Origin of the sequence: Aquimarina rhabdastrellae, assembly GCA_947387485.1 — a bacterium.
GTDB lineage: Bacteria > Bacteroidota > Bacteroidia > Flavobacteriales > Flavobacteriaceae > Aquimarina.
This window is the reverse complement of the sequence record CANDNT010000002.1, coordinates 576,715-634,385: the sequence shown is the minus strand read 5'-3', so window position 1 is coordinate 634,385 and position 57,671 is coordinate 576,715. Positions and strand designations below refer to the sequence as shown.

52 protein-coding genes and 1 pseudogene (1 of these 53 running past the window's edge) are annotated in these 57,671 nt (G+C 31.3%); 24 read left to right on the top strand and 29 right to left on the bottom strand.

Going from position 1 to position 57,671, the window contains the following annotated elements; translation table 11 throughout:
- Positions 1-405, top strand: the 3' portion of a protein-coding gene (gene mgtE, locus ACYEKI_RS07410) for a magnesium transporter (RefSeq protein WP_459210534.1). 945 nt of this gene lie to the left of the window's left edge; only the last 405 of its 1,350 coding nucleotides appear in the window; its start codon lies beyond the left edge, outside the window; its stop codon occupies positions 403-405.
- A 58-nt stretch (positions 406-463) separates the two neighbouring features.
- Here mgtE and ACYEKI_RS07405 read toward each other — a convergent pair whose 3' ends face one another.
- Positions 464-655: a hypothetical protein gene (locus ACYEKI_RS07405; protein WP_459210533.1), complete on the bottom strand. Its 192-nt coding sequence runs from the start codon at positions 653-655 to the stop codon at positions 464-466.
- A 248-nt stretch (positions 656-903) separates the two neighbouring features.
- Here ACYEKI_RS07405 and ACYEKI_RS07400 point away from each other — a divergent pair, with 248 nt between their 5' ends.
- The gene (locus ACYEKI_RS07400; protein WP_459210532.1) at positions 904-1,269 is read left to right on the top strand and encodes a cupin domain-containing protein; all 366 of its coding nucleotides are present in this window, start codon (positions 904-906) and stop codon (positions 1,267-1,269) included.
- Positions 1,270-1,342: 73 nt separating this feature from the next.
- On the opposite strand, the gene ACYEKI_RS07395 is transcribed toward ACYEKI_RS07400, so the two are convergent.
- Entirely contained in the window at positions 1,343-2,893 is a 1,551-nt protein-coding gene (locus ACYEKI_RS07395) for a hypothetical protein (protein WP_459210531.1), read from the bottom strand.
- 243 nt (positions 2,894-3,136) lie between these two features.
- Between ACYEKI_RS07395 and ACYEKI_RS07390 the strand changes: the two genes are divergently transcribed.
- On the top strand, positions 3,137-6,241 hold the full coding sequence (locus ACYEKI_RS07390) for a CRTAC1 family protein (protein WP_459210530.1): 3,105 nt from the start codon (positions 3,137-3,139) through the stop codon (positions 6,239-6,241).
- A 27-nt stretch (positions 6,242-6,268) separates the two neighbouring features.
- Here ACYEKI_RS07390 and ACYEKI_RS07385 read toward each other — a convergent pair whose 3' ends face one another.
- From ACYEKI_RS07385 to ACYEKI_RS07370, 4 genes are all read right to left on the bottom strand, one after another.
- Positions 6,269-6,859, bottom strand: coding sequence for a hypothetical protein (locus tag ACYEKI_RS07385; RefSeq protein WP_459210529.1), 591 nt, complete (start codon positions 6,857-6,859; stop codon positions 6,269-6,271).
- Positions 6,849-9,320, bottom strand: coding sequence for a hypothetical protein (locus tag ACYEKI_RS07380; RefSeq protein ID WP_459210528.1), 2,472 nt, complete (start codon positions 9,318-9,320; stop codon positions 6,849-6,851). The genes ACYEKI_RS07385 and ACYEKI_RS07380 overlap by 11 nt, the downstream gene beginning before the upstream one ends.
- 12 nt (positions 9,321-9,332) lie before the next feature.
- Positions 9,333-9,803 carry a T9SS type A sorting domain-containing protein gene (locus tag ACYEKI_RS07375; RefSeq protein ID WP_459210527.1) on the bottom strand — a complete coding sequence of 157 codons (471 nt, stop codon included), beginning with the start codon at positions 9,801-9,803 and terminating at the stop codon, positions 9,333-9,335.
- A 320-nt stretch (positions 9,804-10,123) separates the two neighbouring features.
- A complete protein-coding gene (locus tag ACYEKI_RS07370; protein WP_459210526.1) occupies positions 10,124-11,941 on the bottom strand; it encodes a hypothetical protein in 1,818 nt (605 codons plus the stop codon).
- Positions 11,942-11,983: 42 nt separating this feature from the next.
- Here ACYEKI_RS07370 and ACYEKI_RS07365 point away from each other — a divergent pair, with 42 nt between their 5' ends.
- From ACYEKI_RS07365 to ACYEKI_RS07350, 4 genes are all read left to right on the top strand, one after another.
- Positions 11,984-12,925 (top strand): 2-hydroxyacid dehydrogenase, encoded by a 942-nt coding sequence (locus tag ACYEKI_RS07365; protein WP_459210525.1) that lies wholly within the window; start codon positions 11,984-11,986, stop codon positions 12,923-12,925.
- Positions 12,926-12,990: 65 nt separating this feature from the next.
- Complete coding sequence (locus ACYEKI_RS07360; RefSeq protein ID WP_459210524.1) at positions 12,991-13,536, top strand: HD domain-containing protein; 546 nt, start codon at positions 12,991-12,993, stop codon at positions 13,534-13,536.
- Between the two features lie 122 nt (positions 13,537-13,658).
- Entirely contained in the window at positions 13,659-14,117 is a 459-nt protein-coding gene (locus ACYEKI_RS07355; protein WP_459210523.1) for a DUF1801 domain-containing protein, read from the top strand.
- A complete protein-coding gene (locus tag ACYEKI_RS07350) occupies positions 14,117-14,503 on the top strand; it encodes a VOC family protein (protein WP_459210559.1) in 387 nt (128 codons plus the stop codon). Before ACYEKI_RS07355 ends, ACYEKI_RS07350 begins: the two co-directional genes overlap by 1 nt.
- Before the next feature lie 40 nt (positions 14,504-14,543).
- Here ACYEKI_RS07350 and ACYEKI_RS07345 read toward each other — a convergent pair whose 3' ends face one another.
- The 9 genes and pseudogenes from ACYEKI_RS07345 to ACYEKI_RS07305 all read right to left on the bottom strand — a co-directional run bounded on the left by ACYEKI_RS07345 (position 14,544) and on the right by ACYEKI_RS07305 (position 22,560).
- A complete protein-coding gene (locus tag ACYEKI_RS07345) occupies positions 14,544-14,957 on the bottom strand; it encodes a DUF805 domain-containing protein (RefSeq protein WP_459210522.1) in 414 nt (137 codons plus the stop codon).
- 63 nt (positions 14,958-15,020) lie between these two features.
- The gene (locus tag ACYEKI_RS07340) at positions 15,021-16,037 is read right to left on the bottom strand and encodes a carboxypeptidase-like regulatory domain-containing protein (RefSeq protein ID WP_459210521.1); all 1,017 of its coding nucleotides are present in this window, start codon (positions 16,035-16,037) and stop codon (positions 15,021-15,023) included.
- A 91-nt stretch (positions 16,038-16,128) separates the two neighbouring features.
- Positions 16,129-16,515 (bottom strand): annotated as a pseudogene (locus tag ACYEKI_RS07335) (DUF6705 family protein); the annotation flags it as partial.
- Positions 16,516-16,530: 15 nt separating this feature from the next.
- Positions 16,531-16,689: a hypothetical protein gene (locus ACYEKI_RS07330; protein ID WP_459210520.1), complete on the bottom strand. Its 159-nt coding sequence runs from the start codon at positions 16,687-16,689 to the stop codon at positions 16,531-16,533.
- Positions 16,690-16,742: 53 nt separating this feature from the next.
- The gene (locus ACYEKI_RS07325) at positions 16,743-17,306 is read right to left on the bottom strand and encodes a DUF6705 family protein (RefSeq protein ID WP_459210519.1); all 564 of its coding nucleotides are present in this window, start codon (positions 17,304-17,306) and stop codon (positions 16,743-16,745) included.
- Positions 17,307-17,309: 3 nt separating this feature from the next.
- A complete protein-coding gene (locus tag ACYEKI_RS07320; RefSeq protein WP_459210518.1) occupies positions 17,310-18,845 on the bottom strand; it encodes a hypothetical protein in 1,536 nt (511 codons plus the stop codon).
- A 128-nt stretch (positions 18,846-18,973) separates the two neighbouring features.
- Positions 18,974-20,767 carry a GNAT family N-acyltransferase gene (locus tag ACYEKI_RS07315; protein ID WP_459210517.1) on the bottom strand — a complete coding sequence of 598 codons (1,794 nt, stop codon included), beginning with the start codon at positions 20,765-20,767 and terminating at the stop codon, positions 18,974-18,976.
- Positions 20,768-20,820: 53 nt separating this feature from the next.
- The gene (locus ACYEKI_RS07310; protein WP_459210516.1) at positions 20,821-22,071 is read right to left on the bottom strand and encodes an aspartate kinase; all 1,251 of its coding nucleotides are present in this window, start codon (positions 22,069-22,071) and stop codon (positions 20,821-20,823) included.
- A gap of 6 nt (positions 22,072-22,077) precedes the next feature.
- Complete coding sequence (locus ACYEKI_RS07305) at positions 22,078-22,560, bottom strand: GNAT family N-acetyltransferase (protein ID WP_459210515.1); 483 nt, start codon at positions 22,558-22,560, stop codon at positions 22,078-22,080.
- A 267-nt stretch (positions 22,561-22,827) separates the two neighbouring features.
- Here ACYEKI_RS07305 and fbp point away from each other — a divergent pair, with 267 nt between their 5' ends.
- The 5 genes from fbp (at position 22,828) to ACYEKI_RS07280 (ending at position 27,284) form a co-directional block, all read left to right on the top strand.
- Entirely contained in the window at positions 22,828-23,835 is a 1,008-nt protein-coding gene (fbp, locus tag ACYEKI_RS07300; RefSeq protein WP_459210514.1) for a class 1 fructose-bisphosphatase, read from the top strand.
- A gap of 191 nt (positions 23,836-24,026) precedes the next feature.
- Positions 24,027-24,410, top strand: coding sequence for a fructose 1,6-bisphosphatase (locus ACYEKI_RS07295; RefSeq protein ID WP_459210513.1), 384 nt, complete (start codon positions 24,027-24,029; stop codon positions 24,408-24,410).
- A gap of 22 nt (positions 24,411-24,432) precedes the next feature.
- On the top strand, positions 24,433-25,257 hold the full coding sequence (locus tag ACYEKI_RS07290; protein WP_459210512.1) for a cell envelope biogenesis protein OmpA: 825 nt from the start codon (positions 24,433-24,435) through the stop codon (positions 25,255-25,257).
- Complete coding sequence (locus ACYEKI_RS07285) at positions 25,244-25,735, top strand: Rab family GTPase (protein ID WP_459210511.1); 492 nt, start codon at positions 25,244-25,246, stop codon at positions 25,733-25,735. The genes ACYEKI_RS07290 and ACYEKI_RS07285 overlap by 14 nt, the downstream gene beginning before the upstream one ends.
- A gap of 7 nt (positions 25,736-25,742) precedes the next feature.
- Positions 25,743-27,284, top strand: coding sequence for a hybrid sensor histidine kinase/response regulator (locus tag ACYEKI_RS07280; RefSeq protein WP_459210510.1), 1,542 nt, complete (start codon positions 25,743-25,745; stop codon positions 27,282-27,284).
- 40 nt (positions 27,285-27,324) lie between these two features.
- Here the strand turns inward: ACYEKI_RS07280 and ACYEKI_RS07275 are convergent, their stop codons facing one another.
- A complete protein-coding gene (locus ACYEKI_RS07275; RefSeq protein ID WP_459210509.1) occupies positions 27,325-27,750 on the bottom strand; it encodes a TerB family tellurite resistance protein in 426 nt (141 codons plus the stop codon).
- A gap of 195 nt (positions 27,751-27,945) precedes the next feature.
- On the opposite strand from ACYEKI_RS07275, the gene ACYEKI_RS07270 reads away from it, so the two are divergent.
- From ACYEKI_RS07270 to ACYEKI_RS07260, 3 genes are all read left to right on the top strand, one after another.
- Positions 27,946-29,088: an aminotransferase class V-fold PLP-dependent enzyme gene (locus ACYEKI_RS07270; protein WP_459210508.1), complete on the top strand. Its 1,143-nt coding sequence runs from the start codon at positions 27,946-27,948 to the stop codon at positions 29,086-29,088.
- A gap of 68 nt (positions 29,089-29,156) precedes the next feature.
- On the top strand, positions 29,157-32,537 hold the full coding sequence (gene mfd, locus ACYEKI_RS07265; protein WP_459210507.1) for a transcription-repair coupling factor: 3,381 nt from the start codon (positions 29,157-29,159) through the stop codon (positions 32,535-32,537).
- 70 nt (positions 32,538-32,607) lie between these two features.
- The gene (locus ACYEKI_RS07260) at positions 32,608-33,201 is read left to right on the top strand and encodes a class I SAM-dependent methyltransferase (RefSeq protein ID WP_459210506.1); all 594 of its coding nucleotides are present in this window, start codon (positions 32,608-32,610) and stop codon (positions 33,199-33,201) included.
- 52 nt (positions 33,202-33,253) lie between these two features.
- Here the strand turns inward: ACYEKI_RS07260 and ACYEKI_RS07255 are convergent, their stop codons facing one another.
- The 3 genes from ACYEKI_RS07255 to ACYEKI_RS07245 form a co-directional block, all read right to left on the bottom strand.
- Positions 33,254-33,604 (bottom strand): hypothetical protein, encoded by a 351-nt coding sequence (locus ACYEKI_RS07255; RefSeq protein WP_459210505.1) that lies wholly within the window; start codon positions 33,602-33,604, stop codon positions 33,254-33,256.
- A 126-nt stretch (positions 33,605-33,730) separates the two neighbouring features.
- Positions 33,731-34,090, bottom strand: coding sequence for a YraN family protein (locus ACYEKI_RS07250; protein WP_459210504.1), 360 nt, complete (start codon positions 34,088-34,090; stop codon positions 33,731-33,733).
- Positions 34,091-34,181: 91 nt separating this feature from the next.
- Entirely contained in the window at positions 34,182-35,078 is an 897-nt protein-coding gene (locus ACYEKI_RS07245; protein ID WP_459210558.1) for a S66 peptidase family protein, read from the bottom strand.
- A 139-nt stretch (positions 35,079-35,217) separates the two neighbouring features.
- Here ACYEKI_RS07245 and metG point away from each other — a divergent pair, with 139 nt between their 5' ends.
- The 5 genes from metG (at position 35,218) to ACYEKI_RS07220 (ending at position 42,629) form a co-directional block, all read left to right on the top strand.
- A complete protein-coding gene (metG, locus tag ACYEKI_RS07240; RefSeq protein WP_459210503.1) occupies positions 35,218-37,272 on the top strand; it encodes a methionine--tRNA ligase in 2,055 nt (684 codons plus the stop codon).
- A gap of 78 nt (positions 37,273-37,350) precedes the next feature.
- Positions 37,351-38,823 carry a hypothetical protein gene (locus ACYEKI_RS07235; protein WP_459210502.1) on the top strand — a complete coding sequence of 491 codons (1,473 nt, stop codon included), beginning with the start codon at positions 37,351-37,353 and terminating at the stop codon, positions 38,821-38,823.
- A gap of 8 nt (positions 38,824-38,831) precedes the next feature.
- Positions 38,832-40,250, top strand: coding sequence for a hypothetical protein (locus tag ACYEKI_RS07230; protein ID WP_459210501.1), 1,419 nt, complete (start codon positions 38,832-38,834; stop codon positions 40,248-40,250).
- A 12-nt stretch (positions 40,251-40,262) separates the two neighbouring features.
- Positions 40,263-41,714 carry a hypothetical protein gene (locus ACYEKI_RS07225; protein ID WP_459210500.1) on the top strand — a complete coding sequence of 484 codons (1,452 nt, stop codon included), beginning with the start codon at positions 40,263-40,265 and terminating at the stop codon, positions 41,712-41,714.
- 12 nt (positions 41,715-41,726) lie between these two features.
- Positions 41,727-42,629, top strand: a complete 903-nt coding sequence (locus ACYEKI_RS07220) for a histone deacetylase family protein (RefSeq protein ID WP_459210499.1) — start codon at positions 41,727-41,729, stop codon at positions 42,627-42,629.
- A 47-nt stretch (positions 42,630-42,676) separates the two neighbouring features.
- Here the strand turns inward: ACYEKI_RS07220 and ACYEKI_RS07215 are convergent, their stop codons facing one another.
- The 9 genes from ACYEKI_RS07215 to ACYEKI_RS07175 all read right to left on the bottom strand — a co-directional run bounded on the left by ACYEKI_RS07215 (position 42,677) and on the right by ACYEKI_RS07175 (position 52,563).
- A complete protein-coding gene (locus ACYEKI_RS07215) occupies positions 42,677-43,522 on the bottom strand; it encodes a hypothetical protein (RefSeq protein ID WP_459210498.1) in 846 nt (281 codons plus the stop codon).
- Between the two features lie 69 nt (positions 43,523-43,591).
- A complete protein-coding gene (locus ACYEKI_RS07210; RefSeq protein WP_459210497.1) occupies positions 43,592-46,123 on the bottom strand; it encodes a hypothetical protein in 2,532 nt (843 codons plus the stop codon).
- On the bottom strand, positions 46,123-46,605 hold the full coding sequence (locus ACYEKI_RS07205; protein WP_459210496.1) for a DUF4280 domain-containing protein: 483 nt from the start codon (positions 46,603-46,605) through the stop codon (positions 46,123-46,125). The genes ACYEKI_RS07210 and ACYEKI_RS07205 overlap by 1 nt, the downstream gene beginning before the upstream one ends.
- A 6-nt stretch (positions 46,606-46,611) precedes the next feature.
- A complete protein-coding gene (locus ACYEKI_RS07200) occupies positions 46,612-47,094 on the bottom strand; it encodes a hypothetical protein (RefSeq protein ID WP_459210495.1) in 483 nt (160 codons plus the stop codon).
- A 14-nt stretch (positions 47,095-47,108) separates the two neighbouring features.
- The gene (locus ACYEKI_RS07195) at positions 47,109-48,122 is read right to left on the bottom strand and encodes a hypothetical protein (RefSeq protein ID WP_459210494.1); all 1,014 of its coding nucleotides are present in this window, start codon (positions 48,120-48,122) and stop codon (positions 47,109-47,111) included.
- Positions 48,123-48,128: 6 nt separating this feature from the next.
- Positions 48,129-49,103, bottom strand: coding sequence for a DUF2931 family protein (locus ACYEKI_RS07190; protein ID WP_459210493.1), 975 nt, complete (start codon positions 49,101-49,103; stop codon positions 48,129-48,131).
- 70 nt (positions 49,104-49,173) lie between these two features.
- A complete protein-coding gene (locus tag ACYEKI_RS07185; RefSeq protein WP_459210492.1) occupies positions 49,174-50,580 on the bottom strand; it encodes a phospholipase effector Tle1 domain-containing protein in 1,407 nt (468 codons plus the stop codon).
- Entirely contained in the window at positions 50,567-50,740 is a 174-nt protein-coding gene (locus tag ACYEKI_RS07180) for a hypothetical protein (RefSeq protein WP_459210491.1), read from the bottom strand. The genes ACYEKI_RS07185 and ACYEKI_RS07180 overlap by 14 nt, the downstream gene beginning before the upstream one ends.
- A gap of 2 nt (positions 50,741-50,742) precedes the next feature.
- The gene (locus ACYEKI_RS07175) at positions 50,743-52,563 is read right to left on the bottom strand and encodes a type VI secretion system Vgr family protein (RefSeq protein WP_459210490.1); all 1,821 of its coding nucleotides are present in this window, start codon (positions 52,561-52,563) and stop codon (positions 50,743-50,745) included.
- 480 nt (positions 52,564-53,043) lie between these two features.
- Here ACYEKI_RS07175 and ACYEKI_RS07170 point away from each other — a divergent pair, with 480 nt between their 5' ends.
- Both ACYEKI_RS07170 and ACYEKI_RS07165 read left to right on the top strand, forming a co-directional pair.
- Complete coding sequence (locus tag ACYEKI_RS07170) at positions 53,044-53,535, top strand: DUF6265 family protein (RefSeq protein ID WP_459210489.1); 492 nt, start codon at positions 53,044-53,046, stop codon at positions 53,533-53,535.
- A 6-nt stretch (positions 53,536-53,541) separates the two neighbouring features.
- Complete coding sequence (locus ACYEKI_RS07165; RefSeq protein ID WP_459210488.1) at positions 53,542-53,892, top strand: hypothetical protein; 351 nt, start codon at positions 53,542-53,544, stop codon at positions 53,890-53,892.
- Between the two features lie 366 nt (positions 53,893-54,258).
- Here ACYEKI_RS07165 and ACYEKI_RS07160 read toward each other — a convergent pair whose 3' ends face one another.
- Positions 54,259-54,729 (bottom strand): CBS domain-containing protein, encoded by a 471-nt coding sequence (locus ACYEKI_RS07160; protein ID WP_459210487.1) that lies wholly within the window; start codon positions 54,727-54,729, stop codon positions 54,259-54,261.
- A 186-nt stretch (positions 54,730-54,915) separates the two neighbouring features.
- Between ACYEKI_RS07160 and ACYEKI_RS07155 the strand changes: the two genes are divergently transcribed.
- Positions 54,916-57,285, top strand: a complete 2,370-nt coding sequence (locus tag ACYEKI_RS07155; protein ID WP_459210486.1) for a M20/M25/M40 family metallo-hydrolase — start codon at positions 54,916-54,918, stop codon at positions 57,283-57,285.
- A gap of 4 nt (positions 57,286-57,289) precedes the next feature.
- The gene (locus ACYEKI_RS07150) at positions 57,290-57,658 is read left to right on the top strand and encodes a hypothetical protein (RefSeq protein WP_459210485.1); all 369 of its coding nucleotides are present in this window, start codon (positions 57,290-57,292) and stop codon (positions 57,656-57,658) included.
- The last annotated feature ends 13 nt before the right edge of the window (positions 57,659-57,671 follow it).

Below are 57,671 nucleotides of genomic sequence, written 5' to 3'. Positions count from 1 at the left end.
TTATTTTTCTATACACCTCTTATTGCTGCCATGGCTGGAAACGTAGGTGTACAATCCTCTGCTATTATCGTGCAAGGTCTGGCTAATGATGTTGTAAAAGGTAGTTTATGGAATCGTCTTGTTAAAGAAATAGGGCTGAGTTTGATCAATGGTATTGCACTTGCACTCTTATTGATTCTTTTTGGAGTCATTATGGGTAACGAAATGCTTTTTAATCTCACTGTTGCTTTAGCATTAATTCTAGTGATCATCGTTGCTGCATTAGTTGGTACTTTTGTACCTATTATTCTAGATAAAAAAGGTATCGATCCTGCTATTGCTACTGGTCCTTTTATTACAACTAGTAATGATATTTTTGGAATATTTTTATTCTTTTATATAGCTAAGCTTATTCTTGGTTTTTAATAAAAAATCACCATTGTATCACTACAATGGCAATCTTTTAATCTAGCCGGAAAAAATATTAACTCTCTTCTTGACAAGAGTATTCTTGAGTACATGCAAAAATCACTTTACAATATTCTGGCCCTGTTACAGCTCCACTACAAGAACATCCACATAAAGAATAATCTGCTATAGCACTTCCTTTAATTGTACGTTGATTTTCTTTACTCAATACCTTAACTCCTGATAAATTTAAAAAATTGGTTTTCATGTAATAATGCTTTTTTATTAGTTTATTACTTTAAATTTAGCATAAAAAAAATGCGGTTAAACCTTTTTTAAATCAAGTTTAACATTTACTTGTATTTTAAAATTAGATTATTTTATCTCATATTTACTTTATTTCTTTAACTAATAAAGAAACGTTAAGATATCTTTGATTACTTATAGAATTAATTATCTTGTTTTGCTAAGAATTAATTTGTTTTTGAAAAAGATCAAAAGCGTTTATAAAAAAAGATGAAAGCGATTAATATTAAAGAAAAATTATCACAGTTTGACAAACAATGGCATCCACATCGCATTGCCATGGTTGATAACAACCAAATATACTTAGCTAAACTTTGCGGTGATTTTGTATGGCACAAACATGATGATGAAGATGAGTTATTTCAAGTGATTAAAGGGACTCTGGTAATGAAGTTTAGAGATAAAACCGTTAGAGTAAATCCTGGAGAACTTATTGTTGTTCCTAAAGGAGTAGAGCATTGTCCTTCTACCGAGAATAATGAAGAGGTTCACGTCTTACTTTTTGAAAAAGCAAGTACTAAACATACCGGTGAAACAGAAAGCGACCGCACTGTTTCTCAATATATCGATATTTAATTATTAAGTGTTAAAAAGGCTTGATAAATTTAAATAATTATCAAGCCTTTTTTATCAGTTTATATTAGTAAGTCTATTCTATAGCCATCTTTTTGCTATCTACTTTCTTTCCATCAATATATAAAGCATAATAATATATAGCAGAAGGTAATCCTTCGCTATTTACATTTAAGACACCTTCTCCTCTATCTTCTAATGGCACTCGTGATACAATCTGTCCAGAAGTATTACTAAACACCATCTCTGCTTTTGATACAGAAACTGGGACATAATATTTAATTATCGAAGTATTTTTAAATGGATTAGGAATGTTTTGATATAATATAGCCTTATTACTTACTCTTTCTACATCATTTACATTTAATGTCGTACATGCACAATCTTCAAGAGCTTCCATTCTTGTGATCAAATCATCTATTTGAGATTGCTGGGTTGCATTCTCATTTTGCAGAGGAGCAAGAATTGCAGATAAATCAACTGTTACCGAGTTACCATTTTCAATTTCAATAGTTAGTTCATTATTTGTTAGTGTAGCTGCTGTTAAATTTTGATCATCTGTAGATACTAATGGTGTAAGATCTACTGTATTTCCACCTGTAATACTTAACGCACTATTATTAAGATTTAAGGTTTGTTCGTCTGTATTATCTAAATATGCTGCTAAATCCACCGTAGTTGCATCATTAGTTAAACTCAATTCATTATTAGTTAATGTCAAATCTTGATTATCTGTGTTATCTAAATAAGCAGTTAAATTTACAGTTCCACCATCTTCTAGAGCTAAAGTATTATCTGTTAAGGTAAGTGCCTGATCATCTGTACTAGTCACCCATTGTGTACCGTCCCATAAATACAACTTATTCTCTTCGTTATCATACACCATCATTCCGTTATCTCCACTTTCTAAGCTTGCTCCAAATGTCGTACGCTGTTCTGTCGTTAATCGATTTATTAGCAAACCTTTATCTGTAGCATTCATATGTAATGATGCATCTCCATTAGGGCTAAAAGTTCCAATACCTACTGTTCCCGAAGCTCTTAATGTAAGCGTGTTTTCTGGAGTATTAGGTTGTATTCTAAAAGATAATTTACTTCCATTAGAAACATCTCTAATAAAGAAATTAGCCTCATTCCCCGCTATATCCCACGTTTGAGCTGTAAATCCATCTGATCCATCTTGTTCTAATCTATACGTAGGAGTATTTCCATCGGTAAGATGTAAGTGAACGGCAGGGTTTGTATTCCCTAGACCTATATATCCTCCAGACTCCATAAAAAACTTATTGTTTCCTGCTCCAGCTTGTATCTTAAAAGGTACGGTTCCTGCTGTAGCATCGTCTATAGAGAAAAAATTGTCTCCTCCATTTGTAGAATCATTAAATGTAAAACGCCAATCATTGCTAGGAAAATTTGCAGTAGTCGAAACATCTTCAAAGTACATTCTCAAATTATCTTCTGACATTACAAAGGTATCAAACCCAAAACTATGTGACGAGTTTGCATCAAGACCTATCTGTAATGATCCTTGAACAAATACATCAGAGTTAAATACTTGTTGCCCTAATACTGTACTTGAGGTTAAATATCCTCCTGATAAAATAATAAATAATAAAAGTCTTTTCATGTGTTTTCGTTTTAAAAGTATGCCGTTAGTTTTAACAAACATAGTGATTTTATGATTGTTACACTACTGCTCTATTTTATTAAAAGTAACTCTTAACCACCAATAAAACAACCGCTTACGACAAAACATCATTTTTTATCGATAATCTGTTCATTGCTATCGTCAAATCGTATATAACATACTGTTCATTATTTTTTCTATCGAAAAAAGGTATCTTTGATTAGATATTAAAACATTTCTTTTATGAATTTAAGATTAGTTTTTTCTTGCTTCTTCTGGATTACTATTTTCGTTTCATATGCACAACAATCCTCCAGTTTTCAAGAAATTGTTCAAAAAATTCATGAATTAGAAAAAAATAAAGATCCTAAGTGCTATGCTACAGCAAATCGTTTGGAAGATTTTATGTATGGGACTCCTTTAAATGATTTAGCTCGAAATCTAAAGATTCAAATACAAAAAGAAATTATTCTTTATCTAAAGCAAAAAGCATCTCAAAATGCCATTGCTGATCATTCAAAAAAGATTACCACCGAACATTTACAACCTATTATTCAAGAGCTTTCTACATATAAAAAACTTACTAGTGGAGATTATGAATATCAATTACCTGATGATACTATCAAAATTGCCAAACTCGACTATGATCAATATGCTTCTATTTCATATTGTTATCGTTCATTGTTGTCTGTAGAGCAAGATCTATTGTTTTCGCCCAAAGCAAACTTATTACCTTTTGATAAAGATGCTATTAGTTATGTAAATGATTATCTTAATATTTCAACTTTGGTAGTCTTAAAAATTGCCGATGAAATTGCTCGAGCAAAAAACCAACCTGAAATCACTCCTGATATTATAAAAACGGCTTGGATAAAAACATTTCAAAAAGAAAAACCTTTAACTCAACAAAAGACCAATGCTATTTTGTCTACAAATGAGGGTAATCATGATTTAATTCAAGAAATCATAAAACAAAAAATTGCTTCTTATAAGCAATATAATAACATTAATCCTAGTCTATTTTTAAGAAACATACAGGTTTATTTTGCTCGTCAAAAATGGCCAACAGATTTAAATACCTCGAAGACATTAAAGGATTACTATCTTGAATCTTTAATACAATTCACGACTTCTTTATTACAACAATCGCATCATATTGCTACCCAAAGAAAACATCCAATCATACGAGTTGCAGATATACAATATGCAGCTAATTCTTTTCTTCCTATTGAAGTAAATAGCTTTGAAGATGTCTTATTTTTCCCTAACAATATTGATAATAACATCAGTATCGAATCTTACGATTTAGATGCTTTTAGAGATAGTAGTTTTCATTGGCGAATACTTGATTACACTTTACAAGATAAACAAGCGCAACACATCAAAACATTAGATCCTAATGCCGTTGAGCTAGTTGTTGAAAATATCGCTCATATGGGAGTTCTTGTTTTACGAATTGCCGGGAGTATTTCTAAATCTCAAGAAAAAACTGCGTTGGACATTAATGATATTAATGCTGCATTCTCACATATACAACAATTAATTAACTCTTATCCTTCATTTGCCCCTAAGCAAGAAAAAACAACTATTGCCTCGGCAAATGCAACCTCATCTCCTATTTCTGGTTTTAGTGAAATAGCTTCTAAAATAGGCATCTCATTTCATCATAAATCATCAGATTGGCTTAGTAGACACATTCGCAGTTTTACAACTTCTTATCAAGAACAAAAAATAAAATTAGCGATTCCTCCTGCTTTTGGTGGTGCTGGTGTAGCTTGTGAGGATATTAATAATGATGGTTTGATTGATGTATTACTTTTAGGTGGTTTTGGTAATAAGCTATTTTTAAATACTCAAGAAGGTTCTTTTAATGATATTAGTAGTATAAGTAATATCAATTATTGGGATCCACAACTTCGCTCTTATGGAGAACCTAGACAACCTATCATTGCTGACTTTAACAATGATGGATTACAGGATATTTTTATTACCTATGTCAATGCTCCTCATAGGCTTTATCAGAATATAGACGGTACGCATTTTACAGATGTTAGTATGTCTTCTAATTTAGGAGGTATAAATGCTGTCGCTGGTCCTGCCACCACATTTGATTATAATAATGATGGTTTATTAGATATTTTTATAGGGTATTTTGGGAATTATATAACAGGAGATTTACCCACTTTAAGTAGGGATAATCAAAATGGTATGCCTAATAAATTATTTAAAAACCTAGGAAACTTTGTTTTTGAAGAAGTCTCGTTTATTCCTTCATCTATTACTAATTCTGGATGGACACAGGCTGTTGGCCATGCCGACCTTAATCAAGATGGCTTACAAGATATTATCGTAGGTAATGACTTTGGTGTAAACAAATATTTTCTTAATAGTTCAACTGGGGTATTTACTGAATCTAGTAAACAATTAGGAACTGATAAACCTTCTTATACTATGAATATAGGAATATCAGATCTTAATCGAGATATGTTTCCTGATCTCTATATTTCTAATATTGTAGTCATGCAAAAGGACGAAAAATATGTAAGCCCTAATAAGGATACTCAAATGAAATTTGATCCTAAGAAAATGGCTAATATTAGAACTGTTGAAGCCAATGATCTCTTTTTATCTAATATTAAGAGTAAACGTCTACATAACTATCAATTGTCTACCAATATTGGGAGAGGTTATTCTTCTACAGGTTGGTCTTGGGATGCCGACTTTTTTGATTATGATAATGATGGTGATGAAGATCTTTATTGTCTAAACGGAATGAATGATTTTAGTGTTTATTCTACCGAAAATCCTTTTTATTTTGAACGCGAAGATCTATCTAAAGCTATACAATATGCAGAGAGTAATCGTGAGAAAAATGTGTTCTTTATTAACGATAATGGGCAATTAATTAACAAAGCCAAAGCATTAGGGGTTGATTTGTATAGTAATGCTCGAAGTGCTAGTTATTTTGATTATGATAATGACGGTGATTTAGATATCATAATTAATAATTATCATGATACTGCTAATGTTTTACAAAATAACACTTCAAGTACTAATCATTGGTTAAAAATCAAACTTATAGGATCTCCTAAACACCACATCAATAGAGATGCCATAGGTTCTTCAATAATAGTTTCTAGTAAACATCACAAAAACTTATGGAGAGAAATCCATAGTACTACTGGTTATTTATCTGTACATCCTAAAATCCAACATTTTGGAATAGGCTCAGATACTACTGCTAAACTTACTGTAAAATGGAGTAATGGTGAAGTGTTTACTTTTAAAAATTTAAATGCTAATGAATCCTATCATATTACATATCCTAACATCTTAAAAAAAATATGATCTACTAATGCAGATCATATTTAAATATCATTTTGCATTCTTCTTTTTTTCTTCGTTATCAAAATACTGAATGTACGTTATGATCTCTTTGGTTATTCTGAATTTGTCTTCAAAGATATCTGGTCTATAAATAATAGGAGTACCGTTTTCTATCTTCGTTATTTTGGGATCAAAAAAGGCATATGTATAAAACGAACTCAATAATATTTTATCTGTATCTATTACTTTTTTATATAGCAAAAGGTATTGCAATACTTCTTTTTTATGTTTTGGATATAGCGCTATCATTTGCCAAAACGCTTTTTGTAACTCCATATTGGTCAAACTCTCTTGTACATCCACAAAAGCATATTGTTCTTTATACACCTTTTTTCTATACTCTATATCTTTAATTAATCGTCTTGCTTCTTCGCTAAAAATTAAGGTATCCTGTTTAGTTTCTATTCCAGGTTTTAAGGTTTCATCTATCCATTTTTGATATGCCATTTCTCCATCCTGTAAAGCTTTCCATTGTTTCTGAGTTAATGTTATCTCTTCTTCAGTATTATATTGCTGCCCGAAAAAATATACGGGCAGCATTATTAATACCAATAGAACTATATGTCTATTAGTCTTCATACGTAGTATCGTTTGTATTAAGGTGTAATTGATCTTTAATAAATTCAACACTAGCTTCTAGCGAATTAATCTTTTGCTCATTAGCTTGTTGACGTGCTTGCATTTTCTTAATTACATGCATCCAATCTCCATTATGAACTCCTATTACAGTATTCACCATTTTCATTCCAGCTACCGGATGATTGTCCCATGAACGTCCTACGGCATATTTAAAATCTTCTACAGTCATATCTTCTGGTCGTATAGGTTTACCATATCCTTTAACTTGTGTATCTGCTACTATATAATCTCCAGACTGTACTACGCCTAGTACTTTTACAGGGATTTGCCCCATAAAGGCTACATTATGTCCTAAATGTATTCTTTCTTGAGAAGGCATATTACCCAAAACTATTGGTTTATGAGATACTGCCATTATTTGCTCTGCTCCTTCAAGGTTTTTAGTGATCTTCCCTCCTTTAACAGCTACAATATCTCCTGCTGTAATATATTCGTTACTATCTTCTCGTTCTAACCATTCTGCATAATCTCCGTTTCCAGAGGTATATTCTACTCCCATACGGTTATAATCATAAATCAATTGATTTACCACTGCAAAACCATTAGTAATACCATCTAATAAATCAACTCCTACAAATGAAGCTGCAACATTTGTTATGTATACATCATCAAGAATAGATCTGTTTCTCCAATTTGTCATAGACTCTGCACGAATAGATCCTACTCTTCTTCCGTCTTTATCTTGAAACTCGACAAATTTATTCTCATTATTTAATGAATTATTGACATTTGCTAATGTTTTTAAATTAGGAATATCAAACTCTGAGTTTTCGTTTAAAGGAATGTTTGGGAGTTTAATAGATTTTATAGCCTTACCAGGCACATTGAAGCTTGGCATTTTAATAGTTTGCCCTGGAAAAGTAGTGAATCTAGTTCCACTTATATTTATTCTATGTTTTAAGACTTTTACATCGGGAATTTTAAAATTAAAATTAGGAATAGTAATCGGGGGCACCAACTCTCCATTTTTAAGTCCTTTATTAATTTCTTTTACAACAAGATTGGTTACATGAGCCGTTGCTTCAGCGATACCTTTGGCTGGCATCATATTAATCAAGTCTTTGGGCTTAACTTTTTTTCCGCTAAACCATCCTTGAACAGTACTAGTTGTTCCACCTAAAAGAATATTGGATAATTGCGGTAGTTTTCTAAAACTATTACCTGTCCATGCTCCATGAGTTCTTCCTAATTTGATTACAATTCCATCTCCTGCATTTCCATCTGTATTCTCAAAAGAAGCCACGAACCCTTTACTTGATTTTGATACATTTACATCTATAAGAGAGGATGTTGCCTTCTCCCAAGAGACATTTCCATTACCATCTGTTTTAAGTACATCTCCTGCATTTCCATCATTTATAGGAAATGTATAATGATCTCCTATTTTTAAGCTCCCGTTAATCTGAACTAAATCATTATCAAACTCTCCATAAATCAGAGGACTACTACTATTCGAATTTTCTATATACAGTTTATTATTCATTTCTCCTGCATACTCAGCTACTCTTGTTCCTATCAAAATATTACTACTTCCTTCTACTAAGTATCCTGCATGATATCCTAGAAGTACATTTTCGTTTCCAAGATTTTGTCTACCAGCACCAACTCCTGCTGCGGTATTTCTAATTCCATTTTCATTCAAACTCAATGCTTCATACCCTAAGGCAACATTTAACCTTCCTCCTTTTATATCTTTCAAAGCTCGCCATCCAACAGCTGTATTTGCGCTACCTGTAGGATTCATCATCGATTGGTATCCTACTGCTGTATTATTTCTTGCTCCATTATTAATAATTAAAGCTTGCTCTCCTATACCTACAGATTCTCCATTATTCAAAAATTCTAAAGTATTTTTATTTAGTCTAAAACGTTCTTCTCCTTCTGTATGAATCTTTATCATATCATCATCTGCATCATTTTTTATAACAATCTTAGTATCTCCATCAATATCTTCAAGTACATTTTCTTCTATTGCTGAACTCTTAAAAGTTGTATCACTTCCTGATTTTTTTGCATATAAAGCATATGGTACACTTAGTAACTCCGAGCTTCCTATAATTTTATACGCTTCTCCTCCTTGAGTATCTATAGCTATTTGTAACCATGAAGCACCTGCTCCCCAATTTACTTTAGAAAAAACCTCTTGAGTATTTCCTTTTCCTATTTGTAATACAAATAATCCTTGGGTATCTGTTATAACCTGATGTGTTTCTGTATACACAGTTACTCGTTTTTCGTTCCCTTGCTGTAACTGAATTTGAACTCCAATTTTTTGATTCTTTATCGCATTTCCTTGAGCATCTTTCGCGATAGCTTGATAATTAAATGCATCTGGAATATTTTGTGCTTGTAGTATTCCTAGAGAAAGAATACAAACTAGTAATAATATAATGTTTTTCATGATTCTGTTTTGTTAGTTTTTTATGATTTTGTGTATAGTTGATTTGCCTTCTTCATTTTGCAAGTGTATTATATACACGCCTTTGGGGTATGGACTAAAATCAATATCGTTAACGCCTTTATCTGTTAAGTTTCCTTGGTCTTTTTGTTGTCCATAAACATCATAGATCATATATAAAAGATCTTGTCTCTTTGTTTGGATTTGAAGAGAAGTTACTACAGGGTTAGGCCAGATATCAACCGTAAATTCTTTTTCTATCTTATGAGATAAATCATATACTTTTAATTGAGGCCTTGATAGAAATCCTTGCGAAATCACTTCCAATTCTTCTTGTATTGGATGTACTGCTAACTCTCCTATAACATATTGAAGTTGCATTTCACTATTCGCGATATTACCTCCAGTAGTGATAACTTGACGTTCTATATGTTGCGCATAACAACACGTACCAGCCATCAATGTAATTATTGATAGTATCTTCATGACATCTTAGTTTTATGGGTTAGTTTTTGGTATTTCTCATACCATTTTAGGTAAAGAAACTAGACTTTCTTCCACAAAACTGGTAGTTATCAAAAAGCTTTTTTCTATCTAAACATTAACAATAATTCCGGTCTCATTGCCTTTTTTATAGAAAAGAAATACTTTAAGTTAAGCATTAAAATTTGTGATATGTAAGCCCTAGATCTTTTTATTTTATGTGATCTGATCTATCACAAAAGAAAGAATTTAAAGGCAAAACAACATAGAATTAAAGGTAGCAAAGTGGTTGCTCAAAAAATAAAAAACTAATAAACAACAGCTTACAATTCTTTTATAAATTGATCTAAATCTTGTGCCTTGGTCAATTTCAGTTTTTTACGTATTCTATATCGTGTAGATTTAACAGCACTTATTGTTGTGCTCTTTAATGAAATAATATCTTGTGTTGACATTCCTAGCTTGATCAAGCATACTAGCTCTTTTTCTCTCACTGATAGTTGAGGATATTTTGTTTCTATTTTTAATTTAAAAGCAGTATCAATAGTATCTATATTTTCTTGTAATACTACCTTGCTTTCTTTTTCAAGAATAGTTTGTTTTAATTCTAATTTTAATGTCTGTAAAAATTGCATTTTTTCGACTTTATCTTCAATCGTAGAAAATTGCTTTAGTCTATCTAAAATCTGCTTTTGATTTTTTTGTCGAATTGCATTGTCCAATATCACTTCTTTTAAATCATTTGTCTTGTGTTGCAATTCGCGATCTAAATGTTCTTTTTCAAATTGAATTAATTGTTTTTCTAGTTGCAGTTGGTTTGCTTTCGATTTTTTGTGTTTTCCATATAATACTAACACTCCAATAACCAATAATAATCCTATGCTTGATATAATATATAATACAATTCGCTTTTGCGCAGATTGTCGTAAGGCTATATTTAATTCTTTTTCAAGCAAATACTGTTCTTTTGTTTTTTGCTTTTCGGCTTCAAAATAGGACGCCAAAATATTTCTTGTACTCTTTTGTTCTCTTCTCAATAAAGTATCCAATACTACTTTATATTCTTCCGTAGTAAAGATTAAAGTATCATAGTGTCTCTTCTCTTTTAAAAGTTTCATCTTTTCTCTTAAAAACTTCTTTCCATCTAGAGAATACTTTCTAGCCTCTTGACCCGAATAATAGTTGTTTAAAATTTGATATTCTTTATCAGCCAACTTCAATTCACATACTCTTAACAACATTTCTAAAGCATACAATCTAGAATTACGCGATGCCGATATTGTTGACGAAGGATATAAACTATCTCTAATTTTGGAAGTATTTTGGTATAACTGATAAGCTTTCTTCCATTTTCCTTGCTCTTTATATACATGTGCTATATTCTCATCAATATTTACATCAAATAATAAATGTTCCCATCTTTTAACATTTAATACTTTTTTTGCTTTTTGATATTCTTGTAGCCCTAAAGCTATATTATCTCTATCTACATAATACATCCCTAGGTTGTTATATGCAGAAGAAAGCCATTGTTTATCTGCTATTTTTTTTCCTTCTTCTATAGCTTCTAAGTAGCTTTCTTTTAATTTTTCTTCTTCTTTTCTATCTCGATATAATCTCGATAATTCACCTAATGTTCTAAACTTTGTACCGCTACCTTGTTTACAAAGCATGCTAAAGAGGTTAACGGATTCTTGATATAACATAACGACCTCATCATGACTACCCGACTTCAGGAGTACATCTCCATATTGTTTGATTATATATGCTCCTATTAATGTATGTTTTAATGAATCTTCTAGCGCATCATATGCTTTTCTGTAATAATTACTCGCCTCTCCATAATCTTTCATTTGAAAATAGGCTCTCCCGATCAACTGGTTTGCTACCACAATAACTTTTTTATCATTTTTTAAAAGTGCCTCATCTTTAATCTTCTGCGCAAGAGTTAAGGACTTTTTAGGGTGATCAAAAACGATCTCAAATCCTTTTCCTAATTGATTAAGTTTAGTTGACTTCTCAAGACTTAATGCTACAGGAAATGATTCGCATGGTGTTTCTTTTTGCCCCCAAACTGTATTTTTTCCTATCATAAGAAAAAGAATACTATATAATGCTTGCCGTATAATAGCTTTTTTCAAGATTTTCTTAATTTTGAGTATCAATACCAATTAATTATATCAATGCTTATTCTTCACTTAGACCATAACCATCCTTTATTAATCCAGCAATTAAATGATTTAGGCTTTTCAAACCACGAAGATTATATTTCTTCCAAAGAGGAAATAGAATCTAAGATTAATCAGTATGATGGTATTGTCATTCGCAGCCGCTTTAAAATAGACAAAACTTTTATTGATAAGGCTGCTAACCTTAAATTTATTGCTCGAGTGGGTGCTGGTTTAGAAAGTATCGATATTTCTTATGCTCAACAAAAAGGTATTGCTCTTTTTGCAGCACCAGAAGGGAATAGAAATGCGGTAGGAGAACATGCTTTGGGTATGCTTTTATCATTATTTAATAAGCTTTCTATTGCTGATGCTCAAGTTAAAAATGGACAATGGCTACGTGAAGCAAATAGAGGTATTGAACTTGACGGAAAAACAGTTGGTATTATTGGCTATGGTAATATGGGACGTGCTTTTGCTCGAAAACTACGTGGTTTTAATGTAGAAGTTATCTGTTATGATATTAAGAACGATGTAGAAAATAGTGATGCTACTCAAGTTAAACTTGATGAGCTTTTTGAAAAAACTGATGTCTTAAGTTTACATACACCATGGACTCCACTTACCGATAAAATGATCAATCGTGATTTTATCAATCGTTTCCAGAAACCTTTTTGGTTGATTAATACCGCTCGTGGAAAAAGTGTAGTTACTCAAGATCTTGTCGACGCTATAACACAAGGTAAAATACTAGGTGCTGGACTTGATGTTCTTGAATATGAAAAGTTATCCTTCGAAAGTTTATTTGCAGATCCTAAAGCTATGCCAGAAGCTTTTAAGAAACTACTCTCTTTAGACAATGTTATTCTAAGCCCTCATGTTGCTGGATGGACAGTAGAATCTAAAGAAAAATTAGCTCAGACTATAGTTGATAAAATCAAATCAAAATTTTGCTAAAACCAATTTTCTATAAGCTTCTCGAGTCTTACATTATTTCTGAAAAAGAAATCAAACGATTGTGGATGCAAATTGAAAAACAGCATACGCATCACGAGCGTTTTTATCATAATTTCTCTCATTTAGAGCACTTGTATACGCAATTATTAGCCGTCAAAGATCATATTAACAATTGGGATATTGTTCTTTTTGCCTTATTCTATCATGACTATTATTATAATATTCATAGAAAAGATAATGAAAAACGTAGTGCTACAAAAGCTTTTGAAATACTAACTCAAATTAAACTTCCTGTAGATCAAATAGAAATTTGTCATCAAATGATTTTGTCCACGCTCGGACATCAAACAAGTACTCTGTCAGATATCAATTATTTTACCGATGCTGATTTGTCTATTTTGGGTAGTGATTGGGTGTCCTATCAAATCTATTTTAAGAATGTACGTCTAGAATATAGTTTCTATCCTGACTTTATGTATAAGAAAGGGCGTTCAAAAATGCTAAAGCATTTTCTAGATATGCCTAGCATCTTTAAAACAGCTTATTTCTATCAACAATTTGAACAACAAGCTAAATCCAATATTTCTAGAGAACTTGATTTGTCACAATAAGTATCTCCTTTTGTATAAACACAGTATAGTGTGCAGATCGATTCTTTCCAAAAAATAATCTTATCTTTAAAAGAGGGAATTGAATATCGTTTTATACGATATAGTTTAAACAAAAAAGTACTATGACTTCAGATGCAAAAACACCAGATGAATATATATCTAATTTACCTGATGATCGTAAAGAGCCTATGCAAGCTTTACGTAAGGTTATTCTAGAAAATTTACCTCAAGGGTTTCAAGAAACCATGAGTTACGGAATGATAGGTTATGTCATTCCTCATAGTCTATATCCTGATGGATACCATTGTGATCCAAAATTACCGTTACCATTTATGAATATTGCTTCTCAAAAAAATTATATCGCCATATATCATTCTGGTATCTATGCTCAAAAAGAATTATTAGATTGGTTTGTTGGAGAATATCCTAAACATGTTAAGACCAAATTGGATATGGGAAAAAGTTGTATTCGGTTTAAAAAAGTGAATCAATTACCCTTAGATTTAATTGGGGAATTAAGTTCCAAAATGACTCCGAAGGATTGGATAAGTATTTATGAACAAAATGTAAAAAACAGATAATTATGAAGCGTGTTACGGGTATAGGTGGTATTTTTTTTAAAAGTACCGATCCTAAAAAAACAAAAGATTGGTATAAAAATCATTTAGGTCTTAACACCGATGAGTATGGATGTACTTTTTGGTGGAAAGATGAAGAGGATAATAAATGTTCTACTCAATGGAGTCCTTTTGCTAAAGACACTTCGTATTTTGAACCTAGTAAAAAAGAGTTCATGATGAATTTTAGGGTTGATGATCTCGTTACACTAATGGAAACTCTAAAAGAAGAAGGCGTTACTGTAATCGATAAAATTGAAGAATATGACTACGGTAAATTTGGTTGGATTATAGACCCAGAAGGTAATAAAATTGAATTATGGGAACCTGTTGACGCTCCATTTTTATAAAAAAAGAGTAACCAATGGTTACTCTTTTTTAGTTTATTTCTTATGAAATCAACGGATTTGTATGTTGTTCTTCCACTTTAGGATCTGGTCCATATTGATTGTCGCCATAATCTCCTTCGGTTGCCATTAATACCAAAAGCCATATTGGACCTATTAACGGTATTAACGTTATCAAATACATCCATCCGCTATTACCAGTATCGTGCAATCTACGAACAGCTACTGCTAATGTAGGTAATATCATTGCTAATGCATAGATCACATATACTATCCAAAAAATTATTGATAAAAAAGGTAAATCAATAGATGCCGCTATTGCCGTAAATATCCCTGCAACAATCGCTATACCTATAGTGATTAATGCATTAAACAGCACAAACATCCAATATTCTTTTCTTCTTGCTCTACCTTCAAAGTTTGCATAATTCTTTAGTACTTTTAAATACCATTCCATATTTCTATTCTTTTTGATTGGTTATATATCGTTCAAATATAAATTTATTTTACTTGTTGTTTGTCATAAACCAAAATTAAGTGGTAACATTTTTGCTATTTTTCTCCTAGAAAAACCTCCTGTAAACAATACTTCAGAAGCTGGAGTATAATTACCTAGCTTATCAATAAAAAAAGAAGGCGTTCCTTTTGCTAACCACATATCTGTTTGTTCATATCCTTGATAAAAAATACTCACCTTTTCCTTTACTTGTATACTTACTTCGGTCAATGCATTATGAGGAACTATTTTAAAAACAGTTTTGGGATCACTTTTAAAGCCTTTGTAAAAAATATCAAACTCTTGAGAAGTCAACTTTTCGCTTGCTAATGCTCTCATAAAGTTCAAAGACGATCCCTTATACACTTTTTCTCTATTTGTTATATGCTTCTTCTTTGTTTTTTTACGTTGCTCAGTAAACAAACTAGTTCCAGAATAATATACCCCATATATAGTTCTTAGCATTCCGCCTTTATTAAACTGTATTTTAAAATCCTGTAAATGGTATGTTATGGTATACCCTAAATAGGTATTTTCAATAATCAAAGGTTCTTGAGCACTTGCATACAATGCATCTTCTGAAGGAATATATTGTAGCTTTATTTTCTTTTTATTTTTGATTTTACAATAGCGTCTTATGTCTTGAGTTCCTATAAATTCTCTTAAAAAGTAGTTCATTTTCCTTTCTCTAGACCATGGGTCTTTTTCAAGAAAAACAGTATCTAATTCTTCAAGTGTTTCTTCTAGGTAGATTGTGATATCTTCTGTAGAGGTAACTTCAAGGTATTTATTTTTATATCCTAAAAAAGAAATCACCAAAGGAACATTAGCTATATAATCGATCTCAAAAACCCCATTTTGATCACTTACTGTTCCTCTTGTTGTCCCATCAAAATAGATTACAGCTCCTTCTATAGGTTCTTTGTTTTTTTGATCATAAACAATACCTTTTATAAATTCTTGACTATGCATATACGAAGAATAGAAACAGCATAGTAATAACAAACAGTATTTTATAATTCCTGTTTTACTAATTATCATTGAGTAAGAGTTTTTAATATAATACTTGTATTTAAATATATACAATTTATTAAGACATTACGTTATTACATAAAACAACTCTCATTACTTCTTAGTTTACTTTGGTTAAAACTAAACTATAAGGTACCTTATAAGGATAATGTAATTCTCCGTTATCTAATACATCTAATGCTACCTCTATATACCACTCTAGTGAGTCATTATTAGGGTTATATGTTAAGTGAACTATCCCATCATAATCAAACTCATCTGTTGGTTCACCATACAATAATTCTATCTTATTTAAATCTTCTACATAGATCGTAGATCCAAAAACATTATGATCTGGTGCACTTCCACTTGGCTGTAATCTTGGAGTGGTATCAAAAACAACTTCTCCATTCTTGATATACTTATAACGACTAGTTAATAAATCATCATAAAAATTCCCCATATCTTTTTTTATAATTTTGGTAAATGTAATCTCAAAAAATCCATTAGAACTTTGATATCGTCAGGTACCTAAAAACTTATCCATTACTCCATTAACATCTTTAAAATAATATTTTGTTTCATAATTTATATGTCCTTTTTGATTTTCAATAGGTATAATCTCTTGTGCCTGTATTGTATTACTTATTAGTAATACTACTATAATTAATAACTTTTTCATTTTTTATAATATGCAAACAGCCTGCTATAAAACAGGCTGTTTATTTGTTGCTCTTAGTTTACTTTGGTTAAAACTAAACTATAAGGTACCTTATAAGGATAATGTAATTCTCCGTTATCTAATACATCTAATGCCACCTCTATATACCACTCTAGTGTATCATTATTAGGGTTATATGTTAAGTGAACTACTCCATCATAATCAAACTCATCTGTTGGTTCACTGTATAATAATTTTATTTTATTTAAATCATCAGCATAAATCACAGCTCCAAAAACATTATGATCTGGTGCACTCCCACTAGGCTGTAATCTTGGAGTGGTATCAAAAATAACTTCTCCATTCTTGATATATTTATATCGACTAGTTAACCAATCTATAAAATAATTTTGCTGATCGTATTTTATTTTTTTAGTAAATGTAATCTCAAAAAATTCATTAGAATTTTGATTTCTCCAGGTACCTAAAAACTTATCTAGAACTCCATTAACGTCTTTATAATAATATTTTGTTTCAAAATTCACATTTCCTCTTTGATTTTCTAACACAATAATTTCCTGCGCTTGTATCGTATTATCAATTAATAGTAGTAATACTATAAATATTATTTTTTTCATTTTTTATAATTTTCTCCAGTTAGTGATTGATCCATTCGTTTCTATAGCTAGATATACCGCTATTCCTAAGCCTGTTTGTGATAAACCCTCCAGTTTAACCGTATTTATAAAATCTATAAATTGCGTTAAAAAACATTGATTTTCTCCAAGGTTACATTTTTCAATTATAAATCTTTCATATTTCTCTTTTAATTCTTTTTCTCCTTCTCTAGTATTTAATATTCTATTTATTTCCCACAATTGTCCTATGTCACTTATTCTTAACGCATACACTCCAGAATTAAGTTGTAGAGATGGTCTAGGTCCTGATCCTAATATTTCTGTAGGTTCAGCAACTAGAATATCTGTAATATTACCATTATTGATATCATCTGGTTTTCTTAATTGTCGATATATAAAAAGTTGCGTAAAACTTTTTATATCACCAATGGAAAAAATAGGTATACTTGTTTTAGTTATCGTACTCCCATCGCTTAGTTTCTCTTTAAATTCTTCTGGATGAAAATGCATAGACACCAGTGATTTAGAACTATACTCTATAGTTACATTTTTTGGTTTCCTTACCGTTGCAGGAAACTCTCTTGCATTATAATTTCCTTGGTCATCTATCGTTACATCAAAAACAGCTCCATCTTCTAAAAACTCAGTACTTATTCTTGATTTAAAATTTGATATACGCTGCTGTAATCCTGTAACTCTTTGTATTTGTTCTTTTAGTTTTTCTATATGCTGTGCTTCTGTTAGTATTTGTTGTTGTACATTAACTCCTCCTGTTGGTATTGTGATTCCTGTATCATGAATAGATCCATTACCTCCTAATGTTGTACCTGTAGTAGCACCGCCTCCAGATCCAGAATCTCCTGCATCGTCTTCTGGATCCTCACCTTCTCCACATCCACGCGTCACTACATACACATACTCTCCACATGATCCTACTCCGTGTTCATTTTCACAATCTTCTCTAGTATCAAAATAGATTACCCCTACTCCTGTATTATAATGCCAGATACTTCTTCTACAATCTCCAGACGATCTATTTTTACTCAAGAGATCTTGTAGTATATCTGATTCAATGTCTATAGGAGATGACGTTACCTTTCCGTCTAAGTCAATATTTTCTCCTGCATTAAATAACACACGTTCTTCAGGGGTAAAATGATATGTTACTATATCACTAATATAAGTACCCTCTTCAAAAAATGTAACAACTAAATTTTTTAGTATAGGATCACCTTCTTCTCCTTCTAACTCAAACGTATAAGAATATTTATCTTTTATTTCTAAATAGGTAATTGTTTCGGTTAAAAGAATCAATTCTTCTTGTTTTTGAGATTCTTTTTTCTCTTTTGACCGATCAATGTGCTTTGATAATAATGTTGTCACTTTTTTATCCTTAGATAGATCAGAAAGTGTTAGTTGTTTGACTTTAAAACTAAATTCATTGGTAGTGGTTTCTATATTAATCTCATCATCTTGACATCCTATAAATCCCAAAAGACTTATAAGCATAATCATTTTTAAAAATTGTTTTTTGATCATAAATGTATTTCTTATTAAAATTAAGAATACTAATTTATGGCATTCACGTAATTACAACTTGTATTATTCTATTCAGAATCAATCTTATATTATCATACAAACAGTATTCCACAAAAAAAGGTGTTTAATTAAAACACCTTTTTTTCTAATTCTGCTTGAAACTCTTCCATAACGGGTTTCACTGTACTTTCTGGGAGATCGGCTATCCTTATATACATTAAGCCATCTACTGCATTATTAAATAGTGGATCTACATTAAATGCAACCACTTTTGCATTTTGTTTTATGTATTTTTTTATCAATACAGGAATTCTAAGACTTCCTGGTTCTATCTCGTCTATAATCTTATCAAACTTATTAAGGTCACTTCTACTCTCATCAAAGACAAAGTCTTTATCGGCATCTTTAAGCTTTACTTTAAATTCTTTTTTAGGTCTTACATATTGTGCAACATATGGATCGTAATAATGTGATTTCATAAACTCTATCATCAATGACTTAGAGAAATTACTAAACTTATTACTAATACTCACTCCTCCTATTAAATATTTATGTTCTGGAAAGCGTAAAGTACAATGTACAATCCCTTTCCATAATAAGAACAATGGCATAGGACGTTGTTGATATTCTTTAATGATAAATGCGCGTCCCATTTCTATAGACTCGCTCATCATTTTATAAAGTTCTGGTTCAAACCTGAACAAGTCTTGTAGATAGAATCCATCGATACCATAAGATTTATATATCTGTGATCCCATCCCCATACGATAAGCTCCTGCTAGACGATTTTCTTTATTATCCCATAAAAACATATGGTGATAATATTCATCAAAAGGATCTAAATCAAGAGATTGATTTGTTCCTTCCCCTATGGCTCTAAAAGTAATTTCGCGTAAGCGTCCTATCTCATGTAAAATATTAGGAATACATTCTTTCTTTGCCAAGAACACTTCATAATTCTTACTTGATAATAAACGTTTATCGTTCTCTCTACAATATTTTAATTCGGCTTCAATTGCAGCAATATTTCCTTCTCCTGCAATAGCTTTAGGAGATTTAGGAATTTTAAGATTTTGAGGAATGCTCTCTAATAAAGGTTTCTTCTCATAAGGATTTGCCAACATATACGTCTTCTTACGTAAAAAGTTAGTCAACTCTTCTAAGCTTGCATGTTCTTCTTGATCTTTGACCGATACAGGGTTTCCTATTCGTACTTTTATAACACGATTCTCTTGAGTAAAAAGTTCGCTAGGTAATTTCGCTGTTCTCAACGTATCACTTATAGCAGATAATCTATAAAACAACCTACTGTTACGCGCATGAAAATAAACTGGAATCACAGGAACTTTTGCTTTTTGAACCAGTTTCATAATCGCAGGTTCCCACGGTTTATCAACAATGTCTTTACCTTCTTTATATGTAGAAACTTCACCTGCAGGAAATATTCCCAATGGTTTTCCGTTTTTTAAATGAAGGATAGCTTCTTTTATTCCTTGTAAACTAGATTTTGATTCTTTATGATTCTCAAAAGGGTTTACAGGCATAATAAATGGCTTAAGCGGCTTAAAACCATGCAATAAGAAATTTGCTATAATTTTATAGTCAGCTCTATGCTCTAACATCAATTTAAGCAACAATACCCCATCTAATCCTCCTAGAGGGTGATTAGACAACGTTATAAAAGGACCATTTTTAGGAAGTCTTTTTAAATCTTCTTCTGGAATTTCAAAGGTTACACCGTATAATTCCAGCACTTTTTCCACAAATTCTATTCCTTCATAATGAGCAATAGAATTGTAGTGACGATTAATTTTGGATATTCTTGTAACCTTAAGAATTATCCATCCAATACCTGTACCTAAAAATCCAAATCTATCCAGTTTTAGCCCTTTGGCTATATCTTTTGCGGTAACTATCGCCATTCAATAATTTTTGTGCTAACTACAAATATAGTAATTTCGTGAAACAGCTTATACTATTTTGTAATCATTTGATACGTTTCTCCTGCTATTTGCTCTAGTAGAATCGTTTTTCCTGTTCTTATTTTGGCTACCTCTTCTTGTGTAAAATGTCGTATTGTATATAGTGTTACATCCTTTTCGCAATTGATTTTGAATCTTCCTTTTAATGCTGTTAATAAGTTTTCTAACGTATTGAATTTATTTTCTACACATACCGAGAAACTAATCGCTGAATTTTGAATTACATCGACTTTTATTTGATGTTCATGGAATAAACTAAATAGTTCACTTATATTTTCTTCAAGCATAAATGAGAAATCCAATGTTGATAAAGAAATTAATACTTGATGCTTCTTAACAATAAAACATGGAACATAAGGTTCTAGTGCTTGCCCTTTGGTCACCTTAGTTCCTTTTGCTTCTGGATTCACAAAAGACCTTACGTATAACGGAATTTCTTTTCGTTGTAATGGTTGTAAAGTTTTAGGGTGTATTACAGATGCTCCATAAAAGGCCAATTCAATTGCTTCTTCATAAGAAATCTGTTCTAGCAATTGTGTTTCTTTAAAAATTCTAGGATCTGCATTTAACACTCCAGGGACGTCTTTCCATATACTTACTTCATTTGCATTTAAACAATACGCAAAAATCCCAGCAGTATAATCACTTCCTTCCCTGCCTAATGTTGTCATAAAATTATGCTCATCTGCTCCTATAAACCCTTGAGTAATGGTTAAACCTTGCTGGTTAACCTGATTATTAATTGCTTGTTGTGTATATTCCCAATCTACCTTTGCGTCACGAAATACACTATTAGTTTTGATAACTTCTCCTGCTGCTAACCAATCATTCGTTATCCCTATTTCATTAAGGTAAATACTTACTATAGTTGTAGAAATCAACTCTCCATAACCTACGATCTGATCGTATACATAATCATAAATTGTTGATTTATTGACTTTCAATACTGTTTCTAGAGCATCAAAAAGCAAGGCTATTTTATTAAAAACCTCATGCTCTTTTGTTTCAAACAACTCAAAAACGATTTGATAATGAAACTCTTTTAGTTTATAAATCAACTCTGATAATTTTGGGGATTTTTTTAGATACGCATCCACAATTACTTCGAGCGCATTGGTTGTTTTTCCCATAGCCGATATAACAACTACAGTTTCTTTATATCCAACACGTTTTAATATATCACCTACATTTCTTACACCTTCTGCATCTTTTACAGATGCTCCTCCAAACTTATAAACCTTCATATAGAATTACACATTTTGATTAACAAAAGTAGCTAATCCTTTTTCACTCATTTGTACTAAGTACCAATCTTTAAGTAACGTAGCTCCACTTTTTTCATAAAAATCAATAGCATTAGTATTCCAATCTAGCACTACCCATTCTACTCGCTTTACCCCTTTATCTTTTGCATAATGCATCACACGAGTATATAATGCTTTACCTATTCCCTTTTTTCTCATAGAAGCCTTAACTATTAGATCTTCAAGATGTACTGTACGTCCTTTCCATGTAGAAAAACGATCATAGATAATTGCAGCTCCTATGATTTCTTCATTCATTTCTGCCACAAAACATTTAAATAAAGGCTGCGTTCCAAATCCTTCTTTGATTAAATCATCAACCGTAATATCAACTGCATCTGGTTCTTTTTCAAAATCGGCTAACTCCTGAATTAAATCCAATACTTGGGACATATCCTCTTGTACTGCATCTCTAATACTAAAGTCCATAAATAAAAAGTTTTTCAAATCTAAAAAATTAAGTCTACACTAAATCATACTGGTTTAAAACTTCTTATTTTATTTCATAAAAACACTTACAAATCTCTTCGTATCTCACTTATATAAAAAAACTTATACTTTAAAAGTTTTTTATATAAAGAAAAAAAGCACTTGTTATTTTTAATCAAATCTTATTCTAAAAACTATTTACACAAACGAAAACGTTATAGTTGGTAAAAAAATAATATTTTTGCAAAAACTAAAATCCATCATTTCATGGCTAAAAAAAATCAAACGCTAGGAGAATTTATTATCGAAAACCAATCTGAATTCCCTTATGCTAATGGGGAATTATCTCGCTTGATTAACTCTATACGATTAGCCGCAAAAATGGTAAATCACGAAGTAAATAAAGCAGGCTTAGTTGATATCACTGGTGCTATAGGAGAAACAAATGTTCAAGGTGAAGATCAGCAAAAACTAGATGTTTTGGCCAATGAAACCTTTATTAAATCACTTACTAATAGAGAAATTGTTTGCGGTATTGCTTCTGAAGAAAATGATGATTTTATTACGATTACTGGGCAACGCAATGACAACAAAAACAAATATGTTGTTTTAATCGATCCTCTTGACGGAAGTTCAAACATCGATGTTAATGTTTCTGTAGGAACAATATTTTCTATTTATCGTAGAGTTACACCAGAAGGTACGCCTGTTACTTTAGATGATTTTTTACAGCCTGGTAATCTACAAGTTGCTGCAGGTTATATTGTTTATGGAACTTCGACCATGCTAGTATATACAACTGGACATGGTGTAAATGGCTTTACATTAAACCCTGCATTAGGTACTTATTACCTTTCTCATCCTAATATGCAGTTTCCAGAAAATGGAAAAATCTATTCGGTAAACGAAGGTAATTATGTGCATTTCCCTCAAGGGATAAAAGATTTTATTAAATATTGTCAAGAAGAAAAAGAAGATCGTCCTTATACTTCTCGCTATATTGGTTCTTTAGTAAGCGATATTCACCGCAATATGATTAAAGGTGGTATCTATATGTATCCTAGTACTGCTAAGTCTCCTAACGGTAAACTAAGATTACTCTATGAGTGTAATCCTATTGCATTTATTGCAGAACAAGCTGGAGGAAGAGCTAGTGATGGTTTTAGACGTATTATGGATATCAAACCTACAGAACTCCATCAACGTGTACCGTTTATTTGTGGAAGTAAAAACATGGTTGAAAAAGCAGAATTCTTTATGAAAGAACATAATTAAGCTGTTTTCTTCACAAAACTGTTTATAGATATAATTTATGCTATCCGTCTATTTTATAATTATTTACAAATAACACTACACTTATATCCTAAGGTTTATAAGCTGATCAAGTGCATAAATCCCTATTAACCATTGGATTTATCGTATTTATGGTTATTTTTACATAGTTTAACTACTAACTTGACACTAATATGGCAAAACATCAAAAAGATAAAGCTGAACAAGTTTCAGTGGTGGAGAATCAAGCACCTAATACTGGTAATGCGGAAGCTTCTTCAAAAATTGAAGCGATTAAGAATCTTATTTTTGGAGAAAATATTGCCGAGTATAACTCTGAGTTTGATGCCATAAAAAAAGATCTTGAAGACAAAAAACAAGATCTTGAAAATTTTATAGAAGATACTAGAAAAGAATTACTACAAACTATTGATAATCTTAATACAGATATCAATATCCGTATCACCGAATTAGAGGATTCTTTAAATGACAAAATAGACGATCTTGAAGACAAAAAAGTAAATCGCAAAATGCTTGGTGATTTACTTATTGCTATGGGTGAAAAAATAAATCAATAATTCTAGTACTCACCCCCAAGTTATGGAAGAAAAAGACAAACTAGCATTGCTAAAAACTCTTCTGCTCACAGAAGAGAAAGAGTTTGTTGATTCTATGGCAAAAAGAGTGAATACAATCTATCAAGTATTACATCATCAAGAAAAGCTTTCTCAAAAAATAGATCCTATTATTGATGATCGCCTTGATGATTTTGTTAAAGAAATCCCTTCTACTCTAGGACCTACAATTACCAAAACACTAAAAGAAGAGATTAAAAATTCTCAAGATGCTGTAGTAGAAGCATTGTTTCCTATTATCGGGAAAATGATTAAAAAATATATCGCTCATGAAATTAAAATCTTAAGCGAAAATATTACTCAAAAAACCAAAAATGCTTTTTCATTTAAAAATTGGTTTAAAAAAGCCAAAGCTAGAGCACAAGGTGTAAGTGTTGGTGATCTTGCTATTGCAGATTATGCAAAACCAAGATTGATTCAACTTTTCGTTATTGAAAAGAATTCTGGAATTTTAATTGCAGATTATAGTCCTGTAGGAAATGATACCATTGATAAAGATATGGTAGCAGGAATGCTTACTGCAATAAAGAGTTTTGTTGAAGATGCTTTTGAAGGAGGTGAACAAAATCTTGAAGCTATAGATTATGAATTATATAAAATTCATATTCAAAACTTCTATTCTTATTATATCGCTGCAGTTATTTCTGGTGCATATAGTATAATGTTTAAAGAAGTACTTGAAGATCAGATATTGGATTTTGCCAAAAACCATATTTCTAGAAGAGATTTAGAAAACAATCAATTATTTACACAAAAATTAAAAAAACATTTTGCCGATGAAATTGTCTAAAAAAGTAGTGCTTTTAGGACATTTTGGAGTAGGAAAAACTTCTCTTTTCAGAAGATTTATAGACGATGCCTTTTCTGAAGATTACAAAGTGACTCTAGGAGTTCAAATCAAAAAGAAAGTTATTACATTACCTAGTGGAATAGAACTTTCTATGGTAATCTGGGATACAGAGGGTCATCAAGAAATAGAAAACACTCGTAAATCTTATTTATTAGGGTCTCATGCTTTTGTTTATGTATTTGATCTTACTCGATCAGATACTTATGAGAATTTAAATGACGATATCGCATATCTAAAATCAAATTACCCTAATGTTATTATACGCATTATAGGAAATAAGCTTGATAAGGTTAACGAAAAAGAGATTAAAAAGCAGCTTAAAGAAAATGCTACCCCATACGACTGTTTAACTAGTGCTAAAACCAATAAGAATGTCTCTGATTTTTTTATAGAATTAGCCGAAGAACTTACAAAATAAGAATATCATGAGTATAGACGGGAAATTACATTTTAATCAAAGAATTCAACTTATCACTTTATCTCATGACGGAATCATAACCACTACAGATAATAACCTTTTCTCATGGAAAAAAGGAAGTTCTATTTATGATGCTCATCCTTTCTTTGAGATTTTAAGGGGGTTCTTATTAGACGATGAAAATACGATAACAGAATATAGTTTCCCATGTATTCACCTTGAAGAAAACAACTTAGAACGCATATGTGATGTTACTATCAAGTTGGATCTTAGTGAAATTATCATAATGCTTTTTGACTATACTCAAAAATATAATGAGTTAAATCAAATTGCTCAACAAAAGAATGAGTCTATACTTAAATCAAGAGAGTTAGAACTCAAAAATGAATATCTAGTAGAGAAGGAAAATTTTAAAAATAACTTCATTGCTAATATCAATCACGAAATTAGAACTCCGCTTACCGGAATCATGGGGTTTATCGAAGTTCTTGAAAAAACAAAACTCTCCTTTGAACAAGAAGAGCTCGTTCGTATCATCAAGCGCGAAAGCAAACATCTAGGCGCACTTATTGAAGATATGGTTGATATCTCAAAGATCGAAGCTGGGCAACTTAATATTATTCACGAACGATTTAAGTTTCATGATTTAATTAAAGGTTTTAAAGAAACTTATACCAAAATTGCAGAGAAAAAAGGTATTGAATTCGAGATGTATGTTGATCCTAATATTCAAGAATCTTTAATAAGCGATAAAACTAGATTACATCAAATTTTAAACAACATACTTAATAATGCCTTCAAATTTACAGATGAAGGTAAGGTGAGTTTTACCATTGCAAAGAACTATCAACGCACCAATAAACTAAGTATTAACTTTAAAATAAGTGATACTGGTGTAGGTATACCAGAGAAAAGTATTCCTAAAGTTTTTGAACGTTTTACTCGTTTACAAAACGACCAACGAAGAAGCGGAACTGGACTAGGGCTTGCCATTGTAAAAAGCTTAGTAGAGGCTTTACAAGGTGATATAAAAGTCACTAGTATTGTTAATGAAGGTACTACATTTAGTATTAATCTTCCTTTTCAATTTGATATTTTAAAAACTGCTACTCCTAAACCTAAGAAGAAAAAGAAATTTAAACTTCCTACTAGTGATCAAAAGTTCAAGGTATTATTAGTTGATGATGAAGAGGTTAATCAATATTTAGTCATGAAAATATTGATTAATCACGGTAGTTTTTATGTAGATGTAGCTATGAATGGTGAGCAGGCTATCAAATATGTAGAGAAACGCTTTTATGATGTCATTTTAATGGATATAAAAATGACCGTGATGGATGGCTATAAAACTACTCATATTATAAGAAATCACTATGGTGACAAAGAAATAGCCGATGTACCTATTATAGGTTTTACTGCAAAAGCGACAGAAGCAGAAAGAGATAAATGCTTAAAAGCTGGCATGGATGATTTTATAGGAAAACCTTTTGAACAAGATGATCTTTTAAATAAAATCGCTAAACATTTACAAAAAAAGACTGCTCAATAAAGCAGTCTTTTTTTGATATCTAAAATACTATGCGTATTTATTACTCTTTTTCTAAAAGATATATATAATCCTCATAAGGAATTTGACCTCCAAATATCTTTTCAGAACGCTTGATGATTTTCCCAGCATCTTCTTCGTCAAATCCTAATCCTATGGCGTAGCGATTAATCAACATACATTCTTGCTCATCCATTTTGTGATCTGCATAAATGATTTTAAATAAATCATAAATACGCTCTAGACGTTTTCCTCTAGAGTTTGGTGGATTGATTGGATATCCAGTAGGATTCTCTAGTATTTCTTTATATTCTGCTTCGTTAATATCTAATTTACGTGCAAAACGATCTATCAACGCTTGCTCGCTTTCACTAATTGTACCATTACTAGTCGCTAACGTAACAATAGCAGCAAAGTGCCCTACGTGACGTCTGTGTTTACCACTTTCAAATAAATCGTTAAAAGACATATCTTAATCTTAATTTTAGAGTTGCAAATATAATCAATCTACGTTCCTTTTAAAATCTAAACTCATTTCATTTTCATTTTTTAGCGTATTTCACTCCAAAATGATCTAATTACCACATCTTTTATAGGTTCTTTAACATCTCTTAGTTTGCTTATCTACATAAGATTACCCTAATTTTAAGCAAACAAAAAACTTATGCTTAATAACCAAAAACACCTTTTTGATCTCCCCGATAATGTAACTTATCTAAACGGTGCTTATATGGCCCCTCAATTAAAAGATTGTACAGAAATTGGTATTCAAAGTGTACAACGAAAATGCTTTCCGTTTACCATCTCACCCGAAGATTTTTTTACAGAACGTACCCTATTAAAACAACGTTTTGCTACTCTTATAAAAGCTTCAGATTATAAAAACACCGCAATCATTCCTTCTGTTTCTTATGGCATTGCCAATGCCGCAAAAAACATTCCGCTTCAAGCTGGTGACGAGATCTTAGTTGTAGATCAACAGTTCCCTAGTAATGTATATCATTGGAAAGAAGTTGCAAAACAACATGGTGCTATCATAAAAACCATCTCGCCTCCAGATACTTTTACTTCTCGAGGAAAATTGTGGAATGAGGCTATTTTAAATTCCATTACGCAAAAAACAGCAGTTGTAGCTATGCCACATATTCATTGGGCAGATGGTACTTTGTTTGATTTAAAAACAATACGAAAAAAAACCAATCAATATCAAGCAGCATTAATCATTGATGGTACACAAAGTGTAGGTGCACTCCCTTTCTCTGCTACAGAAATACAACCCGATGCACTCATTTGTGGTGGATATAAATGGTTATTAGGTCCTTATTCTATCGGTATGGCCTATTATAGTGATCGATTTAATGAAGGAACTCCTATAGAACACAATTGGATGAATAGATTAGAGAGTGAAAACTTCTCAAAACTCACGCAGTATCAAGAGCATTATCAAGAAAAGGCTGGACGTTACTCGGTAGGAGAATCAAGTAATTTTGTTTTAACACCTATGTTTATTAAAGCACTTGAGCAACTTATAGCATGGCAACCTGTTCAAATTCAGGAATACTGCAAAAACATTTCTAGTGAAGCTGTACAAACATTACGAGCAAAAGGATGTTTTATCGAAGATGATAATTATCGTGCTCATCATTTGTTTGGAGTGTATTTGCCTAATACGGTTAATATAGATGCGCTAAAAGAACGTTTTCTAGATGAGCAAATTTACGTTTCTTATAGAGGTGATGCTATTCGTATCTCTTGTAATGTTTATAACACTCCAGAAGATTTTGATCATTTATTACGATGCTTTTAACTTTTTGATTTTATTATAATTCTATAGAATAGAGTATCTTTGCATTCCTTTTTTAAAAATCTAGCCTAGTGAGTAAAGCAACTATCTCGAAAGCTTTTTCTCAGTCTCTGCAATTGCAGAAACTAGGGAAACTTATATCCCAACCTTTCGATTCATCAAACAAAAACATCATCCACATTAAAGATCTTATAGGGTCTTCTCTATCTTTTGCCATTGCCAATACATTTGAAACTGCAAATAAACCATTTGTAGTTATCCTTAATGACAAAGAAGAAGCTGCCTACTATCTTAATGACTTAGAACAACTTATTGACAAAGACCGCGTACTCTTCTATCCTGGTAGCTATCGCCGCCCTTATCAAATAGAAGAAACCGATAATGCTAATGTACTATTAAGAGCAGAAGTACTTAACCGCATTAATTCAAAAAAGAAACCAGCGATAATCATCACCTATCCAGATGCTTTATTTGAAAAAGTTGTTACTCGAAAAGAATTAGAAAAAAACACCCTCAAGGTCAATGTAAATGATACTATTTCTATTGATTTTGTAAACGAAGTTTTATTTGAATATCAATTTAAACGTGTTGATTTTGTAACCGAACCTGGTGAGTTTTCTGTTCGAGGAGGTATTGTTGACGTATTTTCTTTTAGTAATGATGAACCTTATCGTATTGAGTTTTTTGGAGACGAGGTAGATAGTATTAGAGCATTTGATGTGGAGAGTCAATTATCCACGAATCAAATTAAAAACATTACGATAATTCCCAATGTAGAAAACAAGGCAATGCAAGAAACTAGGGAAAGTTTCTTAAAATACATTGCTAGTAAAACTGTTATTTTCTGCAAAGATCTTGAGACATTATCTAATCGCATTGATAAAAACTTTGAAAAAGCTGAGATTACTTTTGATAAACTTTCTGGCGAAATAAAACACAGTACTCCTACCGAATTATTTTGTAATGCAGCTTTAATACGAAAAGAATTACTGGATTTTGATTTAGTCGAATTAAACTCACAACCTTTATTAAAAGCTGATCATGCTTTTAAATTCGAAACAACCCCACAACCTTCATTTAATAAGCAGTTTGACTTATTAATAGAAAATTTAAATCAAAATCACGAAAACGGATATACCAATTATATCTTTTGTGTAAGCGAACAACAAGCCAAACGTTTTAAGGATATTTTTGATGATGTTGATCAAGAAGTACATTACAAAACGATAGTATTATCAATGTATCAAGGTTTTATTGATCATCAAAGTAAAATGGTTTGTTATACCGATCATCAAATCTTTGAACGCTATCATAAATTCCATCTTAAAAATGGATATGCAAAAAAGCAATCTATAACCTTAAAAGAGTTAACTAATCTAGAAATTGGTGATTATGTAACTCATATCGATCACGGTATTGGTAAATTTGGTGGATTACAAAAAATAGATGTAGAAGGCAAAAAGCAAGAAGCTATCAAATTAATTTATGGTGAAAGAGATGTGCTATACTTAAGCATACATTCTCTCCATAAGATTTCAAAATTTAATGGTAAAGATGGTAAAACACCTCAACTCTATAAATTAGGGTCAAAAGCTTGGAAAACATTAAAGCAAAAAACCAAAGCACGTGTTAAGCATATTGCCTTCAATCTTATACAATTATATGCAAAACGTAGATTACAAAAAGGATTTCAATACAATCCTGATAGCTATCTACAACACGAATTAGAAGCTTCTTTTATCTATGAAGATACTCCCGATCAAAGTACTGCCACTGCTGCGGTAAAAGCAGATATGGAGAGTGAACGTCCTATGGATCGTTTAGTTTGTGGTGATGTAGGTTTTGGTAAGACTGAAGTTGCTATTAGAGCAGCATTTAAAGCCGTCGATAATGGTAAGCAAGTTGCTATTTTGGTACCTACCACTGTACTTGCTTTTCAACATGCAAAAACCTTTAGAGAACGTCTCAAAGATTTTCCTGTAACGGTAGATTATCTCAATCGTTTTAAAACAGCTAAACAGAAAAAAGAAACACTTGCAGATCTTGCTGATGGTAAAGTGGATATCATCATAGGTACGCATCAATTGGTCAACAAATCCGTTCAGTTTAAAGATTTGGGATTACTTATTATTGATGAAGAACAAAAATTTGGGGTATCGGTAAAAGATAAATTAAAAACAATCAAAGAAAATGTAGATACACTTACGCTTACAGCTACACCTATTCCTCGTACTTTACAGTTCAGTTTAATGGCTGCACGTGATTTATCTACCATCACAACTCCGCCTCCTAACCGTTATCCTATCGAGACTAATGTCATTCGTTTTAATGAAGAAGCTATTCGAGATGCCGTTTCTTATGAGATTCAACGTGGTGGACAAGTATTCTTTATCCACAATCGTATCGAAAATATTAAAGAAGTAGCCGGAATGTTACAGCGATTAGTTCCAGATGCTAAAATAGCTATTGGTCACGGTCAAATGGAAGGTAAAAAACTAGAAGAATTAATGCTTTCGTTTATGAATAACGAATTTGATGTACTAGTTTCTACTACTATTATTGAGAGTGGTCTTGACGTTCCTAATGCCAATACTATTTTTATTAATAGTGCCAACAACTTTGGACTTTCTGACCTACATCAAATGCGTGGACGTGTAGGGCGTAGTAATAAAAAAGCCTTTTGTTATTTTATTACACCTCCATATACGGCTATGACCGAAGATGCTAGAAAACGTATATCTGCTCTAGAACAATTCTCTACACTAGGGAGTGGATTCAATATCGCTATGAAAGATCTTGAAATCCGTGGTGCTGGAGATTTATTAGGTGGAGAACAAAGTGGTTTTATTAACGAAATTGGTTTTGACACCTATCAAAAAATCCTAAACGAAGCTATAGAAGAATTAAAAGAAAACGAATTTAAAGAACTCTATAAAGATGAGGATAAAGAAAAAGTTTACCTAAAAGATACTCAAATTGATACCGATTTCTCTTTATTGTTCCCAGATGATTACATCAATAATATAGCAGAACGTTTAAATTTATATACAGAGCTTAATGAGATCAAAGATGAAGCAGGATTATTGGCTTATGAGAAACGTTTAATCGATCGTTTTGGTGAGTTACCTACACAAGCCGTTGATTTACTCAACAGTGTACGTATTAAGTGGATCGCTACAGCAATTGGTATCGAAAAAATCATCATGAAACAAGAGCGTATGATTGGTTATTTTATTAGCGATCAACAATCTGACTTTTATCAAAGTGATGTATTTACTACCGTATTACATTTTGTTCAATCTAGTTCAAGCACTTGTACTATGAAAGAAAAGCAAACTCGTAATGGATTACGTTTATTATTAACTTTTGATGATATTATTACGGTAGACAAAGCGCTTAAAGCATTACAACCTTTATCAGCTTTACTTGATAGAGCTTCAGTTTCACAATAAATAGTATACTCTTCTTATCTAGTTGTCACCTAAAATTAGATAAGAAGAGTTTATTCTTAACAACATTAAAATGATTCCAAATTCTTTACGACACACAGACATCTTTTTACTCGATCAAATTTTAAAAGACAGATTTGATTCTTCTTATAAAATACTAGATGCAGGTTGTGGTCATGGTCGTAATTTACATTGGTTTTATAAACAGCAATACGATATCTACGGAATCGACATTAACCCTGATGCAATTGAACTTTGTAAACAAAACTTTCCTAACAAAGCAGCTAACTTTCTAACTGCCGAATTAGCTAACATTCCGCTTAAAACTGAACACTTTGATTATATCATTTGTAATGCCGTATTACATTTTGCTAAAAATCGAGAACATTTTCATCAAATGTTTACGGAGCTACTAAGAGTTCTTAAACCCGGAGGTACACTCTTTATACGACTAGCATCTCTTATCGGGTTAAAACAGTATCAACATATCGGTGATGATATTTATACCACTCCAGATGGTTCTACTTGGTTATTATTTGCAGAAGAAGATATTATCGCATTAATTCAACAATACGATTTAAATAAAATTGAACCTGTAAAAACTTCGGTAGTAGAAAATTTACGATGTATGACCACCTTAGTATTACAAAAGAAGAAAATAGATTAACGCCTTTAAGATAATTATCAAAAAGACGTTAATAATGCTTTAATTTGGTCTATTAATTACACCCAAAAAGCAATTTAACAGCTTGTGGAGCTGCTACAAGATAATCACAAATATCAGAGCTTCCTCCTGTATTGTTATTATCCCCTCCGCTTCCAGTAGCTATACTACCACAATTCTGTATACTTACACCACCAGCACGATTACATGAAAATCTATTAAGCTCTTCTCCTGTGTCAAGGTTAGATATAATCACTTCTTGAGTACTTGCGCTATATTGTGTTCTTATACTCGTTCCTTCTGGATATGTTGCTGTTTGACCACATCCTGTAGTTACTGTACATTGAGCACTTGCTACTCCAGTAAATGCTAAAGCTATAATAGCTGTTAAAATTTTAATTTTCATAGTATTTGATTTTTGTTACATTCTCAAATGTAATAGCAATCACTTCTTCTTAATGCTCTTATTGTAACAACATCATTCTTGATTGTATCAAATACTTTGTTCTTGTATAAACTACTTTTTATGTAGTTAAAAATGGTAAAACGCATCTTCTAAATGCTCAATTTGTATTCCCTTTTTATTTTTGATAATTGCGATAATATCAAATCTTACTTCGATATCAAGATCACGTTCTTCTATATAGTAATCTATAGCTTTGACCAATTGTTGTATCTGTTTAGGCTTTACAAAATCTTGTGGATCACCATAATCTATGGTACTTCTTGTCTTTACTTCGATTACAATTAGCGTCTCTCTATATTTAGCAATGATATCAACTTCTGCTTTTTGATATCGATAATTTTGTTCCAAAATTTCATACCCTTTCTTTATCAAAAAATCCTTTGCTAATTTTTCTCCTTCTTTTCCTAAATCATTATGTAATGCCATATCATTATCTACTTAACTGTATATTAAGTAGTAAAAAAGACAAAAACATAACTTCATAGCTATCAAAACCTTAAGTTATCTTCTAAAAATCTTATTGATAAACAACTCTCGCACCTTCATTTGAAGCTTCTAAGGTTACTGTTTTCCCTAGAATCAAGGCATAATTATGCTCGATATGTCCAGCTGGAAAATCAAATAGTACTGGATAATTATAATCTTTAACTGTATCTAGTATAATCTCTTCTACAGTCTTACCAAAAGGAATAGTATTATCATGCATTTTGGTCATTCCACCTACAATTAATCCTTGTAAGTTTGCTAACATTCCTGTACGCTTCAAGTTTTGCATCATTCGATCTACATGATATAAGTATTCATCTAGATCTTCTATAAACAAGATTTTATTTTGTGTGTCAATATGCGAATTTGAACCACATAAAGAATATAAAATTGAAAGATTTCCTCCTACCAACATTCCTTTTCCTTTTCCCATTTTATTATGAGTACTTAAATTTAAATCATAAGTAATCTCATTACCTACTAATACACTATAGATATATTCTTGTGCTTTCTTTCCGCTATTCAATACATCCATAACTAGAGGAGCATGTAACGTTACTATATTTAGTTTATGAATATGAGAATGTAATACTGTAACATCAGAATATCCTATAATCCATTTAGGCTGTTGTATAAATTTTGTAAAGTTTATGTTATCGATAATACGCACTGTACCATATCCACCACGAGCACACCATACCGCTTTTATCTCTGGATCATCAAGCATTTGTTGTATATCCGTTGCTCTTAATTCATCATCTCCTCCATACTGATGTTCACTTTGCCCTATTGTTGCTCCTACAACTGGAATAAAACCCCAGTCTTTAATCATCGCTATAGCACCTTCAATCTCTTGCATATTTATTTTTCGTGCAGTCGCTACTATTCCTATTTTCGCCCCTTTAACTAGTGTTGCTGGTGTAATGATCATCGTTTATAAACTTCGTTATTTATATCAAAATACGAGCTTCTTTTTTTAGTATACAAACAAAATAATCCTCTACTATAAAAGTTTCTTTTTATTGCCTCTCATTTGTTACCTTTGTTGCTCTATTTTTTAGATCATTATGAGCACACCAAAAAGATATACTATTACAGCCGCTTTACCATATACAAACGGCCCTATACATATTGGACATTTAGCAGGAGTTTATGTTCCTGCCGATATTTATTCTCGTTTCTTGAGACTTACCGGAAATGATGTTGCTTACATCTGCGGTAGTGACGAACACGGTGCAGCTATACCTATGCGTGCCAAAAAAGAAGGTGTTTCTCCTCAAGTTATCATTGATAAATATCATGCTATCATAAAAAAGTCTTTTGAAGACTTTGGAATTTCATTTGATAATTATTCTCGTACTTCTGCAAAAGTTCATCATGAAACGGCATCTGAGTTTTTTAAGAAAATGTATGAGAATAACCAGTTTGTAGAAGAGGTGACAGAACAATTGTATGACGAAGAGGCTAAACAATTTCTTGCCGATCGTTTTGTAATCGGTACTTGTCCTAAATGTGCTCATGAAGAGGCTTATGGAGATCAATGTGAAAAATGTGGTAGTTCTCTTAACGCCACCGATTTAATCAATCCTAAATCGACAATTTCTGGTGCTGTACCCGTTTTAAAACAAACAAAACACTGGTTTTTGCCACTAGATCAATATGAAGATTTCTTAAAAGAATGGATACTTGAAGGTCATAAAAAAGATTGGAAACCTAATGTATACGGACAAGTAAAATCATGGATCGATGATGGTTTACGTCCTCGTGCCGTAACTCGTGATTTAGACTGGGGAATTCCAGTTCCAGTTGAAGGTGCAGATGGTAAAGTACTCTATGTATGGTTTGACGCACCTATAGGTTATATTTCTTCTACCAAAGAATGGGCTGCACGTGAAGGAAAAGATTGGGAACCTTACTGGAAAGATAAGGATACAAAATTAGTTCACTTTATTGGTAAGGATAATATTGTATTCCACTGTATTATTTTCCCAAGTATGCTAAAAGCAGAAGGTAGTTATATACTTCCTGAAAATGTTCCTGCAAATGAGTTTTTAAACTTAGAAGGTAATAAATTATCTACCTCAAAAAACTGGGCAGTATGGTTACATGAATACCTGGAAGATTTCCCAGAAAAACAAGATGTTCTACGTTATGCTTTAACTGCTAATGCTCCAGAAACAAAGGATAATGATTTTACTTGGAAAGATTTTCAAGCTCGAAATAATAACGAATTAGTGGCCATCCTTGGTAATTTTATCAATCGTGTGATTGTACTTACTAATAAATACTATAATGGTGTTGTTCCTACGCCTAACGATTTTTCTGAAGTAGATCAACAAACATTAACCGAGTTAAAAGCATATCCAGCAGTAATTGCTAGTTCTATTGAACGTTATCGTTTTAGAGAAGCGAGTCAAGAACTAATGAATGTGGCTCGTCTTGGTAATAAATACCTAGCAGACGAAGAGCCATGGAAACTTGTTAAAACGGACGAAGAGCGTACAAAAACAATAATGTATGTTGCTTTGCAAATTGCTTCAGCTCTAGCTACTCTTGCAGAACCTTTCTTACCGTTTAGTGCAACAAAACTTAAAGGAATGCTTAATCATGTTCCTGTAGCATGGAATGCTATTGCTACAGAAGATGTATTGATTCCTGCTGGGCATAAAATCGAAAAAGGTGAACTATTGTTTGCTAAAATTGATGATAAAGAAATCCAACAACAATTAGATAAACTAGAAGCTACCAAAAAAGCTAATGAGATTGCCAACAAACAAGTTGAACCTCAAAAAGAGACTGCTACTTTTGATGATTTCACAAAATTAGATCTTAGAGTAGGAACTATTGTTGAAGCAGAAAAAATGCCTAAAGCAAAAAAACTTCTAGTATTAAAAGTTGATACTGGAATTAATGTTCGCACTATCGTTTCTGGAATTGCAGAGCATTTTAAACCTGAAGAAGTTATTGGTAAAAAAGTAACTGTATTAGTCAATCTTGCTCCTAGAAAACTAAGAGGTGTAGAAAGTGAAGGTATGATTTTAATGACTGAAACTCCTGAAGGTAGTTTAGTCTTTATTAATCCTGACCAAGACGCTGTTACTCCTGGTGCTGTAATTAGCTAATCAATTATCCTATTAAAACATATTAAAGAGCGTTTGATACATTTTTGTACATTCGCTCTTATTTTTTACATCAATCATATGAAAAACTTATCATTTATCCTTCTATTGTTTTTGAGTGTTCATATTTGTAATGGACAACAACTGGTTAAAGAAATCTCTCTATCTGAAACTTTTTCCAAAGCTCATAAAAACGCCTTTACAGTTCCTATCGATTCTAAAGAATCCTTATTGCTACTTTTTAAAGAAAAAGATTCTATTACGACTCAATTACTCAGTTCTGACTATCAAATTACATTTAGTAATAAACAAGAAGGACTACCTTCTTCTTATAAAAACTTATTAGGATATACTGGAAAAGATCAAACTTATAACGTCTTATTTTCTAACAATAAACATAACAAAATAGGTGCTTTGACCTATAATTTTGAAACAAACTCTGTCTCTCATAATTTTCTTAAGTTGGAATTTAAGAATGAGAAATTTATAAGTAGTGTTTCTCACAATCACAAACTATATATTATTACTAATGTAGTGCCTTCATCTTATATAAAACTATATATCATTGACGAATCATTACAATTAAAGAGTAAAGTTTATTCTTTTAAAGATATCGAATATATAGGAGAAAAATTTGCAACTATGAAATTATCCAAGCAAATTGATCCTATAAAAGAAAAGTTTCAGTTAATTAGAAATCAAGAAATCAGTAGCATCAAACAAAGTGCAAAATCTTCCAAATTATATCATCGTGATGACACATTGGTTTTTACATTTGACGAAGATCCAAGCGCCACAAAAGTTTGTACTATTCATTTAAATGATTTGTCTTATGATTTTCAAAGCTTTGAAAAATTAAGTCATCAACAAAAAGGATTTAAAAGTGACAATTCTTTCTTATTAGATAATCATCTTTTTCAAGTTGCAGCTTCTAGAAAGAAGTTTCTTTTTACTATAACAGATTTAACGACCAAAGAAGTAATCAAAACTTATTCTTTTACAAAAAATGATAGCATTACATTTAAAAACGCACCTATTTATGTAGATCGATTTATTGGTTATAAAAAAAGAGACTCTTCTATCACTAGGTTCAAAGAAACCTCTAGATTCTTAAAAGCAATTAACAATCCTTTTCTAGGGATAACAGCACAAAAAATCAATAATTCTTATCAAATAGTATTCGGAACCACCAAAAATGTGTTACATGGTAGTACCCATTTTTATTCAGTCCCAACAGTAGGTTATTCGATCTCAAACAATCGAAGTGGAACATTTAATATTACCCCAACATATTCTTACACTTCAACCCCTTCTATACATCATTATAATTCTTATGCCTATACCGAGACAATTTATACAAAATGTCTTTTTGACTCTAATTTTAATTCCATAGAAGGAAATGCTCCTATAACTACGATAGAAACCATTAAAAACTTGGATGTTTCTTACTATAATGCAGTATATCAATCTTTATATACACATAATGATGTTATTCATTTTTCTTTCTTCGATTCGAATACCAACTCCTATAAAATTTATCAATTCAAGAAATAATCAATACCATGCTAAAGAATATTTTATTCATCATCTTTATTTGTTTAACTTCTCTTTCATTATTTTCTCAAAATTTAATATCAGAAATAGACAATACCATTTTTACAACAAAAAGTACCGATAAAAAATCCTACACGCTATCCAATACACTTAATAGTGAATTAGTTATTGCTTTAGAGAATCAAAAAAAAAGAAAAACACAACTTTTATTATTAGATTCCACATATAAAAAAATGGGAGAATTATTTTTTACTCCTACAAAAAAGTTCCCCATATTATTGGGATATAGCATTAATCAAAAAACCTATAGACTTTATTTCTCTAATACAAAAAAAAATAAGATTAGAACTATTATTGCTGATTTTGATGATCAAAGCCTCTCATCAAAAATTTCTGATTTTAAGATTTCTGGTGAGAAATTTGTCGACAACATACAATACAATAACCAATTATATTTACTGACTGTCTCAAAAAATAATGAAAGACTAAATTTTTATCTGTTTAATAAATCTTCAATACCAAAAAAAGTTACAGTTTCTTTGAATACACTTAAAAACTCTATTCCTAATTTTAATGCTAGTTTACTCTTAACCGGTAAACAATATATTAAAGTTGATCCCTCTATTCCTAATGCGCTAGAAGTTACTTCAAAGAAAACAAAACTCTACGTGTTTCCTAACAAAATCATTATCTCTTTTGATATTATTTTAGGGCAAACAAACATATGTTCTATTGATTTAAAAACACTTAAACTTTCTCCTACTATATTCAACTCTTTTATAAAAGATAAATCGCTCTACACAAAAAGTAATTCATATCTATTTCACCAAAAATTATTTCAAATTTCAAGTTCTAATAAAATCATGAAATTTGCTATTACTGATTATAAGACACAAAAGCTTATTAAAGAATTTATTGCTCATAAAGGTAGTCCAATATCTTTTAAAAACACACCTATAATTCAAGATGGAGGAGGATTTATTCCAGAACTAACAGATTCAAGAGAACTAGAAAAAACAGCTAAATATTTACGGAAGATATCTCATGCTAATCTTGGAATTTCTATTTTTAAATCCAATGATCTTTATAAAATCACTCTAGGTGGTTACAAAGAAATGCCTAATAACAATGCGTTTGCTACGTTTCCTTCAGGTGCCGCACCTGGGTTCGCTTCATTTAACCCTATATTTTTTGCATATACTAATTATAAAAATACAAAATCGACTTACATAACAGGTTTATTTGATATAAATTTTCAGCACAAGGAAGGCAAAATATTCAATACTGATTTTGAGCACATTAAAAAATTTGAAAGACGTATAAGTACTTTTACTGCTAAAAATATTTTCTCTCATGATGGAATTCTACATTATGGATTATTTCACACAAAATCATTTCTTTATAAAATTTATCAATTCAAGAAATAACACCTCAGTTTTATGAAACAGTTTTTAATCTTTTTATTTTGTGTAGTCACAGGTTACACCTTTGCTCAAGAAAAAGTTTTTGAAATAGAAACCCCTTTTCTAGATTTAAGAAGCTATGAGAAAAACACTATTAAACTTACTAATCAAGAAACAAATGATATTGTATTTCTTTTGCAAGAAAAAAAACAAATAAAAGCGCTTTTAATCGATCAAAATTACAATCTTAAAAAGACGATTACTATCGCTAAGTTTCCTAAAAAATTAAATGTTTTATTAGGGTACAATATCACAGATGGGCAATACCATCTCTTTTATAGTAATACACGTTTTAAAAAGTCGGCAGTACTCACTTTAGATTTTAACACGCAAACTCACCATATTAAAGAAGTTACTTACAATATCAAAGGTGAACATTTTTTAGATAGTTTTATTCATAATAACAAAGTTTATTTATGTACCATAACCAAACATTCTAACACCCTAAATTTCTATGATATAAATGATGCTTTTGAATTACAAAAAAAGAAAGAAGTAACCTTAAACAATGTAATTTATCGCTCTTTAAACCCTTCTAATGATTATTATTTCTTAAGCGATGTTTTTAATGGTGATTATGTCAATCATCATAAAATTCTTACTCATACCAAAATTGATGAAATTTCACAGCATTCTCTTAAAGAAACATCTAAACTCATTAAGTTTTATCCTAACAGTGATCATTTATTTCTAGTTTTTGATGTAGACAAAACAGTCACACAAATCTTTGAATTTGACTGGGACACTTTTGAAGGTATAAGTAAAATATTTCCTAAACCATTAATGGAAAATAAATCTCCTTATCAACGAACAAATTCTTTCTTCTTTGATAATAAACTTTTCCAAATTGTAACACATCCTAAGGAGATGCAATTATTAATTAAAGATTATACTACTAATGAAACACTTAAAGTATATCAAGCATCAAAAAAAGATTCTATTGATTTTAAAAACTCAGCCATAATTGTAGAAGAGAAAAATGACATCTCATTAAAAGAATCTAAAACTTCTAGGTTTCTTAGGTATATGTCTCAAAAAGATTTAGGTATCTATGCTCAAAAAATAAATGATCAATATGTATTAACTTATGGAGGAGTTAAAATTAAAGAGGATACTCGAGAAGCAGCTATAACTTTCGGTTTTTCACCATTGCCTTTTTTGAATATTCATATTAGCATTCCGGTATTTACTTTTACTGATTTTTCTTCTTTTAATTACCTAAACACAGTTTATATCAAAAGTGTTTTTTCACCTGAATTTGAACACGAAGATATCCCTGTACCTCCAAACTCACAGGACAAGCTCTTAGTCTATAATAAAAAAGAAGTCAAAAAACTTCCTGCAAAAATTATCTTTGAACATAATAATAGTCTTCATTTTGGTTATTATGATTTATATAGAAAAAAATTCATAGTTTTTCGCTTTTAAAATAGTTTTAGCATGCTCAAAATAGCATATCATCCTATATATACACATCCTTTACCAGAGAAACATCGTTTTCCTATGGTTAAGTACGAGTTATTACCTAAACAACTTATACATGAAGGTACTTGTGGTATGCATAATTTTTTTGAGCCTAATTTTCCTGATAAACAACATATCATTGCTGTACATACTTTAGATTACTACAATCGTTTAACTAGCTTGAATCTTGATGCAAAAGAGATTAGAAAAACAGGTTTTCCATTAAGTCAAGAATTAGTCGATCGAGAACTTATTATTGCAGATGGTACTATCAAAGCTTCGCTATATGCACTAGAGTACGGTATAGCTATGAATATTGCTGGAGGTACACATCACGCATATACTGATCATGGTGAAGCTTTTTGTTTATTAAACGATCAAGCTATTGGAGCGCAATATTTATTGGACAAAAAGCTTGTACAAAAAATATTGATAGTCGATCTAGATGTACACCAAGGCAATGGTACTGCTGAAATTTTTATAAATGAACCTCGTGTTTTTACCTTCTCTATCCATGGCGAAAAAAATTATCCATTTAAAAAAGAACAATCAGATCTTGATATTGCCTTACCTAATGATACTTCGGATACCGAATATCTAACTATTTTAAAAGAAACCTTACCGCAACTTATCTCTCAAGAACAACCTGACTTTATATATTATCTAAGCGGAGTTGATATTTTGGCAACAGACAAACTCGGTAAATTAGGTTGCTCTATAGAGGCTTGTAAAGAACGTGATCGTTTTGTCTTGCAAACTTGTAAAGATCTTGATATCTCTGTCATGTGTGCTATGGGCGGCGGCTATTCTCCCGAAATCAAAACTATAGTTGAAGCTCATGCTAATACCTATCGATTAGCTCAGGATATCTTTTTTTAAAAAATTGAATTTATCTTCTTTTTGTATAGAAATTTCTATATTAAATCTCACCTTATTATTTGTAGCTTTTCGTTTTCTGAAGGTCTATGTAACAAAAACTCAAAAGATTGATACTCATTATCTTCATACTCTTTTAATTCTTTTTCTAATATCACAGGAGAGAAGTTTTTATATTCCAAATCTATTCTCCTTAATGATACCAATTTACCTTTTGCATAAAAAATCATTTCAAAATTCTCAAATGGAAGTGGTTTTGAATTTTTCCAATAAATTAAATCGCTTTTTATTACTGATTTATCTTCTTCTATTTCTTGGTTCGTATAATATTCAGAAGCATTGATTTCATCATAAAAATCTTTCTTAGCCTCTATATATTCTTCAATTTTTCCTTGTACCAAGTAATCACTCATTTTTTTATAAACAGTAACTACTTCGTTATATAAGTTATCTCTATTTTCATTTTCAAGATTTATACTATTTTTCCAACCTTCAATCTTATATGGAAGATTATTTATCTGAAAAGTCCAACTTTGTTTTAGCTCTATTGGTAACTCTTTTTTTATAGAAAACTTTTGCAAAACCTGAAAATTTTTAGCTCTACCCAAACCTGATTCTCTTTGTCTTTCCCACCTAACTAAATTAACTCTATAATCAACCAGATCTTTTAATACATCTTCTTTCGATTCTAATTTTGGAAAAAGCTTTAAGGTAATTTGATGTTTTCCTTCCTCCAATAAAAACTCGTTAATATCTGCCACAATAATAGTTCTATTTCCATCAAAACTATCTCGAACTAATATATCATCCATATATAATTCAAACGGTAAATCTAGCATCAAATCAATGCCGTACATATATTCTTTTTTTTCTTTTACAGTATTAGTACTTCTCATTTGTTTTTCTTTTTGCTTACAATTTGAGTTTATTATCAGTATAAGTACAATTAGTATTCTTTTCATTATTTATAATTCAAATTCTGTTTTTAAACCCTCTAAAAACTTAATAGGATCATTATTTTTGGGTTTTTTAGATCTTCCATTTCTCCTACTTCTCTTAATATATGCTTCTACTTTTATTTGGAAACCATCAAAAACGAATTCTATATTTTTTTTATCACTTTGAGAATCATATCTACCTTTTAACACAAACTTAGCTCTAGCTTTACCTGATAATACAGCCTCACCCGAAATCATCCACGTATCTACTGCAACTTTACCACCTACATCAATTCCCATTTCTACTTCAGAATTAAAACTTGGGCTTTTTCCACTCCATTTTTTATCTCGTGTATGATAGGATACTTCTGCGATATTAAAACTTAATTTTCCGTAAACGACAAAATCTATATAATAATCTATTTCAACTGCACCAAAAGAAATAATATTGATTACATCAATAACTTTATTTATTCCTGCAATAACTTGACCTACTATTGGAATAAACTGGGCAAAAAATATTAAATCTAACCTACCCGTAGCTGATAATAATGGATCAGACCTAAATACTAGCGTATATAACATCCCCAAATGAGGGTTTGACATATCATTTGAATATTCTAATTTCCAGTTTAATCCACCACTAAACGAAGGTCTAGCTATATCAAATCGTATAGGTAATCCTCTTCCTATTCTGCTAAGAACATTTGTTTTTCCTTTAAGTCTACCACTTTTAACATCTTTTTCCACTTCTTTTGACTTAGATCCGCATATAATCTGATCAAACGCTTCATAAGCCCATAAAAAGATGTTAATCAATTTAAAAATTCTATTAACCGCTGATATTTCTATAGTTTGCTCTTTACCATTAACTACACATTTAATTTCAACTTGAAGATTATATGGAGAAGCTTTTTTTGATAAATTACGTTCTCGCCCATAAGCTAAGTTCTTATTCCTATTATAGAATTCTTTTAATTCAACTTCTCTCTTTTTGTATGTAGGGTTTTGCTTTACATAAGCAGGATTCTCTGTATTGAATTTAATATTGACAGTCCATTCAACATTTGGATAAATACTAACAGACAAAGGTCTTGTATACCTACAAGTAGCTATATGGATTAACTTCTTTTTGGGGCTTAAAAATGGTGCCCAGACAACTTGGGTTAATTTATTTACTAAATCTCTTTCTGGGTAATCGTAATCTGCTTTAAAATTTACTTTGGTATCACCATCTGACAGTGATTTTTCAGTAACTTCACCATCATTTATAATGCTAATTTTAGCATTCTTATGTCCGCTTTCACAGTTTGCCCTATCCAAACCACTTATAGCCACTTCTATTTTTGGTTTGTTGTTTTTATCTCCTGCTATTACTGCAAATGTCGGAACATTCTCGTTGGTAGATAAGCAACCATCAGTTTCTTCAAGAATGGTGTACTCTCGTTTTTCTGTAGTTTTTTTACCTGCATCATCTGTTTTTTCAATATCATGACTCACTGCAAGTTTTGTAAACCTACATTCTTCAAACTCCATAGTAACCACCTGAGATTCGTCTATCTGTGCTATCTGTGGTATTGCTTTTGCTTCTTCTTCATTAAAACTCCATACATCCTCATAAAACACTTCTTTTTGTATTTCTATTTTTACTTTACTTGAGTCTATAGGGTATTTAAAACTTTTAGAGTCTTTTGCTTTGAATGCTATTATAAAGTTATAGTTCTTGCTAGAATCTTCTTTATGATTCAGCTTTTCTATCCACTTTAAGTCTAAATACACTTTTTGTCTGATATAGGTAGCATTGTAAGCAGGTGTACCTTCAAATTGAGCTATTACATCTGCTTCTGTAAGCGTCAAAACCTCTAGTGTAGTTCCCTCACAATTGATAGTTATTGTTCCTGTAAAATCTTCAGGTAAGATATTATGAGTTTGTATGATAATCTCCATATAATCTCCATAATGTAATTTACCTTGTAGTTCTTGTAATTTTCCATCATAAGCACAGAGCATTTCTTGCCCTGTCATTTCATTTACTACAGCTGCTTTTATGTATGGCGGTGCTACGGGTATTAAAAAAGCGCCTTGACTTTTATATTCGGGATAATAATTACAAGCTTCTAACCAAATACCTTTACCTTCTACATTTCCATTATAACTTATAGTTTGCTTAGATTTATAAATAAACTCTCCATTTTTTATGTCAAAAGATCTTATATAATTTACACCAACACCTTTATCTCTCCATTTGCCTTTTTCCCTATCTAAGAAATCTAAAAACTCATGTAAAGGCATATCGGCTGCACCACTTTTCCATGGCAAAAATGGTTTTTCGTCGCCCGCTCCTTGTTTAAATTTCATAGCTGCTTGAGCTACCCAATATACACGTTCTTGGGTTTCTTTAACGTTTATAGTTCCTTCGGTAGCTAGCAATCTAAAACCGATACCTTGCCCTTTGGGTATTTCAAATACTTTATAAGAGTTTCCAGAAACAGTTCGTTGTTTTTCTACAACTTTGCTAAGGTCTTTATCTTTTACTATTATCTCTTTTTTTGAAGCCATTATTCAATTGCTTTAAGATTATGACTACCTTCAGTGTCTTCTGTATTATCTGCTATTAATGGATTTATTTGATCCATAACCTCCTCATCAGCCTCTTCTTCTTGTTCCTTGGTCGTTTTTGCTGTTTGTCCATGGAAAGTGATGCTTATACAAGGAGCTCCTGCAATAGGACACATAGCTTTGCTATTCTCCAAAATAGGATTACCTCCATTATCCAGTGTTACTTTATCATAGAAATCAACCCATTCTACCACCTGTGATTGACAAGGTTTATATCCTCCTGGAATAGGTTGCAGTTTACAATTACCAAAAGTTTTCTTCTCAAATGGTTGCCCCTTATCCATTGTGGATACAATCATCTTCTTACTTCCGTCAGGATCATTCACAAATTGTCTATGTTGACTTACTGAAATGATCTTATCAGGCATAGTACCGAATTGGCATTCGCATTCTGCTTCTTGACATACTATTGCTTTTCCCATATTCTTCTAATTTGTTAAACAACCATATTTAGTAACAATTTCTAAAGGACTGTTTGGCTTAGGCTTTCGCCATATTGTCTTTTTCTTAATATTTAGAGTATCTATAATCTCATTATTGGTATTATAGTGGTATATCTTCAAAAGTTTGTACATAGGTGTACTACAGATATAGTTTATATCATATACTGTATAAGCATAATCTTCATAAGCTTTTGCTAAATCAATATTTCCTTTTTTTTGAGCAGATACCACAAACTTAATTACCTCTTTTTGAGTAACATCTTTTGGTTTGTTATATTTAAATAAAAGTCGTTTATAAACTTCTACAGAAGGGTCATTTTCTACTGCTTCTTTTAAATATGCTTTCTCTTCTGAATTATCAAGATGTTTTATCGCATATTTATACGCTCCATTACCATAAAAAGGATCCCATTCTTGACAATATATCGCTCCGCTAAAAATGAACATTACAAAAACTAATAATCTCATAATCCAATATTTTATTATTTCCATATTTGCCACCATTTAGCTCCCTCGGGTATATAGACATCTCTTCTTTTTTCATCTTCTATTTTTCTAGCTTGAGTCTTATCCATATTCTGTTGCCAAATAGCACTAAAATGTATAGTCTTGTTTGTTATATTCTTTGTATAATTAAATATGCCATCAACTCGCAAAAGTGTATGATCTTTACTATCTAGTTGATATTGTATGTTGGTTTCTCCTTGGCTCAGGTTTCCTATACCTTGCATAGTTCCTTTATAATCTATACACACACGCATATTCTCTTTTATTACGGGATTGAGAACTTGATTTCCTATAAAACGTACTTTTTGAAATCTTGAAAACCATTTAAATTCTTTTACTACAGGCTGTGTATGTGTTTTACTATAATTTAAATAAAGCTTGCTGAACAAAATATCATACAGTACATCGTTGTTCATGCTTCTTAGTATCTCCTTTGAGTTATTGACAGCTTTGTCCATTCTGCTGCAATATTTTTGAAAAGGTTCACCAGTATAAAGCTTTGAAAGTTCTAGCTTTAATGTTTCCCAACGTTCTTGAATTTCTTTTTGATTAGCAATCGCTATAATTTGCCCTTGTTGATTGACACTTACTTGTAATGGATATAAGCAATTGGCACTTTTTTCTGCCAATTGTTCTAATGTACTATCTAGCTCTTTTCCATCTTTAAAGAAACGTTTCCGAACAAGGGTATATGTAAAAATATCTTTTTTGTATCCTTCACATTTCACTTCCAACAAATACTGGATTCTTTTTTGGTTGTTATAATTGATCTTTATTCCATAGGTACGATGCAAAAAACGTGTCTTATTTAGAATAGACCAATAATGTAATTTCCGTTTAAAAGGAATATATTCAGACTCTTGTTCTTTTTCATTATCTGTGATACTTATGTTGGAACTGTCCTCCTTATCATTTTTCGATATGAAGGTAGATTGCTCCTGGATTAAAGAATCATCGTCTATTAATAATGAAGAGCGCTTTTGGGTCATTTAAAATTATTTTTCAGGATGACGATATACATTTATACTGTCTGTTTTTATCTCTGTTTTTATGTTTTCATTCTGTAAATAAACCTTAATAGTTGTCTTGTTATTTACTGTATTTACATCATAAACCATACTTGCAGAATCTTCTTCTTTTTCGTACGTTTTTTTAAAAGCTTCAAAGATGCTTTCTTCATTAAAAAAAACATCGGCATCATAGGTCTTCTCTTCTGGGGTAACCCAACGTAACCATCCTTGATAAGGTAATGCTCTTTGTAGAGGCTGATTTACATTATATTCCTTAAGTTGTATAGTTTCTTTTTCCCCATTGTAATAGTAATATTCTATTCCTATTAGTTTTTTGTCTTTTAAACCTGTCGTATGCCAAGTATATTTTTTTCGATAACTATCCCATAAGCCAAATGGTGGTCCTGTGGTGGCTAATTGTTGCTGGATTTCAGGACTCAAATCTTCATCAATAAAACTCTGACAATATTCTTCTAAGGTTTGATCTATTCCTTGTGGAGCTAAATCTTTATAAGTAATCTTATTAGTCTTTGTACCCTTATAATAGCCGACTTCTACTTGAGATAGTATACCTTCTAGCCATACAGCTAATACACCACCAGGGGCAGTACTTACTTTAAAAGTAAAATTATGATTAGTTGCCCTATCATCCCTATTGATATTTATTTCTCCTTTTTCAAAAATCTCTTTAATCTTTACAGTGTCCAATTCAAAATCCCCCAAATAGGCCTGTTTTTCTGTTGTAGATACCCAAACCGCAATAAGACGATGTGGTAATGGTGAAGGACGCTCAGTCCTAGACCTACCACCCCAACCCCAACCATTTTGATAACCTGCAGCACCTGCAGGCACTGACTTACTGCCACCTTCATAAATAAAATCGGCATAATAAAATACCCCAGGATAATTTTTTGGGGCACCACCTTCTACATCCCATTTATATGATTTCGGTTTATCCATATTATTATTTTTACAGCCTAAGATTAAACTGATAATACTTATTATTAGTATAATTTTATTACGTATCATCTTACCCTGGTATAATTAATCGTCCTCCTTCTCTAGGTGCCATAGGTTCCGCCACTCCTGCAGTATTTTTGTAGTGATGTGAAATATGTAAGTATTTGTTTCTTAACTCCTTTAGCATAACATGATCAGCTAATTGTTTTGCCGTAAACGTATTTCCTGATGTTAATACCAAACCATTACCTCCTTTAACATAACTATCTAAACGTGTCTTCACACTTGTTAAAAATGTATCTAAAGGAAAATCTCTTTCTAATTTAACTTCTTTAAATTCTATTTTCCCTTCACTTTTAGCAAATTGCATCATATAGCGCAGTGGAATAAAACTGTATTTGTTAGACAAATTAGTGCGATAACCATATATTTCATTTCGGCCACTATAATCTATAATAATCTCGTCCTCTAGATACCAACCTTCATCAATATAGCGCTGACGTTCTGCAATAATAGGGTCGTTTGACCAATCGTAAATATCATACAATAAAATCCCATTTTCATCCATGCTGTCTATATAGCCACCACCAATATCAGAATGTACACCTGGCAGTTCTATAGTCTTTCCTTTACGCGCACTATTGATATTAGTAAGTGAGAAGTTTTCTCGTAATTCATTTTCGGCTGTTAAGTGAAGTGTATAGTTAGCAGCTCCTAAGCTATTTAAATTGAGTTCTCCTACATCATTTTCAAAATTTGGTGAAACATCAATCCATTGCCCCATACCTAGTGGTTGATAAGAGGATACTGTGTCATATAAACCTACAAAGTTTACAATAACATTCCCTATAGTTTGTGGTAAAGTCGAAAACGATACTCCTAAATGCCCATGAGGTTGTTGTTCGTCATTATCGTCTTCACGCATATTAACAAAGCCAACTTCGTGTACAAAATTACGAGCGGCAGCGGCTCCGCGACTAAACCCAAATACATTAAAAGTAAAATCGACAGTTTTAGATTTTTTTATTGATTTTTGAATCTTTTCTAAAATTTTATCACAACCAATTTTTACCTTGCCTAAAACACCTGTATCGTCGTTACTGTCAAAAGCTCCTCTATTTCTAGAGCCGTAAGCGTAACCATCTTGTTGGTCTTCTCCATAATCTAGAGTTCCTATCCCCTCGGTATAAATAGAAAATACCTCTTGTTGGTCTTGTATTATATATTCTTCTAATCTAGAGACATTAGATTCGTCATTATAATAGCTCGTATCTTCTCCTTCAGCTTGAATAAAACCATCAGGGTTATCTGCTTGATTATAAGGAAGTCCATTTGATCGCCTCTCATTTGCTACTCTAGATCGTGTGTTACTTCGGTTATTTAAGGTACCGTCAAAAAAAATGTTTACGATAATACTTTTATCACTTTGTAATTTATCTCTGGTAGGCTCATATGTTCCAAAATTAACTCCCCCCATCTCCTTTTATATTTATTTTAGCCTTACTGTTTAATTTTACCTCGCCATCACCTGCTTCTATTTTTATAGTCTCTGCTAAATTTGTAATGTTTTTTGCTTTTAACACATAGTTTTTCCTTGCTGTTTTCTCTATGTTTACAGCTCTTTTGGTGATTGCCATAATTAAAAAAGATTAGATTTTTCTGAAGCGTTAATATTAACAGTTTTAGAGCTTAAAATATCTATATCTTCTTTTATGCTATTAATCGTTACTTTAGCCCCATACACATCAGATTGTATAGATTCTCTTTTGTAGTCTTTATCCGCAATTTCTATAATATTGTTACTTTTTTCTTTGATATCTCCACTGGCATTTTGAAGTATATCTTTTCCTGCTCTTGAGGAAATATTTTTTCCTGCATTCTCATCAATATTATCACCTGCATTTACGATAATGTTTTTACCTGCAGTAATATTTATATTTTCACCCGCATTAATAGTTATATCTTTTAATGCATTGATAGTAATAGATTCACCAGCAGTATCGATAACCAAATTATTCCCTTTTCTATCTGTAATCGTAATAGATTCAGCCTTATCAGTATCATTAAATTCTACGACATGCCCTGATCGTGTAATAATACTTTTGTAGTTATTATTGTGTTTTCCTCCTGATCCATTAGTTCCATGATATACACTTCCCATTACAAAAGGACGATTAGGATCATTATATCTAAATCCTACCATCACTTGATCCCCTACTTCTGGAATGAATACTTGTCCTCTATTGCGACTGTGATTTGAAGAACTTCCTGCATTGGGTGTTAATACACGTATCCAAGCTGTTTTCATATCACCAGTTTGCCATTGCATTTGCACTTGTATACGTCCTTTACCCATTGGGTCTGCATTACTAATTACCTCTGCTAATTGAGAATGTGCTTGTGGACGATGGTATTGTTGATTAGGCAAATACACAATACCTGCAGGTACCGCTTTAAATTGATTTTCATACTCTAAACGTCCCGAAAAATGATGGTTTATTTGAGTAATAATATATTCTCCCAAAGGCTTGATTTCAAAACTTTTCATATCATACCTAGAAGCTTGTATTTTAATTATACTTCCTACTGTCAAATCTTTTTGACTACTTTTTGCTTCTATAGTATGTAAATTGGCTGCTAATGCACTTTGTTCAGATTCTACAGCTTGGTCCAATTCACCTTTATGTTTTGTTCTTCCCCATAAATAACCTTGATGACCATCTGGATACATTTCTTTGGAGGTTTCAAACGCATGATGTGCCAATTCGTTAAGGCCTTCCACATTTTTATTACTATTACTCCTATGCATAGTATGGTTCATCGAATCATAACTATAACGATCTTGATGTGGTGCTGTAGTATCAATTCCTATTTTCATTTCGGTAATTTCTTTACCGTATTCTATAGAAACAGCTTCAGGTTCTTTTGGTTTACCAAAATTTAATTGCTTCCCATCATAATACAACCAGTCATGGTATTCTTGTGCAAGTCGCTGCAAAAACTGAAAATTGGTTTCCTGATACTGAGCTTGATAATTTATTTTCTGTCGGTAGTTTGGTCGTATTTGTTTTGCAAAAGTAGTTTGCTGTAAAACTTCTTTTATGATACTCTCTAGATCTTTTTCTCTCCAGCTCTTCAGTTTCCTTACCTTATCCAATAGAATGGTTTTGGAATACCCTTTTAAATGCAATAAACTATGATGTCCATCTGTTTGCACCATTTTTAATTGTGTCACAATTCCGATAAATTCTTGCTTTTTTTGAGTAATGACAATAGTCTTTCCTAACCATGTCTGTGCTCGATCTAGAGTAAAGGATCCTTCATTTTCTTTTACATCTGCATCTATCCATAGTTCAAACTCATGATGATTCTGCATTTGTTGATTTAAACGAAGTTCTTCGAAACTATGTAAGTTTTCTCCGCCAATGCTAATAATAACTTGACTTTCTGCTGGTTTCATTCGATTTATTTTTTTATGATTTGGTAAAATGAGGTATACAAATAGCTACTATGAATATCATAAAAACATCCTAGCATCTTGTATTATTACAAGTCTTTTAAAATTAAATAAAACCTATTTTTTAAAGTAAGGTGAGTCTAAAAAGGGGTATATTATTAAACATTTAATTTGATTTTTTATGAAACTATATTTATTGATTAAGATCTAGTTACTATATTCTAATCAGCTGATTATTTCCTTAAGAATATAGCAGTTTATCTTTTTTGACCTAGTATAAATCTATTAAATACTTTTGTCATATTCATATACAGAATTACGCATTAACTTTTTCTTAACACATCGATTACACTCAGTAAACTTTCACCCGAAATCAAAACTATAGCCGAGATTCCTCCTAATACATACCGACTAGCTCAGGGTGTTTTTTTAATCTCTGCTTGATTTTCCTTATATTATTAACTGTTATTCAAAATACAACCCATGAAGTTTATTTATACACTTCTTTTTTGTTTAAGTTTTATTGGTCTTCAGGCGCAACACACACTTAAATATCAAGAAAATCATGTAGCTACTAAAGCCTCGCTACAAGATATCTCATGGATTAGTGGTTATTGGACTGGCGAAGCTTTTGGTGGTAAAACGGAAGAAATATGGAGTAATCCATTAGGCAACTCTATGATGTTTTCATTTAAATTGGTAGTTGATAATCAAGTTAAGTTTTATGAACTAGGTACTATCACCGAAAAAGACAATACACTTTTACTCCAACTCAAACATTTTGATGCAAATCTACATGGTTGGGAAGAAAAAGAAGAAACCGTTGATTTTAAATTTATCAAATTAGATGGCAATAAAGTCTTCTTTGATCAATTTACTTTTGAAAAAATCAGTGACACAGAAATGAATATTTATGTTGTTATTCATAATAATGGAAAAGAAAAAGAAGCCAAATTTAACTATCACAAACAATAAGTCTTTATGGCAAAACAATGTTTAGAATGTGGTGAAGCTATTATCGGACGAATCGATAAAAAGTTTTGTAATGATTATTGTCGTAATGCATATAACAATAAAGTCAACAAGGATAGTAAAAACTTGATCAGAAATATCAATAATCGTTTACGTAAAAATTATAGAATTCTAGAATCGCTAAACCCAAATGAAAAATCTAAAGCTACACGAAATCAATTAATAGCAAAAGGTTTTGATTTTAACTATATCACCAGTATTTACACCACAAAATCTGGTACTATTTATTATTTTGTTTATGATCAAGGGTATTTACCATTAGAGAATGATTATTATGCTCTGGTTAAACGCAATAGTTAATATAGTTTCTCAACAATAACGATTGCTTATTTTTCGCTGAGCGGAATCGAAGTGACTCAAAAACTACTTAACTAACCAACTCCAATATTAGCTAATTTTACGCTTCTCTCATTGCAAATTTTACGTTATACTTTCGATAGGCCGTTACAGGAATATCGAATACTAAATCAAGAATATCAATTGGTAATTTTAGATTTGTTTACTCAAAAAATATCAAACTACCTCTGAATCATCTACTAAAACACTTTTAACTTTTCTATTTAGTGTTTTACATTTTTAGTGTATGTTTTTAAGTATTCTTAGGTATAAAAAAATCGTTCAGAAATTATGTTATTCTGAACGATTATCATTTGTTCTTCAAGTAATTTACTTGTCTCTCCATCGCTGTCCGTTTAATTTTAAGACTGCTTTTAAAATGTCTTTCTGACTTATCAATCCTATTAATTTTCCATTTTCAATGATAGGAAACCTCCTTCTTTTGGATTGTAAAAATTGATTTGCCGCGTCAAAAATACTCACGTTACCTTCAATCGTTTCAACATTTTTCACCATAAACTTTTCGACATTAAAGTTTTCCATAGGCATATTATAGTATCGACTTTCGTTGATTTGCTTTATACAATCTCCTTCAGAAATAATACCTAGCAATTCATTCTCTTTCCCTACAACTGGTCCGCCCGATATCTTATGCTTAATTAATGTCTCCATAACCTCTAATACGGATTGATCCGGATTAAAAGTGATTAATTTTTTAGACATGTAATCAGACACCTGAATCGGTAATTCGGCAGTTGGTTTCGTTTTGGAGCGCGCTCCTCTAAAATTAAATATACCCATAGACGCTTAGCTTTTCTTTTAATATAATGATTTCAAAACACTTAAGCAACTTTTACTTTTTATAAACCTTTGATTCAGCATTATTTAGTACATTTAATACCAGTTATTAATAGTAAATTTCTATTAATACTAAAATCACTCAACATCAAATCACTTAAAACTAACATTAAAGCATCTTTTGCTATCATGAAAAAACTTTCATTACTTATTTCATTTGTTCTTTTATTAATAGCTGCCTGGTTTAGCTTGTATAGAAGTACACCTCATTCTATTAGCGGATTAGACACTCCATCTGAAGAATTTTCTACTTTACGAGCACTTGATTTTGTCAAAAATATTGCCAAAGCTCCACATTATCTAGGTAGTACAGCTCACGAAGAAAGCAAACGATATATTATAAACGAGTTACAGAAAATGGGACTTCAAACTCAGATTCAAGAAGGGTATTCGATTTATAAAACAGGGGAACTAAGTCAACCTCAAAATATTATTGCTCGAATCAAAGGATCTGATTCAAAAAAGGCTTTAGTATTATTATCACACTATGATAGTGACCCACATTCTGCTGTTGGTGCTAGTGATGCTGCTAGTGGTGTTGCTACAATATTAGAAGGTGTAAGAGCTTTTTTGGCAACCAACAAAAAGCCTAAAAATGATATTATTATTTGTTTTACAGACGGTGAAGAACTAGGTCTTAACGGAGCTAAACTTTTTGTAAATAAACACCCTTGGGCAAAAAAGGTAGGACTCGTTCTTAACTTTGAAGCTCGTGGTAGTGGTGGTGAATCTTTTATGCTCGTAGAAACAAATACTAAAAATGGGCAATTAATTGAAGAGTTTACAAATGCTAATCCCTCGCATCCAGCTGCAAACTCATTGGCTTATAGTATTTATAAAATGTTACCTAATGATACTGATCTTACTGTTTTTAGAGAAGAAGCAGATATAGAAGGATTCAATTTTGCTTTTATCGGAGATCATTTTGATTATCATACTGCAAATGATACTTGGGAAAATTTAGACCTAAATACATTACAACATCAAGGGAGTTATTTAATGCCTTTGCTAAATTATTTTGCAGATGCTGATCTTTCTTCTTTAAAATCAAATCAAGATTATATCTATTTTGATGTACCTGTTTTTAAGCTTGTTAAATATCCTTTTAGTTGGATTTTCCCTATGCTATTTTTTGCTATCATTCTTTTTATAGCGATAATTATTTATGGAAAATCTAAACAGCGTATTCATTTTAAATTTGTTTTTAAAGGATTATGGACTGTACTACTCTCATTAATACTCACTGGTGCAATTGGTTTTGGATTATGGAAAGTTATTAGTTTAATCTATCCACATTATAGTGAGATACAACATGGTTTTACTTATAACGGTTATACCTATATTCTTGTTTTTGTTGCCTTAGCATTAGCTATATCATTTAAGATATACGGTAAATTCAATTATCAAGAAGAAGTTCCAAGTATGCTAGTAGCTCCATTATTTTTGTGGCTTGTCGTATCTGCTATGGTAGCGATCTATTTAAAAGGAGCCAGTTATTTTATCATTCCTGCATTTTTTGGATTAATTAGTTTATGGATCACTATAAGACAAAAAGAACCTAACAGTTATTTATTAACCATATTAGCATTGCCTGCTATATTTATTATTACTCCATTTATCAAAGCTTTTCCTGTAGCACTAGGCTTAGGCATCACCTTTGTATCTGGAATCTTAACTGTTTTCTTATTCTCATTACTACTTCCTGTTCTTGCTTTTATTACTAAAAAACACTTATTAAGTCATCTTGCTTTTGGAGTAACTCTTGTTGCTTTAATTTATGCGCATACTACTTCTAGTTTTGCTGAGGGGAGACAAAAACCTAATAGTTTGGTTTACTTTTTAGATAAGGATACAAATGAAGCCACTTGGGCAACTTATGATCAAATTCTTGACCCATGGACAGAAAAATATATTAACGTTGCTCAAAACGACGCTCAACGTTATAATACAATGCAATTGGACAGTAAATATGGAAAGCAATTTAGCTTTACTACAAAAACCGATGTTAAAGACATTCCTGAACCTAATTTTATCATTGTAAATGATGCTATTATTCAAGATCAAAGAACAGTTACTTTAGCCATTACACCGCGACGTAGTATTAACCGTATGGATGTTTATACCAACACAATATTTAATTTTGACGCTATGGAAGCTAATGGAGTGACTACCGAGGATTTTAACTATGGAAATAAAACCTATAATGCTTTTACCAAAAGATGGAAAAAAGGACTTGTTACTTATCATGTAAACAAAAACAGGCCTTTGCAGTTAAAAATGACTTTTCATAAAGATTCAGTACCTACATTTACTGTAATTGAATCTTCTTTTGATCTTTTATCTCATCCAAAATTCACTATCGAAAACCGTTCAAAAGATATGATGCCAAAGCCGTTTACTATTAACGATGCTGTGATGACCAAAAAGAGTTTTAAGTTAATCTATACTCCACCAAAGAAAGTTGTGGATTCTTTATCTTTGCCGCTCAAAGAAAATTAAATTTATGAACAACAACATTCATCGACAAATCAAAGATATTCAGGTACAAGCAGATCGATTACTTAATACAAAACCAAACCTGGAAGATATTAAGCAATTTAAACAGTATGCTGATGAACTTAAAACTTTTTTAATTTCAAATGTTAATGATGATTTCATTTTAAATTATTTAAATGAATTACCTGATATTGATCTTGATAGAAAAAAGTCAAATAATAGTATTTTATTGATTTTACTAAGTTTTTTTTCAGGCTCTCCACTTGGAGCATCATACAGAGAACAAGACAAAGTTGATCAAGCTTTGGAAACAATTAAAGAAATACGAAACAAATATTCTTCATCAGAGTTTATGTTGAAGAATTATTTTTCTTAAAAAAACTGGTTGT

Excerpts from the sequence above, each read along its gene's own strand:
- ACYEKI_RS07405 (WP_459210533.1), bottom strand. The coding sequence starts at position 655 with ATGAAAACCAATTTTTTAAATTTATCAGGAGTTAAGGTATTGAGTAAA.
- ACYEKI_RS07400 (WP_459210532.1), top strand. The coding sequence starts at position 904 with ATGAAAGCGATTAATATTAAAGAAAAATTATCACAGTTTGACAAACAA.
- ACYEKI_RS07395 (WP_459210531.1), bottom strand. The coding sequence starts at position 2,893 with ATGAAAAGACTTTTATTATTTATTATTTTATCAGGAGGATATTTAACC.
- ACYEKI_RS07390 (WP_459210530.1), top strand. The coding sequence starts at position 3,137 with ATGAATTTAAGATTAGTTTTTTCTTGCTTCTTCTGGATTACTATTTTC.
- ACYEKI_RS07385 (WP_459210529.1), bottom strand. The coding sequence starts at position 6,859 with ATGAAGACTAATAGACATATAGTTCTATTGGTATTAATAATGCTGCCC.
- ACYEKI_RS07380 (WP_459210528.1), bottom strand. The coding sequence starts at position 9,320 with ATGAAAAACATTATATTATTACTAGTTTGTATTCTTTCTCTAGGAATA.
- ACYEKI_RS07375 (WP_459210527.1), bottom strand. The coding sequence starts at position 9,803 with ATGAAGATACTATCAATAATTACATTGATGGCTGGTACGTGTTGTTAT.
- ACYEKI_RS07365 (WP_459210525.1), top strand. The coding sequence starts at position 11,984 with ATGCTTATTCTTCACTTAGACCATAACCATCCTTTATTAATCCAGCAA.
- ACYEKI_RS07360 (WP_459210524.1), top strand. The coding sequence starts at position 12,991 with ATGCAAATTGAAAAACAGCATACGCATCACGAGCGTTTTTATCATAAT.
- ACYEKI_RS07355 (WP_459210523.1), top strand. The coding sequence starts at position 13,659 with ATGACTTCAGATGCAAAAACACCAGATGAATATATATCTAATTTACCT.
- ACYEKI_RS07345 (WP_459210522.1), bottom strand. The coding sequence starts at position 14,957 with ATGGAATGGTATTTAAAAGTACTAAAGAATTATGCAAACTTTGAAGGT.
- ACYEKI_RS07340 (WP_459210521.1), bottom strand. The coding sequence starts at position 16,037 with ATGATAATTAGTAAAACAGGAATTATAAAATACTGTTTGTTATTACTA.
- ACYEKI_RS07330 (WP_459210520.1), bottom strand. The coding sequence starts at position 16,689 with ATGAAAAAGTTATTAATTATAGTAGTATTACTAATAAGTAATACAATA.
- ACYEKI_RS07325 (WP_459210519.1), bottom strand. The coding sequence starts at position 17,306 with ATGAAAAAAATAATATTTATAGTATTACTACTATTAATTGATAATACG.
- ACYEKI_RS07320 (WP_459210518.1), bottom strand. The coding sequence starts at position 18,845 with ATGATCAAAAAACAATTTTTAAAAATGATTATGCTTATAAGTCTTTTG.
- ACYEKI_RS07315 (WP_459210517.1), bottom strand. The coding sequence starts at position 20,767 with ATGGCGATAGTTACCGCAAAAGATATAGCCAAAGGGCTAAAACTGGAT.
- ACYEKI_RS07310 (WP_459210516.1), bottom strand. The coding sequence starts at position 22,071 with ATGAAGGTTTATAAGTTTGGAGGAGCATCTGTAAAAGATGCAGAAGGT.
- ACYEKI_RS07305 (WP_459210515.1), bottom strand. The coding sequence starts at position 22,560 with ATGGACTTTAGTATTAGAGATGCAGTACAAGAGGATATGTCCCAAGTA.
- fbp (WP_459210514.1), top strand. The coding sequence starts at position 22,828 with ATGGCTAAAAAAAATCAAACGCTAGGAGAATTTATTATCGAAAACCAA.
- ACYEKI_RS07295 (WP_459210513.1), top strand. The coding sequence starts at position 24,027 with ATGGCAAAACATCAAAAAGATAAAGCTGAACAAGTTTCAGTGGTGGAG.
- ACYEKI_RS07290 (WP_459210512.1), top strand. The coding sequence starts at position 24,433 with ATGGAAGAAAAAGACAAACTAGCATTGCTAAAAACTCTTCTGCTCACA.
- ACYEKI_RS07285 (WP_459210511.1), top strand. The coding sequence starts at position 25,244 with ATGAAATTGTCTAAAAAAGTAGTGCTTTTAGGACATTTTGGAGTAGGA.
- ACYEKI_RS07280 (WP_459210510.1), top strand. The coding sequence starts at position 25,743 with ATGAGTATAGACGGGAAATTACATTTTAATCAAAGAATTCAACTTATC.
- ACYEKI_RS07275 (WP_459210509.1), bottom strand. The coding sequence starts at position 27,750 with ATGTCTTTTAACGATTTATTTGAAAGTGGTAAACACAGACGTCACGTA.
- ACYEKI_RS07270 (WP_459210508.1), top strand. The coding sequence starts at position 27,946 with ATGCTTAATAACCAAAAACACCTTTTTGATCTCCCCGATAATGTAACT.
- ACYEKI_RS07260 (WP_459210506.1), top strand. The coding sequence starts at position 32,608 with ATGATTCCAAATTCTTTACGACACACAGACATCTTTTTACTCGATCAA.
- ACYEKI_RS07255 (WP_459210505.1), bottom strand. The coding sequence starts at position 33,604 with ATGAAAATTAAAATTTTAACAGCTATTATAGCTTTAGCATTTACTGGA.
- ACYEKI_RS07250 (WP_459210504.1), bottom strand. The coding sequence starts at position 34,090 with ATGGCATTACATAATGATTTAGGAAAAGAAGGAGAAAAATTAGCAAAG.
- metG (WP_459210503.1), top strand. The coding sequence starts at position 35,218 with ATGAGCACACCAAAAAGATATACTATTACAGCCGCTTTACCATATACA.
- ACYEKI_RS07235 (WP_459210502.1), top strand. The coding sequence starts at position 37,351 with ATGAAAAACTTATCATTTATCCTTCTATTGTTTTTGAGTGTTCATATT.
- ACYEKI_RS07230 (WP_459210501.1), top strand. The coding sequence starts at position 38,832 with ATGCTAAAGAATATTTTATTCATCATCTTTATTTGTTTAACTTCTCTT.
- ACYEKI_RS07225 (WP_459210500.1), top strand. The coding sequence starts at position 40,263 with ATGAAACAGTTTTTAATCTTTTTATTTTGTGTAGTCACAGGTTACACC.
- ACYEKI_RS07220 (WP_459210499.1), top strand. The coding sequence starts at position 41,727 with ATGCTCAAAATAGCATATCATCCTATATATACACATCCTTTACCAGAG.
- ACYEKI_RS07215 (WP_459210498.1), bottom strand. The coding sequence starts at position 43,522 with ATGAGAAGTACTAATACTGTAAAAGAAAAAAAAGAATATATGTACGGC.
- ACYEKI_RS07210 (WP_459210497.1), bottom strand. The coding sequence starts at position 46,123 with ATGGCTTCAAAAAAAGAGATAATAGTAAAAGATAAAGACCTTAGCAAA.
- ACYEKI_RS07205 (WP_459210496.1), bottom strand. The coding sequence starts at position 46,605 with ATGGGAAAAGCAATAGTATGTCAAGAAGCAGAATGCGAATGCCAATTC.
- ACYEKI_RS07200 (WP_459210495.1), bottom strand. The coding sequence starts at position 47,094 with ATGAGATTATTAGTTTTTGTAATGTTCATTTTTAGCGGAGCGATATAT.
- ACYEKI_RS07195 (WP_459210494.1), bottom strand. The coding sequence starts at position 48,122 with ATGACCCAAAAGCGCTCTTCATTATTAATAGACGATGATTCTTTAATC.
- ACYEKI_RS07190 (WP_459210493.1), bottom strand. The coding sequence starts at position 49,103 with ATGGATAAACCGAAATCATATAAATGGGATGTAGAAGGTGGTGCCCCA.
- ACYEKI_RS07185 (WP_459210492.1), bottom strand. The coding sequence starts at position 50,580 with ATGGGGGGAGTTAATTTTGGAACATATGAGCCTACCAGAGATAAATTA.
- ACYEKI_RS07180 (WP_459210491.1), bottom strand. The coding sequence starts at position 50,740 with ATGGCAATCACCAAAAGAGCTGTAAACATAGAGAAAACAGCAAGGAAA.
- ACYEKI_RS07175 (WP_459210490.1), bottom strand. The coding sequence starts at position 52,563 with ATGAAACCAGCAGAAAGTCAAGTTATTATTAGCATTGGCGGAGAAAAC.
- ACYEKI_RS07170 (WP_459210489.1), top strand. The coding sequence starts at position 53,044 with ATGAAGTTTATTTATACACTTCTTTTTTGTTTAAGTTTTATTGGTCTT.
- ACYEKI_RS07165 (WP_459210488.1), top strand. The coding sequence starts at position 53,542 with ATGGCAAAACAATGTTTAGAATGTGGTGAAGCTATTATCGGACGAATC.
- ACYEKI_RS07160 (WP_459210487.1), bottom strand. The coding sequence starts at position 54,729 with ATGGGTATATTTAATTTTAGAGGAGCGCGCTCCAAAACGAAACCAACT.
- ACYEKI_RS07155 (WP_459210486.1), top strand. The coding sequence starts at position 54,916 with ATGAAAAAACTTTCATTACTTATTTCATTTGTTCTTTTATTAATAGCT.
- ACYEKI_RS07150 (WP_459210485.1), top strand. The coding sequence starts at position 57,290 with ATGAACAACAACATTCATCGACAAATCAAAGATATTCAGGTACAAGCA.